This is a genomic window from Tissierella sp. P1 (genome assembly GCF_002266425.1).
Lineage (GTDB): Bacteria > Bacillota > Clostridia > Tissierellales > Tissierellaceae > Tissierella > Tissierella carlieri.
The window spans coordinates 1-57164 of the sequence record NZ_NPMN01000018.1 but is presented as its reverse complement, the minus strand read 5'-3'; the positions used below and the strand labels follow the sequence as shown (position 1 = coordinate 57164).

The following is a 57164-nucleotide window of genomic DNA, read 5'->3' as shown; positions in this document are numbered from 1 at the left end:
GACCTAACTTATAAGCTAATAAAAAACTTATCAGCTTATTGGGGATTATCTGATTTACTTAGTATGTCTCAAGTTGGATTTGTTATTATAGTTGGTAGCTACCTTGCATATGAAGGTGAATTGTCACTTGGGTCTTTTGTAGCTTTTGTCAGTTATATTAATATGATAATCTGGCCAGTTAGACAAATGGGTAGAACCCTAACAGATATGGGTAAGGCATTTGTATCATTAAAAAGAATTGATGAAATATTTGCGGAACCAATAGAGATATTAGATGAGAATAACCATAAGCCTAATATCAAAGGTAATATAGAATTTAAAAATGTTTATTTTGAGTATGAGGAAAATAAACCAGTTTTATCAGATCTTTCATTTGATGTTGAAACTGGTGAAACCATTGCTTTAATAGGACCTACAGGATCTGGTAAATCTTCTTTAGTACATTTATTACCAAGATTATATGAATATAGTCATGGTTCTATAAAGATTGACGGTATTGAGCTAAATACTATAGATAAATCTTGGATTAGAAAAAATGTTGGATTAGTACTACAGGAGCCTTTCCTTTATGCTAAAAATATAAGAGAGAATATTAGGCTAGCTAATCCATCTTTAAAAGATGAAAAGGTAATTATGGCTGCGAAAACTGCTTCCATCCATGAAGATATAAAATCCTTTGAATCTGGCTATGAAACTATCGTAGGAGAACGTGGTGTTTCACTATCTGGGGGTCAAAAGCAAAGAATGGCAATTGCAAGAACTATTATCAATGACTGTCCAATTGTTATATTTGATGACTCATTATCTGCAGTAGATACTGAGACGGATATTTCCATTAGAAAGGCTTTAGGCAGTAGAAAAAATAAAGCTACTACTATTATCATATCCCATAGAATTTCAACTGTATCTGAAGCAGATATGATACTGGTAATAGATAAGGGAAAAATCATTCAAAGAGGTACTCATAATGATTTAATTAATGAAGAAGGGCTATATAAACGAGTATATACCATACAAAATTCATTAGATGATGAAGTAATAAATGCATAGGGGGTGTTAATTTGACACAAGAAAATAATAACCAAGATAAGATACAGATTAATATATGGAAAGATTTCTTTAAATATTTAAAACCATATAAACTTGAGTTTGGAATATTGGCTTTAATGATGATATGCCTTGGGATATTGGATTCTATTTTTCCTCTAATGACGAAATATGCTATAGATAATTTTATAGAAAAAAATACTTTAGCTGGAATAGAAAAATTTGGTTTTGTTTATTTTTCTGCAGTAATTGCGCTAGCTCTTACGGTTTATCTATTCATATCTCTAGCTGGTAAACTAGAAACAAAAATGGCTTATGATATTAGAAAGATAGGATTTGAAAAGCTTCAGCTTTTACCTCTATCCTATTATGATGATAAGGCTGTTGGATGGTTAATGGCAAGAATGACCTCTGATATAGGTAGGCTATCAGAGACCATATCTTGGTCATTGGTAGATCTTGCATGGGGTTTCTCCATGATGACTGCTGTAACCATTGCAATGATTAGATTAAACTTTAAATTAGCTTTAATTACATTATCTGTAATACCGATATTAGCAATTATCAGCTTTTATTTTCAAAAGAAAATACTAAAGGCTCAAAGAGATGTGAGAAAAATAAACTCCAAGATTACAGCTGCCTATAATGAGGATATTCAGGGAGCTAAAACTACAAAAACATTAGTTAGAGAAGATATTAATCTTCAGGAATTTTCTGAGATAACCACATCCATGAGAGATAATTCCATAAGAGCTACTGTGATCTCCTCTGTTTATTTACCTATTATACTTACTCTAGGTAGTATAGGTACTGCTTTAGCTTTAAATTATGGTGGTAAAGGAGTCTTACTAGGTGCTATTTCCTATGGAACATTGGTAGCTTTTATATCTTATACAGCTCAATTTTACGAGCCAGTGCGTCAGATAGCTGTAATATTTGCGGAGTTGCAGGCAGCTCAAGCTTCAGCTGAAAGAGTTTTCTCTTTATTGAATGAAGTACCTGCTATAATAGATAGTGGTGAGGTAAAAGAGAAATATGGAGACTTGCTAAATCCTAAAAGAGAACTTTGGCCTGGGATTAAGGGAGCTATTGAATTTAAAAATGTATCCTTTTCTTATAAGACCGGAGAAACTATACTTGATAATTTTAACTTAAAGGTTAAACCAGGTGAGACTATAGCCTTAGTTGGTGAAACTGGCTCAGGAAAATCAACTATAGTAAATCTATTTTGTAGATTTTATGAACCTACATCTGGTGAGATTTTAATCGATGGTATAAATTATAAAGATATGCCACAAAACTGGATACATGAAAATCTTGGATATGTACTACAAGCTCCTCATCTATTCAGTGGTACTATAAAAGAAAATATTAAATATGGTAATCTAGATGCTACAGATGAAGAAATTATAGCTGCAAGTAAATTAGTTGATGCCCATAGCTTTATTATGGATACTGAAAAGGGATATGATACTCAAGTTGGTGAAGGGGGAGGCTTACTTTCAACTGGCCAAAAGCAGCTTATATCCTTTGCAAGAGCAGTTGTCCGTAACCCAAGGCTATTTGTACTAGATGAGGCTACTTCATCTATAGATACAGAAACTGAAAAGATTATTCAAGATGCTATTCACAAAGTACTAGATGGAAGAACTTCCTTTGTTATAGCTCATAGACTATCTACCATAAAAAATGCAGATAGGATTTTAGTTATAAGAAATGGAAAAATTGAAGAAGCAGGAAACCATAAGGAATTGATTAAGAAGAAGGGCTATTATTATAATCTATATACTAATCAGTTCATTGAAGAAAAAAGTATGAATGTATTAGGATAAGTAAAATAGATAGGGTAGGTTTTTAGTCTTTGCTAAAACCTACCCTTTAACTATTAAATCTAAGAACATTTTAAAATTAAATTTCTTTGCTTATCATATGAATACCTGCTATGGCATATATTACTTTGGATATAAAATAAACCTCATACATAGGGCTTATAAATTTATCCCCCTTTCTATCTCCATTTGCATAAATATAAGGTAGTATTATGATTTATTATATCTTAAATAAGGTAGGTATTCTAAGTTGATTATTACATTATTAACTCCTTTTCTATTATTTCCCTTAACTTAATCTTGTTTTCTTCACTTCCATTTAACTCCATTATCTTCCTTACCTTAGTAGGTTTTTCTGTTAATATTATAATTTTATCTCCTAAGGTTAAAGCCTCTTCTATATCATGGGTTACTATTATACAGGTTCTATTTTCCGTTATTCTCAGTTCCTTAAAAAAATCTATTAATACTTGCTTACTATTGATATCTAAGGATTTAAAAGGCTCGTCCATTATAAGTAAGTTGGATGGATAAGCAAAAGCCCTCAATATACTTATCTTTTGTCGCATTCCACCACTAAGGTCCTTGGGATAATAATATCTGTATTCCTCTAAATTGACTAATTTTAAATACCTTTCTATAGTAGTCTCTATTTTCTCTTTATTCATTTTATTTTTCAAAACAAATTCTATATTAGAACTTACATTTTTCCATGGAATAAGTCTATCTTCTTGAAATACAAAGGATATATCATCTTCAAATCCTATTATCTTTCCTGAATACTCTTTTATTATTCCCGATATTATATTTAAAAGAGTAGTTTTTCCACATCCTGATGGTCCTAAAATACATATTGTTTTGTTTTTAGGAAAATCAATGCTAATATCCTCTAATACCTTTAACTCATTGTAGCCTTTTATTATATTCTTGACCTGATACATAAATTTTTTATCCCTTCCAGTATATATTTAAATATTTTAGAAATAAGAAGAATTACTATTATCCAAGCAAAAACTCCTGAAGTATTCAAGTACATCTTCTGTAATTGCAAATTACTTCCTATGGCATATTTAGGCTGTGATAATACTTCTCCTGCAATTACCATCTTTAGATTAATCCCCAATGCAGAAGATATAATATTATTTAAACTTAGCAAGATACTTGGTATGTAGATATCCTTTATAATAGTAGACTTATCTACCTTGTATATTTCTGCCATAGCTATAATTTTTTTATCCACGTTTAATATTCCATTCAAAACCGTTTCATATAATATAGGAAATACCATAATAAATCCTACAAAAATCGGTACCATCTCATTATCCAACCATATGAGAGCCAATATAATAATAGCCATAGTCGGTACTGAGCTTAAAAAGTTTATTATAGGAACCATTAAATAATATATAGTTTTAAAGATACTAGAAAAAATTCCTATCACCATGGCTAAAAACAATGATATCATAAATCCAATTAAACTTCTTAGGAGAGAATAGCCAATAATAATTAAAAAATTTGAATTTGTGGCTATATCTACAAGACTACTAAAAGTACTCTTTATTGTAGGAAATATCACTTCATTGTCTATAAATACCGATAGCAATATCCATATGATTATTATTAAGATTTTTGAAATGATAGATAATTTCCTATCTTTCAAAATAAATTTTTTCATCAGGCATTTTTCCTCCTATAAAATCCGGTGCAAAATCTAATATTGCTCCATAATAGGCATTATATTCTTCTTTACCGTCTCTTATATCAAAGGATTCTATATTAGTCCATATTATCCCTTTCTCTATTGTCTCCTTCGCTACACTAATTCCCAATTCCTCCGAATATTCTCCTAGTTCTTCTCCATTTTCCTTTGCCCATTTCCTACTTTCCTCATATATATCAATAAATTGTTTCACAAATTCTATATTATTCTCTATTAAGTCTTCTTTAATTATTAAGCTAGCCTGAGGATAGCCTTTAGTCGTTCCTGTTACATTAGCCCATTCTTCGTTAAGGTCAAAAATCACTTTAGTATCCTGTTTCTTCATCCTCACAGTAGTTAACAAAGGTTCTGCTAAAACGGCTAAATTAGATTTTCCACTGATAAATATAGGACCAACCTCTGAAGCAGCATTTAAATATGTAATCTTCACATCCTTATCTGGAACAATTTCATTTTTAGATAAAACATATCTAAGAACTATATCTGGAGTAAGTCCCTTCCCAAAGGTATATATTTCCTTATCTTTTAATTCCTCAAAATTCTTTATATCTTCTGCACTAGCTAGATAGAGTGAGCCCCATACAGATGTACCTACTATTTTATATGGCAGTTCCTTATTAAATGCCTGAGCTGCTAGATTTGATGGAACTATGGCAATATCTGCTTCCCCTTTTAATATCTTTGTGACTAATAAATCCGGAGATTTTTCCATTTCATATTCAATAGTTATACTCTCATCAATAATTGGATTTTCTTTAGCCAACTTAGCAGCTGTTAAAGCAGGTGTCCCATCTTGATAAATAAATTTAATAATCTTAGGCTCTTTTTGCAAAGTATCTAATTTATTACAGCCTATCACTCCTAGTATTACAATAATTAAGAATAAATACAATAATAATGTTTTTTTCATCTTTTTCATGCTCCTTATATTTTTTAGTCTGACTTTGCTGTTGATAAAACCTCTAAGTATAGTTACCCATACTTAGAGGTTTTAACTTATATTTTACCAATCTTTTTGATTGGTATGAAGTAGTTTGTGTGATTTATGTGACAACGGCTTCCCCAAATACTCTTAATAGCATTTTATAACTGACGGATTTTTATGTGAGAAACGTAAATTATTCACCTTATCTAATCCATATAGTATCTCATCTCTTTCATTAGCTAATTCCTTACCATCCTCTAGCTGTCCTCCTCCACTAGCGCAGCCTATAGGACAGGCCTAATCTCAACAAAGTCATATTCAGCAGTTCCCACTCTAATAGCCTCTATTAGCTTTCCTGCATTTCCCAATCCACTGGCAACAGCAACCCTAAGTTTTGGTCAAAGCTTGCTTCTTTCCATCCTTTTCTTCCTCTTACTTCCTTAAATGCATCAGGATTAGGATTTTCATTTTTAATCAAATAAATGGTTTGCTGGACTTAATTTCACGTAATTATACTAATCCTACTCATTTTACATCTCCCTTTCTTAATAATTTATTATTATTTTTATGCCTTTATTTTGCCAAACTATTCTCTATATTGATATTATTATATCATACAATTTTATATTGCATGTATTTTTATTAAAATAGGAAAAAGGCTTCCTTAAATTATTAGTACTTTAATGGAAGCCTTTTTATATTAAATCTTATAATGAATGACATTAAAATTCTTATATTATCCAATGGTTAATCTACATAATGAGCATTGCTACTATTGTAGTTATAGTCAATCCAATAACTACTGGTTTAAAGTTTCTTCTCGTTAATTCAAAAGGATCTACTCCACAAATAGCTGCTGCTGGAATGACTGCCCAAGGTATTAATGTTCCTCCTCCTACCCATATTGCTGCAATTTGACCTAGGGCCGTAAGAGTAGCTACACCTTTTCCTATTGCGGCTCCAAATAATCTAGCCACAGAGCCTGCTAAAGATATACCAGAAAAACCTGAACCATCTAAGCCTGTTATTGCCCCTACTGATGTAATGGTCACTGCTCCTACTCCAGCATTTAATGGTACAATATTAGCTAAGGCAATACCTAAATCATTCACTAATCCTTGAGAACCTTCAGGTAAGAATTCACCAATAACTTTTAAAAACCCATCATCTCCTAAGTAAAAAAAAGCTGCTATGGGTATTACTGGACCAAATATTTCAAATCCAAATTTAAATCCTGATACTAAATATTTTGTTATCTCTTCTAAAGCTTTTCCTTTATGAACCAATAGTGAAACTAATACAAGTATAAATATAGCAGTTCCGCCTATTAAAGCTGTAGCATCCCCGCCCTGTAAATTGGCTATAAACATAATTATAACGTCTATACCGAACAATATGGGAGTTACAACTGCCAAAGTTTTCTTGGTCTTCATTGTTAGTACATTTTTTAAGATATCTCCCTCTTCTTTATTCTTAAATCTATTGATTTTTTGTTCTGCTTTTATTTTTCCGCTTTTCAAATCTCTCTTTAAAAATATAAATGCCGTAATTGTAGTAACTACTCCCATAACAATTACTAATGGAATACTTGCAGAAATCACTTGTGATACTGGAATACCTGCTGCATCTGCTGTAAGCTTTGGTGCTCCTTGAATAATAAAATCTCCTGATAATGCTATTCCATGCCCAAATAAATTCATTGTCATAGCTACAGCTAAAGCTGGTAATCCAGCACTAACTGCCACTGGTAACATAACTGCTCCTATTAGAGCTACAGCTGGAGATGGCCAAAAAAACCAAGATATTATCATCATAAGTATTCCTATTACCCAATAAGCTAATGTAGGGTTCTTTATTAATTTTGTAAAAGGTGAGACCATTATTTCGTTTATTCCTGTTTTGGTTAGAATCGTACTCATCCCTACTATTACTGAAATAATAAGGATTGTTCCCATTAGTTCCACTATGGCATAGATGAAAGAGTTGAAAACCCCCATTATTGCTTGAGATAATGAAGAAGTAGCAATGATTCCTAGTATAAATACTCCTAAAATACATACTAAAGAAGTATCTCTCTTTTTAATCATTACCCCTAATATTAAAAGAGTAAATAGAAGATATACATAATGTAGAGCATTTAATTGAATGTCCATAAAATCCCTCCCATATTCTTTTGTACTTTAGAATATGCAAAAAATAACATGGAGGTGAAGATAAACATTAAAGATATAAAAATATGCTAGTTTCTACAGAAACCAGCATACTTTTATATTTATATTTTTTTATAATACATTATATGTTAAACTTTATTAATAAGGATATATAAATTCATTCTCTGGTTTATTTACTTCTTCTATACTCTCAATTTCAATTAGAGGTATTTTCTCTTCATTATCCTCTATGCTTTTTAAAATTCCATTAATCTTATTCCAAGAACCTTCTTCTAATTCAGATGCCTTATCATAATTACATAAAAAGCCTATAACTTGAGTATCAGCTGCACAGCATACCATCATAAGTCTTCCCATTACAAATTGATTTTGCTTGAATTCATTATTTCTAAAAACAAATCCAGTTAATTCGATATTTTTCCCTTCATATTTATCTACATTTATATATATTTCATCAATCCATTTTATAAAATTACCTTCATCAAGAATAATTCTACCATCTTCTAAAGAAAGAATATTTCCCTCATCATCGAGTATATCACTATATATATCAAATATTTCTGATGAAATATTCCCTTCAATTTCTTTTTCACCATCTATTTTTGACTCTACTATATTCTTTGAAGTAATTTTATTTAATTTCGCACTTTCAGAAATCATTGTCTTAGGCGGAAATATAAATGCTGTCAGTACAGGAAATAAAAAAATAATATATCTACCTATTTTAGTATTCTTTCTCCTAACTTTAAAAAGTTCCTTTATCATAAATAGTATTATAAATATAAAGCTAATTATAGCAAAAGCAATATATGGTATTATGCGAGGATGAACATAGTTAGTCACTGTATTCTTTTTAATTGTCATAAGATAAAAGGCAGTAAAACCTAATAAAAAGACTAATCTCAAAAAAATATCTATATTTATTCCATGAAGTCTTCTTAGCTTCATATCTAATCACCCTAAATACAATATAGTAAAAAAACAAATAGCTGAAAATGTTATATTAAATACAATAAAAGTCAGTTTGATAATAAACCTTTTACTAAAAATATCTGATAACATAATTAAATTCTTAATATCTATCATAGGTCCTAGAATCATAAATCCCATTATGCTGCTTAGTGAAAACTGATTTAGGAAACTTCTGGCAATAAAAGCATCTGATGATGAACATAAGGAAAAAAGAAATCCTATGAACATCATAAGTAGAATAGCCGTTACACTATTTCCTCCCAGTTTTAAAATAATATCTTTAGGAATTATGACTTGAAAAAAGCTTGTCAATAATGCACCTATTATCAAAAATTTTCCAACATCGAAAAATTCTTCACCTGCATGTTTGAATATTGTACTTATCTTCCCTTTAATATCTCTATTATTTACATTATTACAATAAACACAATTGCAAAGATTGTCTAATTCATGGTTTTTAATAGTCATTTCTCCCTCAGGAAAAATCAGAAATAAAATACCAGAAATTATTGCAACTATGATACCTATTATTAATCTAAATATCATAATTTGTGGCTGCCCAGGGAATGCATAATATGTAGAGACTATAACTATTGGATTTACAATGGGAGCTGCTAACATAAAAGTTATTGCTGCATATAATGGAACTCCTTTTTTTACTAATCTAGATACAACAGGCACTATAGCACAGTCACAAACTGGGAAAAATAACCCTCCCACAATGGCTACTAGAAATGATATTATTTTATTTTTAGGAAAATACTTAACTATCATATCTCTTGTTACAAATATCTGAATAATAGATGATATAAATACTCCAAGAATTAAAAATGGGAATGATTCCATCAATATGCTTATAAAAATTGTATTTAAAATATATATATTAGAAAAGTCTATGTTAAATTTGCTAAAATCAATTGATATTAAAAGGTTTATAGATAAATAAATTGATGCAGCTATTAAAAAGAGTATTGATAACTTATCATAAATCGTCCCTTTCCATATTTTATTTGTTTCTTTATTTTTAGTATAATTTAAAAATTTTTCATGTTCATTAATTTCTATAACTAAACCTGATTTATTTATACTTCCAATTTTTTTATTGATGTCCTCTAGTTCATCATCAGATACGCCATCAACATGATTTAAAATAATTAAATCACTATAGCTATCTTATTTATAAGATTATTGCCTAGTATTCCCATTAGCATATTAAACTGCCTACAATCAATAATATTTATAATCCTTTCAATTCTTGTACATTTTCTCATACTTTTAGTGTCTAATTGATTTAATAATTCTTCAATTGTTTCCATCCCATTTTGCTCGATAATAATCTTATCTGGAGAATATTTATCAACTATCTGCTTCATATACATTTCTTCTAAGGAATTACCCTTTGGAATTTTTTCAATGATTATATTTTCATTTATATATTTTTCATTTATTTCTTTTTGTCCCATTTCACATTGTATTATAACTATCTTTTTGTTCTTATCTATATCCTCTCTTAAAATAATATTAATCATTGATGTTTTCCCAGAACTCAAAAACCCTGTAACTATTTCTATTCCTGTTTTCATAAACATGTCCTCTTGTTATATATCATGAAATATTTTATTTAATTTATCTTTATTAAGCTCCGTTCCTATGATGGAAACCTTTCCATTATAATTCGGTAGTGCTTCTGCTATTTGGATATCTCCTGGAACGTAGTTAAACTGAATCCACCTATTGTCTTGGATTTCTACAATTCCTTTCGCCCTTAAAATATTTCCATACTCTTCGGATATATTGAATTCTCTTACAATATTCTCTATCTTATTTTTTGTAAAAATTCTAGGAGTTTCTAGCCCCCAAGATTCAAATACTTTATGCGAGTTAGATTTTTTTACTTTTTCCTTTATTACCCTAATGTTTTTTACTTTTTTATTGATAGGATTAATAGTGTTTTTCTCTGCCAATGAAACAATTGTATTTAGTTTAAGCTCTTGCCAAGGTGTTGAAACTATATTGCCTTTACTATTAATCTCCTGTATTTCTCTAGTTACAAGTTCTATTTCTTCTTTAGCAGTATTATTGGTTCTACTAAGCAAAATAGTCTTAGCATTTTTTATTTGATCTTCAAAAAATTCTCCAAAATTTGAAATATATAAACAAAACCTTTCTACATCAACAACTGTTATCAACATATTAATTTGGATTAAATCTTCTAATCTTTCTGACTTGCAAGCTTTAATTATTTCAGATAGCTTCCCTACTCCAGATGGCTCTATAATAATTCTCCCCGGATTGATTTTTTCAATTATTTCCTCAATAGATTTCTCGAAATCTTGTGTTAAAGAGCAACATATACATCCTGAATTTATTTCTTTAATTTCTAATCCAGACTCTCTTATTAACTCTCCATCTATACCTACTTCTCCAAATTCATTTTCTATAATCACTACTTTTTCATTATAAAGGTTTTGACTAATCATCTCTTTTATTAAAGTAGTTTTGCCTGCACCTAAAAATCCTGATATAATATCAATTTTTATTTTCATACATATCCTCCTCTATACATTCAGGGCAATAACCATGTATCTCTAACTTATGGCCTATTATATGAAACTTAGTATTTCGTTGTATTTGACTTTCATATTCCTCTAAGGGACAGTGACCTATCTTTATCATTTTTTTACAAGATAAGCAAATTAGATAGTGACTGTGTTCTTCCATATTTAGCTCATACAGGTTTTTATCGTCTTCTCCAATACTAGTCTTTATAGCTATATCCTTTAAAACAAAGGTGTTTAATATCCTATATACCGTTGAGAAATTCATATTTACATTTGAATCTTGACTTCTTATAAATATTTCTTCTGCAGTAATAGGTGAATCTGTCTTCTTCAATATATCTAAAATTACATTTCTCTGTTTGGTATTCTTTATTCCATGTTTACTAAATATTTCCTTATTATCTATTCTTCTCAATTTGCTATCTCCTTTTAATTATCTCAATTTTATTTTATCTTCCCTATAATTAAAGATATCACAAAGCAAATGGCATTTACAATAACTATTGTAGCTCCTGTTGGAAGGTCATAGATAAATGAAATAAATATCCCTAATAGTACTGATAAAACTGATACTATTATAGATATAATTATAGTATTTTTAAAACTAGTAGATAATTGTAATGCCGTTACTGTTGGAAAAATAATCATGCTTGAGATTAACATCGTACCAACTACCCGGATGCCAAGAACTACCGTTATGGATATTAGGATTGATATTAGATAATTTAATTGTTTAACATTTATTCCCATTGTCATAGCAAAATTTTCATCATAGGTAATTGCAAATAAACTATTATAAAATGAAATAATTAATAATAAAATAATTATGGATAAGATTACAGAAAGTATTAGTTCAAAATTGCTGATTACTAAAATACTTCCAAAAAGATAACTAAACAAATCAACATTAAATCCATTTGACAAGGAAGAAATTAGCACTCCTAAAGCCACTGAAAAAGATGATATAAGACCTATAGATGCATCCCCTCCTATTTTGTTTCTCTCAGTTAGTTTCAATATTATTATTGAGGCTACAGCAACTATTGGTATGGACATTAATATAGGTGACTGGTTTAATAATAAGGCCATAGCCACTGTTGCAAAACTTACGTGGGCTAATCCATCACCAATCATAGAATATTTCTTTAATACAAGAAATATCCCTAGAAAGGATGAAGAAATCGCTATTAAACTTCCCGCAACAATTGCCTTCATCATAAAATCATATTGTAATATCTCTCCTATTATAAAAATTATATTTCCCAATTATATCCCTCCATCTATTTGATTTATATTGATGGGATTTGAGTATCTTCCTATTTCCTTTGAATGGAGGAAGGATGTATATGTGCCATAAAAAACAAGCTCTGTTTCAAGATATAAAACCTTATTTATATAATTTCCTAGAGTTTTCAAATCATGAGATACTACTATTATGGTTACATTATCCTCTTTATTTAATTCTTTGAGAATTCTATAAAGTTCATCTCTCATTTTAGTATCTAAATAGTTAGTGGGCTCGTCTAATATTAATATATTAGGTGAAGATACCATAGCCCGTGCCAAAAATACCCTTTGCTGCTGTCCTCCGGATAAATCACCTATTTTTTTATATCTTAAGTCGTATATATCCAGTTTCTTGAGAATAGTATTTACTTTAATGTAATCTTCCTCTGTATAGAATTTAAATATTCCTTTTTGCGATAGTAATCCTGTTGCAACTATCTCCTTTACTTTTGCTGGAAAAAACTTATCACTTGAAATAGATTTTTGCGGAAGATAGCCTAATCTAGCTTCCCCATGAAAATTTATTCTGCCATCTGTACACTCTATTAACCCTAAAATTGCATTTAATAATGTGGTTTTGCCCGAACCATTAGGTCCAACAATTCCTAGATAATCTCCTTTATATATACTGAAGCTAATATCTTTTACTGCTTCATGCCTTCCATATTTTAGGGTTAAATTTTCTACTGATAATATCTCATTCTTCATAGCCAAGTCCTTCTTTTAGTCTTTCTAAATTTCCTTTCATAATATCGATATATCTTACATCTGACTCTATCTCTTCCTTAGATAAATTATGTGCACCATGCAATAAAATCATTTTAGCTCCCGTTTCTGACGATATTATTTTAGCTACCTTAGGATCAATTAATTCTTCATAGAATATTGATTTTACCCCTGCATCTTCAATATTTTTAATTAATTCAATAATCATTTTAGGTGTTGGTTCTGCATTAGGAGAAAATCCTTTGTATGGTGTAATGAACTCTAGATTATACCTCATAGAAAAATAACCAAATGCAGAATGCCCACCATAGATAACCTTTTTTGAATTTACCTTCTCTAAAGCTTCTGCAATTTCTTTGTCTAGTAAGTCTAATTGTTTTTTATATTCTTCTGCATTTTTTATATAAAATTCCTTATTTTCTTTATCTGCTTCTGTAAGAGCTACTGTTATGTTATCTATCATTTTTTGTGCATATATAAGATCTAGCCATATATGAGGATCTTTGCCGCTATGATCATGAGCATGGTCTTCATTCTCATGACCCTCATGCTCATCTTCTTCATGCCCATGTCCTTCAAGTAGTTCTACACCTTCACTGGCATCAGTTATTATTAAATCATAGCCTTCAATATTGTCTGCTATTTTTTTCGCCCAAGGTTCCATATATTCACCAGTATAAATAAATATATCCGCATTCTTAATATCTACCATATCTTTAGGAGTAGGCTCATATGAATGTGATTCTACTCCTGGTGGAAGTAACAAACTTACATCAACCTTATCTTTGCCAATTTCTTTTACAAAATCATATTGAGGAAACAAAGTTGTTATAATTTTTAGTTTCCCACTATTCGCATCTTTATTATTTATCTTTTTACTGCAGCCTGATATCAATAATATTACAAGTGAAAATATAAATACTTTCAGAATCCTTTTCCCTTTCACCATATACTCCTCCTCTTTTCTAGTCTATTTTGTTCATTATTAAATGCTAACGCAAATCATTTGCATTTAATTTTTCGTATAAAAAACCTCTTAACTTTTATGTTAAGAGTAATTTTATTTATATTTATTATATATAGCTATATATCATTTGTCAATAATCTATATATATAATTCTTTTAAGTGCCATGTTTATTTTTATTCTTTAATTAACTTAATACTTATACAATAAAATATATATCCTATCAAATATCCGCCTATTACATCTGTTGGCCAATGGACTCCTAAATAAATCCTACTAATTCCCATTAGACATATCATGACAAAAGATATAATATGGATTAGCTTTTTCTTCCTATCATTATCTACTTTTTTCGCTAATAAAAATGCTATTGTAGAATAAAGGGTCATTGTTACCATAGAATGTCCGCTAGGAAAACTTAATCCCCCTTGATTCACCAAAAAAAACTCTAGTGGTCTTGTTCTTTGGAAGAATTGCTTTAATAAATAATTTAATAAATATGATCCCAGAGTTGATAACAACAATAATTTAGATATGTAATATTTCTTTTTGATTAATGTATATGATATCCCCATAGCAGTAACTGGCAATAAAAAATTTACAGATCCTATAAAAGATATAAATTTCATAAAGGATAATGTTCTTGGATTGGCATTATTGTGTATGTACTTCATTATATCCACATCAAATAAAACACCCTCACTGCTACCCTTAACCATAAATCCTAAAATTAAAAATATTATTAACATTAAACCTAAAATTAAACTTTTACCTTGCTTATTCATTTATACACCCCTATTATTTTTCTATCAAATTAATTATACCAAAATTCTCATAAAATACAAAAAACTTCTTAATAAAAAAGGCTTCTAAAGGAGAATTTTAAGAAAGCCTTTTTTGGTCACTGCATAAGCAACTTGCACAAAATCAAAAATTTCAGTTATCTCAGTTCTAAAATGAAAAAGAGAAAAAAGTAGAACTTTCCTATTCGTTATGGAAAAGGTTCATTTCTTTAATGAAATCAACCTTTCTATTAACCTTATTCTTCTATGTTTTTAAATCCGTCACCTAATACTTCATAAACATTACTTACTGTAATAAATGCATTTTTATCTATGCCTTTAATATAGCTTTTCAATTTAATAAAATCTCTTCTATCTATAACTGTTACTACTACATTCTTTTTCTCTCCTGTATAGCTCCTTTAGCATTATATATAGTCGCTCCTCTTTCCAAATCATTTACTATATATTCTCTAATATTATTACTATATTCACTCACTATATTGACTTCTTTACACAAGCTTATCCCTTCTATAGTCCAATCTATTACTACACCATTTAATATAATTCCCAATAGAGAATACATTCCCAACTCAGGTCCGAATGCGAATCCAGCCATTATTATTATAATGAAGTCTGATATAAGTACTCCTTTGCCAAGTTCTATCCCAAAGAACTTATTTATTATCTTTGCTATTATATCAGTTCCGCCTGTTGATGCATTTTGATTAAATACAATCCCCATACCTATTGCCGATATAAAAACTCCAAAAATCAGCTGTATTATAATATCTTCTGCTAAAGGCTGTTGTATAGGTATAGTTCTCTCAAATAAAGAAATGGTTATAGAAGTCCCCATACTTGCATAAATAGTCTTAAATCCAAAGCTGGTTCCCACAATAAGAAAACCAATTATAAATAAAATTATATTAATGATTATCATAATAGCTCCTATTGATAAAATTGGAATCCAATGATTAATAACAATGGCAAGTCCATTAGCTCCACCTACAGCTAATTTCTGGGGCATAAGAAAGAAATATAAACCTGCTGCTACCATTATCATACCGAGAGTTATAAATACATATTCTTTTATTTTTCCTTTCAAATACGTTCCTCCTTTATAATTTTTATTTACAAAAAACCTCCCAAAACTTGAGTGTTTTGGGAGGCACAAATAAATAGACAGATTATATATAATTTGCCTATATATTTAAATCTGCTTTTGACACCCCCTATCCACCGTAGAGTTTTTTAGTGCATAAGTAAAGGCAGGTCTTCTGACTTTGGTTCATAAGACTTAAAGTCTTCCCGATTTATTCAGTGACATTAGTTTTAAATCCTTCCCCATTACAGCGGCGGGACCGTATAGGCATTTCACCTATTTCCCTTTTAAGCAAAGAATATTTTTCTCTGCACCTTCACCTAATTATTAAGTTATCAATTCAAGTATATAGTATATTATTATTACAGTCAACTATATGTAGCACGAACTAATCTCACCAAGAAGAAGATAGAATATTCTATCTTCTTTTTCTTGGTGGTGCTATATGAATCGCTTTATCTTCTAATCCCAATGTAGCCTCAAAGAATGCTTCTGAAAGAGTCGGATGGGCATGAATTGTTCTCATTATACTATATATATCCAATCCATTAGCTATAGCCAGTGTTCCTTCTGCAATTAAATCATTTGCATGAGGTCCAAGTATATGAACTCCCAAAACTTTCTTATCTTCTTCACCAGCAAGTATTTTTATTATTCCCTCTCCTTCTCCTAAAGATAAGGCCTTTCCATTAGCTGCAAACATAAACTTACTAGCCTTATAAGCTATTCCTTTTTCTTTAAGCTCTTCCTCAGTGTAGCCTACATGAGCTACTTCATTCATTGTAAATACGCAATTCGGATAGATATCTAAGTTGACATCCGGTGTATGACCCATTATTTTTTCCATTACATATTCACCTTGTGCAGATGCCACATGAGCTAATTGAACTCCTCTATTTACATCTCCTATGCATATATGCCAGAAATATTTGTCTCAAACTCATTATCTACAAAAACACCTTTGTCATCATATTTAATCCCTAATTCATCAAGGTTTAATCCTTCTATTACGGGACCCCTTCCTGATGCAATAAGTACTTTATCTCCTATTACTTCTATTTCTTCGTCTTTTTCTTTATATTTGGCTAAAACTCTAAGTTTATCTCCCTCTTTGGTGATTTCTTTAGCCCTAATATCAACATATGTTTCAATTCCTTGTTTTTTCAACATCGGTACTAATCTTCTTGAAATCTCCTTATCCGCATCCTTTAGAATCCTAGATGCTAAAAGAATTACTTGGGAGCCTAGTTCTTGATAAATGCTTGCAAACTCTAAACCTATTACTCCACCACCTACTACAATTAACGTTTCTGGAATCTCTTCCATCTCTAGAAGCTCATCAGACGTGATTACCCCTTCTAAATCAACTCCTTTTGTTTCGGTCATTTGTGGTTTAGAACCTGTAGCTATAACTATATTATCCACAGTTATTTCCTTTTTACTTCCATCTTTTAATTCTACAGAAATATTATTTTTATTTTTTATATTAGCTGTTCCACGTAAAAACTCTATGTTTTTATAAGAGGATATAAGTTGTTCAATACCTCCTACTAAAGTATTTACAACTTTATTTTTTCTCTCTTGTAGTGCTTTTCCATCCATTTTAAATTCTCCTGCTGTAATTCCAAACTCAGCAGCTCTTTTAAAACTGGACATAATCTCTGCATTTCTAAAATATGTTTTAGTAGGGATACAGCCCCTATTAAGGCATGTACCCCCTACTTCTCTATTTTCTATTAAGATTACATTTGCACCAAGTTGAGCTCCTCTTATTGCCGCTACATAGCCTCCTGGACCAGCTCCTATAACTGCAATAGTTTTAGTCAAATGGTACACCTACCCTTCGTATTTAAGCACTGGGAATCTAGCTGCTTTTGTTTCATCTGGCCTGCTTACAATAGTGTTTAAAGGAGCATCCTTTAATAACTGTGGACTTTCGTTTGCCTCTTTAGAGATTGTAATCATAGCATCGATGAATTCATCAAGCGTTTCTTTAGATTCAGTTTCTGTTGGCTCAATCATAATTGCTTGATTAATAATTAATGGGAAGTAAACTGTTGGTGGATGATAGCCCTTGTCAAGCAATCTCTTAGCTATATCCAATGTAGTTACTTCAGATAATGTATCCTTTAATCCACCTAATACAAATTCATGCTTAAATAATGTATCTATTGGTAAATAGAAATGTTCTTTTAATTTATTAGCCATATAGTTAGCATTTAATACAGCTATTTCACTAGCTTTCTTTAATCCATCACTACCCATTGTTAGAATATAGGTATAAGCTCTAACTAATATGCCAAAATGTCCGAAGAAATCTTTAACTTTACCTATAGTATGTGGTACATTGTAATCCAGATAGTATCTATCTCCGTCTTTTTGTACCACTGGAACTGGTAAGAATTCTTCAAGATGTTTCTTAACTCCTATTGGTCCTGACCCTGGTCCTCCACCACCATGAGGTGTTGAAAAAGTCTTATGAAGATTGAAGTGAACTACGTCAAATCCCATATCTCCAGGTCTTGCATGACCAAGGATAGCGTTAGCATTAGCTCCATCATAGTATAATTGGCCACCAGCATCGTGTACAATTTTAGCTATTTCTTTAATATTCTTATCAAATATTCCAAGAGTATTTGGATTTGTAAGCATTAGTCCTGCTGTATCATCTCCAACTACTGCTTTAAGTGCTTCTAAGTCTACTAAACCATCTTTTGTTGATTTAACTTCTACTATTTTATATCCAGCCATTGCTGCTGTAGCTGGGTTAGTACCATGAGCTGAGTCTGGAACTATGATTTTATTTCTATTAAAATCTCCATTCTTTTCATGGTATGCCTTTATAACCATGATACCTGCTAATTCACCATGAGCACCAGCTGCTGGCTGTAAACTCATCTTATCCATACCTGCTATTTCTGATAATGATCTATCTAATTCATACATTAATTGTAGTGCGCCTTGAGTACAACATTCTGATTGATATGGATGAAGATTTGCAAATCCATCATATCTAGTAGTGTCTTCATTAATCTTTGGATTGTACTTCATAGTACAAGATCCAAGTGGATAGAATCCAGTATCTAGACCATAATTTTTATTTGATAGATTTGTATAGTGTCTCACTACATCAACTTCAGATAGTTCTGGAAATTCAAGTTCTGAATCAGATAAAAATTCTTCTGGAATAAAATTCTTTATATCTTTATCCTCTACATCTAGTGCTGGAAGATTATAAGCTTTTCTTCCTGGCTTAGATAATTCGAATATTAACTTATCATATTTTCTCATTTTATCCCCTCCAATACACTACTCAATTTATCTATTTCATCCTTAGTCCTCTTTTCTGTTACTGCATATAGGACAGCATTATTAAATTGGGGATAATCTTTACCTAGGTGATAGCCACCTATTATATTTTCTTCTATTAAATCCTTATTTATCTTATCAGCATCTATATCAGATGTAACGGCAAATTCTTTAAAGAATGGTTTATCAAAAACTGGTTTATATTTACCTGATTTAGTAATTTGTTCAAAGGCATAATGAGCTTTTTTGGTACTTTGAAGAGCAACTTCTTTAAGTCCCTCCTTACCTAAAGTCACCATGTAGATAGTAGCAGCTAATACGTTTAATCCTTGATTTGAACAAATATTGGAAGTAGCTTTTTCTCTTCTTATATGTTGCTCTCTGGCTGTAAGTGTTAAAACAAAAGATCTTTTACCATTTTTATCTTCTGTCTGTCCTACTATTCTACCAGGCAATTTTCTCATATAGTCTGATTTAGCAGCTATAAATCCTAAGTATGGTCCACCAAAAGATACAGGTATACCCATACCTTGAGCTTCTCCTACTACTACATCAACACCTAATTCACTAGGTTTCTTTAGAATAGCAAGAGATATTGGATCAACAGATGCTATAAAGCTAGCTTTCTTAGCTTTATGAGTAATTTCTCCAGTAGCTTTTAAGTCCTCGATTATACCAAAGAAGTTTGGACTTTGAACTATTACTGCTGCAGTATTATCAGTTACTAATTTATCTAATTCCTCTAAATCAGTAACTCCATCCTTCATATCTACTTCAATAACCTTTAATCCCTGCACGTGTGCATAAGTTTTTAGGACTTGAATTGACTCTGGTCTTACTGTCTTTGAAATTATAATTTCATCTTTTCTTGCAGATGCTGCAGCCATTAAAGCAGCTTCAGTAATGGCAGTACCACCATCATATAGTGACGCATTTGCAACATCCATTCCAGTTAAATTACATATAAGTGTCTGGAATTCAAATATATATTGTAATGTTCCTTGACTTATTTCTGGTTGATATGGTGTATATGATGTATAAAATTCTGACCTTGAAATAATATGATTTATTATTGAAGGAATATAATGATCATATGCTCCTGCACCAAGAAAACAAGCCATCTTACTAGTAGAGCAGTTTTTATTTGCTAATTCAGTTAAATATGAACGAACTTCAAGTTCAGATTTTGCATTAGGCAAATTTAATTCTCTATTTAATTGAAGATCCTTAGGAATATCATTGAAAAGATCATCTAGAGAGTTAAGTCCTATAGATTTCAGCATCTCCTGCTCATCTTCATGAGTAGTTGGGATATATGGAAACATATTTTATTCCTCCTCAGCTAAAAACTTTTCGTATTCCTCACTTGTCATTAATTCTTCTAATTCATCTTTATTAGTCATTTCTATTTTAATCATCCAGTTCTCGTATGGATCTGCATTTAAAAGAGCTGGGTCATCTATTAATTCTTCATTTACTTCTACTACTTTACCACTTACTGGCATATAAATGTCTGCTGCTGCTTTAACTGATTCTACAGCTGAGAAAGCTTCTTCTTTTTCAATTTCATCATCGATTTCTGGAAGTTCTACATATACGATATCTCCTAGATGATGTTGTGCATAGTCAGCAACACCTACAAATGCTAAATTTCCTTCTACTTTAACCCATTCATGATCCTTAGTGTAATGTAATCCTTTTGCAACTTTCATTATTAACCCTCCTAATTTGTTATTTGTTTAAGAATTTTTTACTAATTATTTTAGCCTTAGCTGGCTTATTTCTTATCATAATGTCAACTTCTGTACCTAGTTCTGTATATTCAGGTGCAATAAGTGCATTACCAATATTTTTCTTAAGAGTTGGTGACATATAACCTGTAGTAACATGTCCTATTATCTTGCCATCTTTTTGGATTTCATAGCCTTCTCTTGGAATTCCTCTATCAATCATTTCAAATCCCGCTAATTTTCTCTTAAGTCCTTCTTTCCATTGCTTGTTAAGAGCTTCTTTTCCTATGAAATCTGATGCCTTATCAAGTTTTACAAAGTACTTAAATCCACCCTCAAGAGGATTTATTTCTGCTGAAATTTCATGACCATATAATGGTAATGAAGCTTCAAATCTAAGTGTATCTCTGCATCCTAAACCACATGGTTTAATTCCTTCCTCTTTTCCTGCCTCAAGTATATCTTTCCACACTTTTACTATACCTTCATTAGTGGTATAAACTTCAAAACCATCTTCCCCAGTGTATCCTGTTCTGGAAATCATACATTCTACTCCATTGATATCAACTTTCCTATTTAATGTGAAGAAAGTAATTGTATTTAAATCAGTCTCTGTTAATTTTTGTAACACTTTTTGTGCTAGAGGTCCTTGTATTGCTACTTCTCCAACAGTATCGGAAATGTTAGTGATTTCTACGTCAAAATTACCTTTTTGCTCTAATATCCATTCATAATCCTTAGCCGTATTTGAAGCATTTACTACTAAGTAAAAATCATCATGAGCTAATTTGTATACTAATAAGTCATCTACTACTCCTCCATCAGGTGTACACATGAAGGTATAGACTATTTGGTTATCTACTACTTTAGATATATCATTTGTCATAAGATAGTCTACAAATGCCAAAGCATCCTTCCCTTTAATAGTGATTTCACCCATGTGGGATACGTCAAACAAACCTACAGCATTTCTGACTGCTTCATGTTCTGCAACTAAACCCTCGTATTGCACCGGAAGATACCATCCTGCATAATCAACAACTTTTCCTCCTAGGCCTACGTGCTCATCATATAATGGGGTTTTTTTTGCTTCCATTTAACCACTCCTTCCCTTATTTTTTCATACTACGAATATGTTACCCTATTATCTAAAAAATAAACTGATTTTATTTATAGATTATTAAATGTTATAATATTGTAGTATCGCTTTAATTATACAAGAGGAGGTAAAAATATGCAATACCGTTATTTTACTAAAGATAGGTTAAAAGTATCGCAATTAGGATTTGGATGCATGAGATTTCCAACGTTAGAGGGTGATTCAGGTAGGATTGATAAAAATTTAGCAACCCATATGTTACACTATGCCATTGATAATGGAGTAAATTATATTGATACTGCTTATCCTTATCATAAAGGCAATAGTGAGGCCTTTGTAGGTAATGCTCTAAAAAATGGATATAGAGAAAAAGTATATCTAGCAACAAAACTACCTGTTTGGTTAGTTGAATCCTATAATGATTTTCAAAAATATTTAGACGAGCAATTAGAAAAATTACAAACCGATTATATTGACTTTTACCTTCTTCATGCCTTATCAGAAAAGACTTGGGAAAAAATTTATGATTTGAAAGTACTAGATTTTCTTGATGAAGCTAAGAAAAATGGAAAAATTAAATATGCAGGATTTTCCTTCCATGATAGCTTAGATGTATTTAAAAGTATTGTAGACTCATATTCTTGGGATTTTTGTCAGATACAATTAAATTACATGGATAGACATTATCAGGCAGGAATCGAGGGCATGAAATATGTTGCCGACAAAAATATTTCCCTGGTAATAATGGAACCTATAAAAGGCGGAAAATTGTCGAATGCTTCAGAAGAGATATCTGGAGTTTGGAATAGAAGTCAAATTAAAAGAACTCCTGCTGAATGGGCATTGAAATGGATTTTAAATTTTGAAGAAGTATCAGTAGTACTATCTGGTATGTCAACAATAGATCATGTTAAGGAAAACATTAAAACTTGCTCAAATTCATCTCCAAATTCTTTAACCAAAGAAGAATTAGGGTTAATTGACGAAGTTACTGAAATATATTCACAAAATGTTAAGGTAGGTTGTACGGGATGTGAATATTGTCTTCCTTGCCCACAGAGCGTAGAAATACCTGATATCTTTGAACTATATAATAACGTCTATGTTTATAATACCGAACAAGAATCTAAGAATACTTACAATAGACTTATTGAATTAGAAAAATCTGCTCAAAACTGTATTGAATGTGGCGCATGTGAATCAATATGCCCGCAGCATATTGAAATTATCAAATCTCTTAAAGATGCTGACAAAGTTTTAAGATAAGTTATAAGAAAAATCGTTTATTGATGGGTTATTTAAGGTAGCTTTTCTTGGCCACTGCATAATCGACTTACACGAAATCAAAAATTCCGGCAATCTGCTTAAAACTTATTGAGGTCAAGTTCTTGATATAAGACATTAAAATAGAAATTTCCTATTCGTTATAAAAAAGCTTCCGTTGAAGTATTATAGATAGATTTCTTTGAACCCTTGATGGAAAGTTCTTTATAATAAATCAAAGTTAAATAAGAACTTTCCTCTAGGTTATGATGAGAGAGTAAAGTAATATAAAGGATTATCTTGGCCTTTAATCCACTTTATCCACATTATCCACAGTTGACCGTGGATAATTTATGTAAACCTACTATTTCCTCTTAACTATTTATTTGTCTAACATTGATAAATACACATTATTTATTATTCACAATTTATTACATTATCCACAACTCTTATCAACATCTTAAAATTCATGTTTTGAATCTATTTCATTAAAATAATTCATTATACCTACATATATTGCCCAAGCTATTTTTTCTTGATATGATTCATCTACCAATAACTTTTCCTCAGCACTATTTGAGAGAAAACCACATTCAACTAGTACGGCTGGTATGCTAACTTCTTTTAATAGATATATATCATCTCTTTGTTGAGGTTCTCTTCTGTTATCTTTATCTAATATATTTTTCAATTCCTCTTGTATTATATATGCTAGCTGCTTGCCTTCTTCAGATCCTTTTTTATAAAAGGTCTGGGCTCCATAATAGTACGATTTAGTAAAGCTGTTTAAATGTATTGATATAAGTATTTCACTAGTGCTAGTGTCTATAAGTTCTCTTCTCTTTTTTAAGTCTTCTGTTTTCATTTGACGAAGTGTCTTAGATTCTGATGTATACAGTCCCTGGTCCGTAGATCTAGTCATAAAAACTATGCCTCCACTTTGTTCAATTAGTCGTTTTAGTTTTAATGCTATTTCCAAATTTATTTCATCTTCTTTAATACCATTTTTACTTACTGCACCTGGATCTACTCCTCCATGACCAGGATCTATGGCAATAACCTTATTTGATATTGGTAGATAAGTTACTGGCATAATTTTATATTTTTTTATCGCTCCATATCCTAAAGCTATTAATGCTACCAGGAATATAATACCTATTCTGATATATTTTTTCTAATAATAATCAATTTCATCTTTTCCTCTCCCCTCCTATAGAAATATATTGTAGATATACAAAGTATATTCCAAGGAAAAACTAAATTAATTATCAAAGGATAGAAAAGAAAATCTCTTTCGCTGTGTTAGGTCATTTTCCGCAGTCTCACTGCACAAATTCATTTGCTAGCTTAATTCGCCCCGCAGGGTATAATTCAATAGTCCTTTAGGGCTCATTATCATTCGCATGAATTTGGTCCTAGCAGACACTCCTAATGATAAATTCTATATTAAGGTTGGTGCTCATTGCGTTTGACCTACTAAAGCTCACTCCGTTCGCTAAGTTAGGTCATATCACGCAGTTTCGCAACTCAAATTTATTTGCTCCCTACAGTCGCATAAATTTGGTGCTCATTGCGTTTGACCTACTAAAGCTCACTCCGTTCGCTAAGTTAGGTCATAAAAAAAGCACTGGTTATCCAGTGCTTGCAATTATCTCTTGCAGAATTGATGTACGAAATCAATTTGTATCAAATACACTATTTATAGTAGGGAACATACGCTTTAAATGCCATATATTGATAATTTCAATTTTCTAACTTCTGTTCTTGTGTAAATCGTGCGTAAATTGATTATATCTTTATTATCTGTACACCTTTTCATTTATCAAATGATTTATCTGGTTTTTCTGATTATGTTGCTCAGGCGTTCCTACTAGTTCATGGTGAAGCCCAGCTTGCGGGCGGGCAATGAGCCAGAAGCCTATATGGTGTCGCTGGATCTCACCAGTTCTGTAAAACGGCGCAATACTGCCGCAACCTCTGCCCGAGTGGCTGTACCCTGTGGATCAAAAAGATTACAACTTTTACCACTGATTACACCTGCCATCTGCATCTGCTTCACAGCATCCTTTGCGTAGACGCTGATTCTGGAGCTGTCTGCAAAGGTGTTTTCTCCGTGAACTTTCGGCATTGTAAATCCATCGACCTTGGCGTAGTTCTGCATAATAACCACCATCTGTTCACGTGTAATGGACTGATCAGGTGCAAATTTCCCATTACCAGTTCCCTTTACGATGCTGTTTTTGCTCGCCCATTCAATGTACCCCATATAGTAAGCATCGGTATTCACATCAGAGAAGCTGCTCTTATTGTAATTGCTCACATCGGCATCTGCCAGCCTTCCCAACACCGTGACGAACATTCCTCTTGTCATGGCAGTATTAGGGCTAAAGGTGGTGGCGGAAGTTCCGCTAAATAATCCGTTACTTATCACAAACTCAATATCTTCTTTTGCCCAGTGACTTGCAATGTCCGTAAATGCAGGTGCATCTTCTTTGTATCCTACACCATAAATGGAGAAGTGGTTGGTGCTGAAACGCAACACCTTTTCCATACTGTCATAGACCGAGTTTACGAGCCAGTGTACTTTTCCATTGCCATCTACATAGACAGCCTGTACATTCCCTGCCTTCTCATTTGCGCGGAGGGTGTACGGGATGGTTACTGATACGCTGCCTGCTCTGAAGCTGCTAACCTCCTTGCCGTTACCGTAGTTTACCTTGAGGTCAAATACCGGACGACTGCCAATCGCTTTTTTCCCATCACCAGTCAATTTGTCTCTGTCCTTGCGGGTGGCGGTAATATTCACATCAGATTTTGCTTGCTTGTTGATTTCCTGCACGGTAGGCAAATCCATGCCGATTCTGATGTCGGGGTTGTCCATCACCACAATTGTGTTGACTATTTTCTTCGCAATGATGGTGTCCTGCACAGTCTTTGGAAGATTAACCGTGACATTAGAGCCGGTCTTCCTACCGGTGTCTACACGGAGAACCACTGTGATTCCATTTTTCTCATTTCCGTTTTTCTTGGCGTCTTCGAGAGCTTGTCAAAGGCATCGGTCACAGTTTTGTTAGTGATATTTACTGTGATATTGCCCTTGCCGTCTGCTGTGCCGGGAACCTTAATTTCTCCCTGTGTTGGATCATTAGGTTTGTCGGCTGCAGGTGGGGTAACGATTACAAAGCTACTGTTGTTTGAGGAGCTTGTACTACTGCTGCCAGAGCCGCCACTATAACCCCCAAAATTGCCGGAATCATCAGAGCTGTTTTGACGATAGTTTGCGGTCACGGTTACTGCTTTTGCTGGCATGGTAAATGCCGTTGTCTTTGTGGCTACATTATCAAAGGTTACGTCCGTACTGCTCCAACCTGTGAATGTACAGCCACTTCTGTCATTTGCTGTAATCGTAACAATCACGCCCTCTGCATAGTTTCCACTGCCTGTGCCGTTTGTTACTGTGGCAATGAATAGCCGCTCTGTTACAGTTAAGGTGCCCTTTGTATAGGTAATATCATAACTTGAGGCATTTTCCACCACTCCACTGGAAGGGGTAATGTCAAAATCTCCTACAGTAGCTCCATTAGTTGTGGTAGAAATAGTAGGGGGTGCTATCACATTATCACCGTTCACTAAGCCTATAGTTGTAAAAGTAAAGTCTGGTAATTCATCTCCTTGTATCATATTCTTATCATCCACTTTTAGAGTAAGTGCTTTTTTAGAAACAGTCACAATATAGCTTGCCCTAGCCTGTGCATGGGTATCTGTTTCCATAGCAGTAGCAGTGATGGTTGCACTTCCGTCACCTACAGAAACAATTGTCACCTCACCAGTGGAAGGATTGACAGTAGCTACAGAGCTATCATCACTTGTATAGGTTATTGTACCATTTACATCAGTTTGAGTTAAAAAGTTTACGAACTTTGCGTCACCATAAGTCTTTGTAATAGTCGTAGTTGCATAAGAAATCACCTGTGGAGTCTTAGCTGTATAGGTAATTGTCACAACAATATCATAATCCTTGTAATTAGTCGCATCTGTTACAGGAATGGTCATAGTGCCACTTTGTCCTGTTGTGCTTGCAGGTACAGTATAAGTTAATGTGGTTCCTGAAATGCTCATATCGGTCATCATAATTGTGCCACCAGCAACTGGGGTACCGTAGTTTGAACCTTCTGGAATTTCGGGAAGGGTTATACTTGATCCGATTTTTCCATCTACTAAAATACTTTCTGACAAAGCTGAATTACCCCTATAGTCGATTTTATTGATGGTATAATTACCCAAGGATAAATCTGTAGCTGCATTGTATTCTGTACTTTCAGCAATATCTACCGTAATTAAATAATTGCCTGCATTTGCGGGAGCAGTGGTGCTGCCATTATATTTGACAGTAATTACACCCAAAGCCGTATTAGGTGTTGCCATAATGGACACAGGTTTTTCTGTGCTGTCGTAGTCTACAGCAGTTAAGTCATAGACCAAATCAGCCCTAGTCGGTGTTTTCTTGGTAACAGTAATAACTTGAGTGGTTTCGATAGTTGTGCCATTTGCCGTTAGGGTAATTAAATTGTCACTTAGGGTGAATGGTTCTGTTTTATCCACTGTATAGTTGGTAAAATCTTCATCTTTTGTGCCATCGTCATAAGATGCTTTCACTATCATACCAGTCTTATCAAAGATTTCTCCATAATAATATGTTGTTTTAGTAGGTGGTGTAGTAATAGTGATTTCTTGCAATGTTCTTGCCATGGTTTGAAGAAACACAATGGTTACAGTCATAATTTGATCTGAGCCTATGCTACTGGTAACGCTGGTTGCTCCATCGTAAGAGAAAGTATTTTCAGCTACTCCTGAAAAGGTGTAACCATCTTTTGCTGTCAGAGTTATAGTGGCGGTGTAAACCGTATTGCCAAGGAACATTGTTGGATTGTCACTCCATACAAGGGTTCCGGTATACTGCTCATCCATGATGGATGTGGTTGGTGTGCCGCCGATTGCTGGAGGAGTCAATTTGCCTGTCAAATCCAAGTTGCTGACTGTAGTATCTGGAACTGGCTCAATTTTGAGGTATTTGTAGTTTGGAAGATTATCTGCATCATAGGGACCCACATTGCTTCCATCCTTGTTGGTGCCAGCTGTGGCAATACCCTTTATAAGGTTCAATGTACCGCTTAGAGCTTTTTGTTCACTTGTGGCTATTACCATGCCTCCTTTGAAGTTCAGTACGCCGGATATTGCATAGTAGGTGGTACCGGTCGCGTTTACCTCACCGCCGGAGATGTTGATTGGATATGTTTGCATATTAGCAGATAGACCCGTTTTTCCAGTTACACTAATTTTACCTCCGGTAATATTATAACTATTTGCTACCATTGCCGTAGCGGAACCTCCAGTACTATTAGCAGTCACATTGCCTCCAGTAATATTTATTTTATTGCCGAATATACCAATTGATGTCCAAGTAGCATAACTGATACCGGTGATTGTTCCGCTTTTGATTGTGAGTTCACCATTACTGTAAATGCCATAGCTGACACTTCCTTTTCCGCTATTGGCATATAGACTACCAGTGCCATAAATTTCCAATGCACCTTTGGTATAGATACCATAACTAAATTTATCACTTGCATCTGGACAACTTATTGTGTTGTTCCCCGTCACCACCATTTTTAGGTCAGTGATGTCTGCATATACACCATATTGATGTTCTTCCTCACCACCCCAATAGTCATTCTCTGTTTTTTCGTATACTGCGGCGATTGTTGCCCCATCCAGTGTAAGAGTTGATGTAACAGGGTTATAGGAGATATTTCCGCTAATGCCCGTACCGCTGATGTTATCTTTGTTAACGTCGGTCACCTGCACACCGCCCACCCATATGTTGTAAGTAACACCGGCCAAAGGACTGACCATCCCTAACGCTACTGAGGTGGGCAGCAGCTCATCCACCGTCACCCTAATCTCCGGCAGTTCAGCACTGATACATAGTCCTCAATCACTGGCCTAAAGACATACTCGCCCTTGATGTCCATGTCATATTCTGGCTGTGAAGCCCATACCACCGGAATGTCAATTTGGACATCTTCATATGCAGAGCTATATACTTCTTCCCTTACTGTTTGTTGATTCGTATCTGATTGCACAACTGTGACTATCAATGTTTCAGGCAAATCTAAATCCTCTATAAGTGTGCCGATAGTGGCAGTTATTTCTGTTTCTTCAAGTGGTTCAAATGCAATAATTTCTCCCATTTCTCCATTGTTTGTAGATGTTTCTTGTGCCATTACCGAAAGCGGTAGCATAGTCAATATCATGCATAGTGAAAGAAATATACTTAATAATCTTTTTATCATATTTGTTTTCCTCCTTTGAAAGGCTTTTGCTTGCCTTTTTATACTTTCTAGTTATCCGCCTTGCCAGCCTGATCCTCCAGATAGTCTTTTTTCCGAAAACCCAGCATCCCAGCAACAGCAGATACTGGGAACATTCGAATTTCACGGTTCATCTTTGACACACTGTCGTTATAAATCAGCCGGCTGGTGCGCACCATGTTTTCAAAGGTCTGCACCGCGTCCATGGTTTTGATATAGGTCTGATTTACTTTTAACTCCGGGTATTGCTCCGTTACAATGGCAATCCTGCCCAGCGCATTGAAAATAATCTCTTCCTGACGCATTACTTCATCCGGTGTGGATTTCGCTGTAATTATGCTTCGTCTGGATTTAATGGTTTCAATCAGTGTTTCGCTTTCAAGCTTAGCATATCCTTTTGTTAAATCCAAAAGAGCCATGATGACGTCAAAACGTACTGATAGCTGCACTCCGATCTGACTCATGGCATTGCCGATATGCTCATCCAGCACGACCAGTTTGCGATGTGTAGAGATTGTCCATAGAACAATGACCGCAAAAACTACGATGATTGTGATGAAAGTTGGCAACATAATAGGGTCCTCCTTGTTTATTTTTTACCGCATAGACAGACTACGTCCAATTTAAGTTAAGGAACTTTGTAGCTTTCGCCCCCAAAATAGACGTGCCCGTTCGCATAGCCATAAGCATTGTTAAGAAGGTAAAAATTGTTCTTTTGAACATTGTCAACCACAATCTTGCCATTGCGGTCAAAAACAGTCCAATGGCTCATATACGCTTCGGTATCAAGATATTTTATTGTCTCACCATAGGGAACTTGGTGAAGAGCCAGAGTATATCCTCCCCCTATAGAAATCTTGTTTCAAGTAAAGATTTTGTTTTACATCTTCAATCTATCAAAATCTATCTAAAAAACCCACTTCCTGCATGAAACATGATTTTTTTGGCATGAATCATGTTTCAAATATTCGATTTTTATGATAAAATTATTATGCAGAGATAGAATAATAGAGAAATGGAGGAATTATTATGCTCCAGATTGCGGTCTGTGATGATAATATTGACGAACTATCCAATATGGTACAGCTTATAGACCTGTACCGAACATCAAAACATCTAAGCTGCGAATATGCTGTTTTTTCAAACGGATTTGAGCTGGTTTCAGTCTTGGAAAAAGGAAAACAGTTTGATATATACTTTCTGGATATTATTATGCCGGGCTTAACGGGCATTGATGTGGGAAAGGAAATCCGCACCTTTGACAAAACCGCACCGATTTTATTCTTTACCTCATCGCCCGAATTTGCTTTGGAGAGCTATTCCGTTAAAGCTATCAACTATGTACTCAAACCAATTTCAAAGGAGAAGCTATTCTTTACCTTGGATGATCTACTGGAGCAAATCAAAGTGAAAGAAGAAGAGGATGCACTCATAGTAAAGAGCAATGAGGGGGTTCAAAAAATACTGATCTCCAATTTGAGCTTTGTCGAGGTCATCCGCAGAAACGTCCTATATCATCTGCACTCTGGCAAGGTGGTCGAATGTACGGAGCTTTTTTCCTCTGTCTGCGATACACTGCTGAAATATGGGTGTTTTATCAAACCTCACCGCTCCTATCTTGTGAATATGCAGTATGTGGATACCATCGAAAACCATCAGATCACCTTACAGACCCTCTCCACTATACCTATTGCACAAGGCAAGGCGCGAGAGATAAAGCAGCAATATCTGCGTTATCAAATGGAGGAGGAATGATTATGATAGTAACAGTGATAGGCCTCTTACGATTTGGAGTTTCTTTGGTCTTTGGTATAACGGTATCGGTTCTCTTTGCGGGAATAGAACTCACGAAAAAAACAGGCTCGTCACAGGCTTGCTCTGTGTCATTTTCCTTTTCGTTCAAACCGCCAGTTGGTGGCTTTTGGGCTTGGATTTGACATCAAAGCTGTATCCACTGATTATCCATCTGCCGCTGATATTTATATTCTCTCTATACTATAAGCGTCCTTGGCTCATATCCGCTATCAGCGTGCTATCGAGTTATCTCTGCTGTCAGGCTCCGCGCTGGTTTGGTTTTCTTGCGGGTGCCGCTTTGGGCAGCAGACTTGCAGACCACATTTTTTATATTGGATCAGTGTTTCTGGCCTATTATTTCTTGAAAAGATATGTGGCCGGATCTGTCCGGCAGTTGATGGAAAAGTCCCATAAGTCTTGCTTACTTTTAGGCGGAGTTCCGCTTTTTTACTACCTGTTCGACTATATAACCGCCATCTACACCGATGTGCTTTACAGCGGTGCTGAATGGGCGGTACAATTCATGCCCTCAACAATATCAGTTTTCTATTTTGTGTTTGTTATCCTTTACTACGCTGAAACACAAAAACAAGCAAACCTCCAAAGAGAACGGGATATGCTAGATGCACAGTTTCGGTTGGCGCAGACAGAGTTTGCTTCTCTGAGGCAGTTACAGCAGAACGCCGCATCCTATCGGCATGATATGCGCCACCATTTTGCACTTTTACAGGGACTGGCCTCCAAAGAACACATAGAGGGGATTAAAGAGTACCTACGAACTGCCCAGTCCGACATGGATGCCATCACGCCCTTACTCTTTTGCGAAAGCGAAACCGTCAACCTAATTTTGTCCGCTTTCGCTACTAAAGCGAAACAAGCGGAAATCATGCTGACTGTGGATGCGAAACTGCCTGATTCACTTCCCTTTAGCGATACTGAGCTTTGCTCGCTATTGTCAAATGCCTTGGAAAACGCCATTCATGCCTGTGAACAGATAGCTGACTACAACAAGCGTATCATCCGGTTGCGTATGTATTCCAAAAATAATAAGCTGTGCATTGATCTACGCAATAGCTATCAGGCAGAGCCAATATTCCATCAGGGACTTCCAGTATCACAAAAGCAAGGGCATGGCTTTGGCACAAAAAGCATGATTCATATTGTGGAAAAGCATGGGGGTGTATTCCAGTTTTCAACTAAAGATGGCTGGTTTATATTTCAAGCTACTGTATAATCTCTTAATTAACTTATTTTCCGCTATTTATATACTTTGAAATGTGCACTTACACACTAGTTTGCTCGTGGAAAATAGTCACAATTTTATGAGTCGTAAGTGTGATATGCATAGGGAGGATATTTATTTATATTTTTATATATATTGATTTCACTGGTCTGCGGGGAATTGGGGGCTTAAGATATGGGATATCTTTCTGGCGTGCGAAGGTTATTTTGCACAAATAAAAGGCGCCAGATTGGTTTCCCAGTCTGACGCTCTGTATATTTCGTAAATATACTTTGTAATTGTAAACCTACTCTTTTGTAAGTCGACAATGAAATTATCTCTTACATAATTGATGTACTGAATTAAATTGTCCAAAACACACTATATACAATGGTGTTTTCAATATCCTTAGCACTATAATATTCATATTTCAATGGCGCATATCACTAACCATGTGTAAATCCTGTGTAAACGGCTTGTGACTCCATGATTCTTGGTATATTTTTTTCTTCAACATTTTTGTAATGTGTAAGTGATATACTTCAATTTCTCCTAGTATATCAATTTGTCAAATTCATTTATCTTTTGACCTTAAAGGGTGTCGCTGGAGATTGTCAGTTCCACGAAGCGGCGCAGAACCGCTGAAACCTCAGCACGCGTAGCTTCACCCTGTGGGGCACCTCATTTCATGCTGGGCATATCTGTCTTAGCAGCCTGCTCAACAAGATACTCTCTTTTCGGAAAGCCCAGCATGCCGGAAATCATTGAGACAGGGAACATTCGGATTTCACGGTTCAGCTTGGTGACGCTGTCGTTGTAAATCAGCCTGCTAGTGCGCACCATGTTTTCAAAGGTCTGCACTGCGTCCATGGTTTTAATATAGGTTTGGTTTGCCTTTAATTCCGGGTACTGCTCCGTTACCATGGCAATCCTCCCCAACGCTTCGGAAATAATTCCCTCTTGGCGCATGACATCATCCGGTGTGGATTTCGCTGTAATTATGCTTCGTCTGGATTTAATGGTTTCAATCAAGGTTTCGCTTTCGTGCTTGGCATAGCCCTTTGTCAAATCCAAAAGAGCCGTCAGAGCATCGAAGCGGCTAGAAAGCTGCACTCCGATCTGGCCCATGGCATTGCTGGTATTCTCCTCCAGCATCACCAGTTTGCACTGGGTGGAGATAATCCATAGAACAATGACCGCGACAATTACGATGATTGTAATGAAAGTTGACAGCATAGTGTTTTCTCTCCTCTTTCTGTTTTTATAAAGGCAGGGAGCCTTTCAGACCCCCTGCCGATTTTGAGAAATCAAAGACACTTCTTGTATTTCTTTGCAGCTAAATTACTCTACACCCATGGCGTCAAGGAATGCGCCTAATTTTGCATCAAAATCATTTAGCAGTTCGGCCACTGTTTCCAGCTTTGAGGCATCATTTTCTGCACTTGCTTCATACAATGTTTGCTGATATAACGCAAGTACTTCTACACACTCATTGAGCGCCGCCACCTGGTCATTATAGTAGTTGGTTTCCCATGTTGTGTTTTCCATATCTTGAAGCATCCCATTGGAGTCTTCTGCCAACTTCCTGTATGCGTCCAAGAGCGCACTTTCTTCTTTTTGACCGCTTTTCACTTCTTCCAATAATGTGACAATTTCCTGCTGTTCGGTATAATTTTCAACAATTCGATTTAAAAAGTCCTCCAGGTTTACGTAATCCGCATCCGCTTTCGCCTGCTCATCCGCAACCGAAGCCTCTGGCTGGTTCGCTGGCGGTGTTACTACATCAGCCTCTCCTCCGCAGGCTGCAAGGCTAAATGTCATAACAAGTGCCATCATAAGTACTAATAATTTTTTCATTTCAAATCCTCCATCTTGTTTTACTTTGGTATACAGGGAACATTCCCTTACATTCAATCTATCAAAAATCTTCTAAAAAATCCGGCGGTTGCATGAAACATGCTTTTTTCGACATGAAATATGATTTTAACAATATTTTCAATTTCTGTCTTCTTGTTTGTTAATCCACTTCATAAGAGATTCCTTAGTAAACATGATCCGATTTCCTATTCTATAACGAGGTATTTTTTTCCCTAGCTCTAACCATCTTTAAAATAATATTATCTCTTTGATAACCAAGGTGCAGACTCTCGATCTACGCTTTGCCGTCGCGGTGGGTCGTTAATCAGCTTTGATGAAAACGATTCTGCCTAATTCGGGAGCGGAACCACTGATGGAAGCAACGAATACTGCGCCCCCGAAGGTGTTTACAAGCAGCGCTTGATTTTTGTAATCCCTGATTGTGCTGAATTTAGAATACGTGTTGATTCTCCACGAATGGGGTACATTATTCGAGTGCAATTGCATGGATGTCGGGCAGCTTGTGTCCATATACACATAACGATCGTCATAAATAATTGTGTATTCCAGCCCGCGGTCAGTGCTGTTGTTTACAAGTTTAACGCTAAATGGCTTATCGGGCTTGTCGTATGAAAGTTCAAGCCAATAATTATCCCCTCCCGCAGTAAATATATCTGTCGCCGATTTTCATATAGTAATCGCCGGATTCTAAAACAGCAGCATTAGCGTTTGGTGATGTTGGTGATGTTAACGATGCGGCAGTTGATGCAGGGGCCGGAATTTCGATTCTTTCAGCCCAAACATAATACTCCATGCCGTTCCAGCGAACCCACGCGTATCCGTCTCTCCTTTTCTCCAATAATAAAACCTTTGTGCCTTGGGGGATTGTGCCTAAAACTTTGCCATCCGGCTTATCGCGGTAAGGCGCGCCCCCATATTCCTCGTTATTTAGAACTTTTACTTCAGGCACCGTTACAGCCGCGGCAGGGGATTTTATCGGTGCTGGGACAGACGCTTCTTGCACCGATTCAGTCTTGTCATATACATGGATAGTATATTCTGCCACCTTTCTACCGGCGTACCGTACTTCCACTACTCTATTTTTTCTGGCAGTTGTGAACCCCCGTCCCTGGGTCAGTTGCACGTTATCCATATAAAAGGTGATTCTGTCATTTACGTTGATGTCTTTGCCACCGTCATTTATAACGGCGTTAAACCCTGCGCTGTCAAAGCCCTCGCCTACGCTATACGTGGTTTTTCGGGGGAATGACAGGATGTTAAGCCCCGCCACCGTATGCAGTACGCGCCGTATAGAAAAATCTCCCATAGTGATATTTACTGTAACCGGACTTGTGCCGAAATCGTACTCTCCGCCGAAAAAAAGTCGGTTGCCGTTTCCTAATATACGGAGGCAGTCGCCGTTAATATGCTGTGAACTACCGTCTGTGAAGGTGGCACGGACTTCAAAGTCGCTTGAACGAACCGTTGTATCTGTGCGGTTGCCGCTTTTCTGAGGTTCCTGGGTCAATTCCACAGAGGTAACAAAAGGGGTAACGGTAAAGGGGATGGTTAATTGCTTGCTTGCCACTTTTACAATAAAATCTTTTTCGCCCGCTTCAAAAAAACGGAAGCCCTGAAGAACCCGTACCCCGTCTTTGTAACTGCGCATACCCCGGGAGCCTGCAAAAATCATTAAATCCTCGTGGCCCAAATCCTGTGTCTGACCGTTCCTAAAAGTAACCCGTACGACAATGTCCCTTGGGTCAAACGGATCCGCCCCTTGGCGATAGGTGGTTTTCGGAGGTGTGATAAGTGTAAGCTCACTGACGTTTTGCCATCCGTGGTCTAAGCGAGGGACAACTTCAAAATTATATGGCGTTGCGACAATATTACCCGATCGCATGATCATTTCATATATCCCTACCTGCTTGAAAACATCGCCCTGCCTTATTTGAACGCCATTTGCCCACCACTCCCTATTTTTGGTATGGGAGATGATTCCACCTTTTTTATGTTCATAAATCTCCCCTATTCCGTCAAAGGCATCGCTACGACAAAGGTTCTCGTCACCGCCCACGGCTCATTTGTTCCGATCAACACATCCATCGGACATCCAGCGAAAGCCGTCATCGGCAGTATGGAGAGTACCATGCACAGGGTGAGCAGTATGCCCATAATTCGTTTTTTCATTATTTTTCCTCCTTGATTTTTTGTTTTGCTTTCGTGTTTTCATTGTAGCGGATGTTTCTCGAAAAAAACCGTCCGCTGCATGAAACATGATTTTTTCGACATGAAACATGATATAAGATGATAACCGCAAAAACAGACAAGCATCCAAAGTGAGGAAGATTAGTACCATTTCACCCTTTTGTAGGCTTTACACTAAAAGTATGGCTCATATCGTGGAAAAGCATAAAAAAATCCCCCAAACATAAATGTTTGAGAGATTTTGTATTTCGTAAATTGTCCAGTTACACACAAGTTTGCTCGTGGGTTGCATTTACTTAAAAAATAGAAAAAAAGAGATAAAAAATGAGAAAATGACAAGCGAGTTTGCTCGTGGAAAAAAGATACAATTTTATGAGTCGTAAGTGCGATATGCATAGGGAGGATATTTATTTATATTTTTATATATATTGATTTTACTGGCCTGCGGGGAATAAAAGTTTCTTAATTGGGGATATCTTTGTGGCGGGGGATCTGTTTTTACACAAATAAAAGGCGCCAGATTGGTTTCCCAGTCTGACGCTCTGTATCTTTCGTAAACATACTTTGTAATTTTGAACCGACTCTTTTGTAAGTCGACAAAAATATTATCTCTTACTAAATTGTGGTGATCTTCTTGCTTTCTTAAGACCGTATTTCTTTCTCTCTTTCATTCTTGAGTCTCTTGTTAAATGTCCTGCTTTTTTAAGTATAGGTCTTAACTCTTGGTCTGATTCTATTAGTGCTCTTGCTATACCATGTCTAATTGCACCAGCTTGACCTGTGAACCCACCACCTTCAACATTTACTAAAACATCATATTTATCCATAGTTTCAGTAATAACAAGTGGTTCTCTTGCAATTACTCTTAAAGTTTCATAATCGAAATATTCTCCGATATCTCTTTTATTTATAGTAATATTACCGTTTCCTGGTACTAATCTAACTCTTGCTACAGAAGTCTTTCTTCTTCCTGTTCCAAAAAATTGTATATTAGCCACTTACAGTCCTCCTTTCTCGTGAGCATTAAAATTCGTATATTTCAGGTTGTTGAGCTTCGTGATTATGCTCAGCTCCACTATAAACTTTTAACTTCTTAATCATCTTTCTTCCTAAGCTATTTTTAGGAAGCATTCCTTTTACTGCTAATTCGATAGCCATTTCTGGTTTTTCTGCCATCATTCTCTTATATGATATTTCTCTTCCTCCTCCTGGATATCCAGTGTGGTAGAAATGACTTTTTTGTTCTAACTTTTTACCAGTTAATTTGATTTTCTCTGCATTTATGATAATAACAAAATCACCAGTGTCTACATGAGGAGTATATATTGGCTTGTTTTTCCCGCTCAATATTGTAGCTACTTCTGTAGCTAATCTTCCTAACACTTTGCCTTCTGCATCTATTACATACCATTTTCTATCAACTTCGTTTGTTTTAGCCATAAAGCTTTTCATCATTTTCCCTCCTTATACCAACGTTGAGTAGTCAAGGTTAAAAAAGTTCCGGGGCTTTTTTAAAACACTCTAATATATTCTAATACAAGTAATTATCTATGTCAAGACGTTTTTTAATAGTATAAAAAGTTTTTATCAAAATATTATAGATAATTTTTTCAAACCCATATAGGTCAAGTTCTTTTTTAAAAAGAACAAGCGAGAATTTTCTTATGGATTATAAAAAACTTTTTCTAAAAATAATCCTTGTGGCGGGGCTGTTGGTCCTGCCCCTTCTCTCCTTCTATCTAAAATTATCTTTGGTAAATCCTGTTTCTTTATCTTTCCAAATCCAACGTAAAGCAATGTACCCACTATTATCCTTACCATATTTCTTAAAAAACTATTTCCCTCTATATTAAATTCTATTAGATCCTTGTTTTTTTCTATTGATATATTATAGATTGTTCTAATTGTACTATTTACATCTGAATTTGCAGCCATAAATGTAGCGAAGTCATGAGTCCCTATTAAATGTTTCGAAGCTTCTATCATCTTATCTATATCAATATCGTAGTGTACATGGTAAGAAAAATTTCTATATATAGCCCTTGGCAGCTCTCCATTATAGACTATATATTTATACCTTTTTTTATAGCATCAAATCTTGAATGAAATTTTAAATCTACCTCTTCTGATTCTATAATAGTAATATCTTCAGGTAACAAAAACTTTAAAGCATATTTATATTTTTCACCTGGGATATTTGATTTAGTTAGAAAATTTGCAACTTGTCCTAATGCATGGACCTTTCCGTCTGTCCTTCCAGAACCAATAAGTTTTACTTTTTCTTTAGTCGCTTTTTCTATTGCTTCCTCTATTTTCCCTTGTATTGTTATTGCATTTTCTTGTTTCTGCCACCCCGAATAGTTTGTACCTTCATATTCAATAGTAAGTTTAATATTTTTCATATTTACCTCTATATATATCTAGTGCTTATAATAAACCCAAAAAATATAGTCATAGATATTAGTGCTAGTATATCTATTCTCTTTAGCTTTAATTCATTCAATCTAGTTCTGTTATCTCCGCCTCTATAACATCTCGCTTCCATTGCAGTAGCCAATTCATCAGCTCTTCTAAATGCATTTATAAACAATGGTACTAATAAGGGTACTAGATTTTTTGCTCTGCTTAGTATATTTCCTGATTCAAAATCAGCTCCCCTAGCCATCTGAGCCTTCATTATCTTATCTGTTTCTTCTAGCAGAGTAGGAATAAACCTCAGAGCTATAGTCATCATCATAGCTAATTCATGGGCTGGTAGTCCAATTTTTTTAAATGGAGATAGTAATTTTTCTATCCCATCAGTCAGAGCTATAGGCGATGTAGTAAGTGTAAGAAGTGAAGTTCCTGTAATCAAGAAGATTAGTCTTAGTGCCATAAAAACAGCTAAATATAATCCTTCTTTAGTTACAGCCAAAGGCCCTATTTCAAATAATACTTCTCCTTTAGTCATGAAAATATTTATTGTAAAAGTTATTAGTATAATGAATAAAAGTGGTTTAATTCCTTTTAAAATAAATTTTAGAGGTACTTTTGATATCCTAACTACCATAAGGATAAAACCTAGTATAAATGCGTATGGAATAAAACTATTAATGAAAAATAATGATGCTATAAACAATGAAATTATAATTATCTTTATTCTTGGATCTAGTCTATGAATTATAGTATCCCCAGGAAAATATTGACCTATGGTTATATCCTTAAGCATCTTTCTTTCTCCTTAAAAACTTTAGTATTTCTTCTTTAGCTTCATTTACTGTTAATACATCATCTTTAACATCATTTCCCTTTTCTCTGAATACCTTCATAAACTTTGTTATTTGTGGAACTCCTAAGCCTATACTTTCTAATTCATCAGCTCTTCTAAAAATTTCTCTAGTTTTACCATCCATTTCTAATTTACCTCTATGCATTACAAGAATTCTATCCACCAACTTTGCCACATCTTCCATACTATGGGACACTAGTATTATAGTAATACCCTCTTGCTCATAAAGTTTCTGGATTTCCCCCAATATTTCATCTCTACCACTTGGGTCAAGTCCCGCTGTTGGTTCGTCTAATACTAGTATTTTAGGCTTCATAGCTATTACTCCAGCTATAGCTACTCTTCTCTTCTGTCCACCGCTTAATTCAAATGGAGATCTGTCTTTCAATTCCTCAAAATTCAGTCCTACTAATTCCATAGATTCTTTTACCCTATTATGGATTTCTTCTTCATTAAGTCCTAAATTTCTAGGACCAAAGGCAATATCTTTATAGATAGTTTCTTCGAATAACTGATGTTCTGGATATTGAAATACAAGACCCACTTTTTGTCTAATTTCTTTTAAATTTGCGTCTTTTGTTGTTATATTTACTCCATCTATTATTATATCTCCTGAAGTTGGCTTCATTAATCCATTTAGATGCTGCACTAATGTAGATTTTCCAGAACCTGTATGACCTATTAGTCCTATAAATTCTCCTTCATTTATCTCTAAATTTATGTTATCAAGGGCTTTTTTTTCAAATGGAGTATTGGCATTATATATATAATTTAAATTATTTATTTTCATTATCATAGCAATTCCACCAATTCTTCTATAGATAGTATATCTTCTTTCAAATCTAATCCTTCTTTTCTTAATTCATATACCAATTCAGTTACTTGTGGTACATCTAATCCTAGTTCTTTAACCTTGTCTACTTGCTTAAATACCTCCTTAGGTGTCCCTTCCATAACGATTTCACCTTGTTCCATTACAAGTATCCTATCAGCTTCTACAGCCTCATCCATGTAGTGAGTAATTAATATTATTGTTTTATTCTCAACCTTATTTAATTTCTTTATTGTATTCATTACTTCTATTCTGCCTATGGGATCTAACATTGCAGTTGGTTCATCTAATATGATGCAGTCCGGTTTCATAGCTAATATTCCTGCAATGGCTACTCTTTGTTTTTGTCCTCCTGATAAAAGATGCGGGGCATGTTTTTTATATTCTGTCATTTCTACTACTTCTAAAGCTTCATCTACCCTAGTTCTTATTTCTAATGGAGGTATTCCTAAATTCTCTGGTCCAAAAGCAACATCTTCTTCTACTATTGTAGCTACTATTTGATTATCTGGATTTTGAAATACCATACCCGCCTTTGCTCTTATATCCCATATCTTTTCTGCATCCTTGGTATTCATATCCATTACAAAAATATCTCCTCGTGTAGGCATTATAAGACCGTTCATAAGTTTAGCTAAGGTAGATTTACCAGATCCATTGTGACCTAGAATTACTAAAAATTCTCCATTTTTGACTTCTATGCTCAAGTTTTTTACAGCCTGTTGAATACTATCGTCTATTAATGATTTATATTCATAGGTAACATCTTCTATCTTTATCATCGTATCATCCCTCTATTCAATTCACAATGCACAATGCACAGTTCACAATTTTAAATAACTCATAACTACTTTGATTAATTTAATCCTAGTATAATATAACATAATGATACCCTTTATTCAATCTACAATTCACAATTTAATGATTAATGGCAAACTCTATTCCTAGCAATAAAAGCCTTATCCTAAAAAATTCAGTTTTCCAACTTTATCTTTCAATTGTGAATTGTGAATTGTGAACTGTGAACTGTGAATTGTGCATCGTTATATTTTCTAAAGCAAATATAACGAAAGGGACTAAGCTTAAACTTAATCCCCTACCCTTTATACTAATTCTAATATAGCCATTTCTGCCCCATCTCCACGACGAGGTCCAACTTTTAATACTCTTGTGTAGCCACCGTTTCTCTCTTGATACTTTGGTCCTATTTCATCAAATAGCCTTTTTACTACATCTTCATCATATACATAAGCTAAAACTTGACGTCTAGCGTGTAAGTCTCCTCTTTTTGCTAAGGTTATCATTTTATCTGCCATTCTTTTAGTTTCCTTAGCTCTAGTAACTGTTGTTTCTATTTTTCCGGTTCTCAACAAGGATGTTACTAGGTTCCTAAGCATTGCTTTTCTTTGATCTGTAGGGCGACCAAGTTTTCTTAACGTTGTCACATTTATCCCTCCTTCATGCCTTGTTACTCATCAGATTTCTTTAGACCTAATCCTAATTCAGCAAGTTTTCTTTGTACTTCCTCAAGGGATTTCTTACCAAGATTTCTTACTTTCATCATATCTTCCTCAGTTTTTTGAGTCAACTCTTCTACTGTATTTATAGCTGCCCTCTTTAAGCAGTTATAGCTACGTACTGAAAGATCTAACTCTTCAACAGTCATTTCAAGAACTTTTTCTTTCTTGTCCTCTTCTTTTTCTACCATTATTTCTACTTCACTAACATGTTCAGTTAGCCCGATAAAAAGATTTAAGTGTTCTGTAAGTATTTTTGCTCCTAAAGACGTAGCCTCATCAGGATTCATTGTTCCATTTGTCCATACTTCTAGAATCAATCTATCATAGTCAGTAATCTGACCTACTCTTGTATTTTCTACTGCAAAGTTGACCTTTTTCACCGGAGTAAATGCAGAATCAACAGGTATAACACCCACTGGCTGACCTTCCTTCTTATTTCTCTCGGCTACTACATAACCTCTACCCTTTACTAGTTCAAGTTCCATGTATAGATTACCATCTTCATTTACGGTAGCAATGTGATGATCCTTATTGATGATTTCCACATCTGGACCTGTAATAATATCTCCTGCTGTTACAATCTGAGAACCTTGTGCCTCAATTCTTAAGGTTACAGGTTCATCAGTATATATTCTTGCAGCAAGACCTTTTATATTTAATATTATTTCTGGTACATCTTCTAGTACACCTGGTATAGTTGAAAATTCATGTAACACTCCCTGAATTTTTATTGAAGAGACTGCTGCACCTGGTAATGAAGATAACAGTACTCTTCTTAATGAATTCCCCAAGGTTGTACCGTATCCCCTCTCAAGAGGCTCTACCATAAATTTTCCATAACTCTCATCATCGCTCAACTCTAGAATTTCAATTCTTGGCTTTTCAATTTCTATCATTAACATTAACCCTCCTTAAAATTTGGTTTGTTAAAGTACGAGGGCAACTGATTTTGTTATGAATGCTATTATTTAGAATATAACTCAACGATTAAGTGTTCTTCTACTGGTATATCTATATCTTCTCTAGTTGGCTCAGCTACTATGCTACCCTTTAACTGATCAATATCCACACTTATCCATTTAACAGTGTTGCCATTATGATTTGCTGCTAAATCTTTAATCTTTTCACTACCTCTAGTTCTTTCTTTAATTTCAACAATATCTCCAACAGAAAGAATTACAGATGGTATATCTACTTTTGAACCATTAACTAAGAAATGACCATGTGTAACTAATTGTCTAGCTTCTGCCCTTGATGATGCAAAGCCCATTCTGTATACTACATTGTCTAATCTTAATTCAAGTATTTTAAGTAGGTTTTCACCTGTTATTCCTCTCATTTTATCTGCCATAATGAAATATTTAACCATTTGAGATTCAGAAATTCCATAGAATCTACGAACTTTTTGTTTCTCTCTAAGCTGCATTCCATACTCTGTTTACCTTTTTTCTTGATTGTCCGTGTTGTCCTGGTGCATAATTTCTTTTAACTATCGCGCATTGATCTGTATAGCATCTATCTCCCTTAAGAAATAGTTTCATACCTTCTCTACGACATAGTCTGCAAACTGGACCTGTATATCTTGCCATCTATTACACCTCCTATTAAACTCTTCTACGTTTTGGTGGTCTACATCCATTATGAGGAATAGGAGTAACATCCTTAATCATATTTACTTCTAATCCTGTTGCTTGTAATGACCTAATTGCGGCTTCTCTTCCTGAACCAGGTCCCTTAACGTATACTTCTACACTCTTTAATCCATGTTCCATAGCTTTTTTAGCTGCTTCTTCAGCTGCTTGTTGTGCTGCGAAAGGAGTAGATTTTCTTGAACCTCTAAAACCTAATTGTCCTGCACTAGCCCATGACAATACATTACCTTGTAAATCTGTTAGGGTAACCATAGTATTGTTGAATGTTGATGAGATATGTGCTTGACCTCTCTCTATATTCTTACGTTCTCTTCTTCTAACACGAGTTACTTTGCCTTTTTTAGCTGCCACTTAATTTCCCTCCTTTACCTACTTCTTCTTAGATACCAATCTCTTTGGACCTTTTCTTGTTCTAGCATTGGTCTTAGTTCTTTGACCTCTCACTGGAAGACCTCTTCTATGTCTAATTCCTCTATAACAGTTGATTTCTCTAAGTCTCTTTATGTTTAAAGCTATCTCTCTTCGAAGATCACCTTCTACATGATAACCATCTATAACAGCTCTAAGGCTTGCTACTTCAGATTCTGTTAGGTCCTTTACTCTAGTGTTTGGATTAACACCAGCTTTTGTTAATATTTCATTTGCTCTTGGTCTACCAATACCAAATATATATGTTAAACCAACTTCAACTCTCTTATCTCTTGGTAAGTCAACACCTGCTATTCTTGCCATTAATGTTTACACCTCCTAAAATAAATACATTCACAAAAGCAGCCGCGTTATATAATTAACCTTGTTTTTGTTTATGTCTTGGATTTTCACAAATAACCATGACTTTGCCGTGTCTTTTGATTATTTTGCATTTTTCACATATCTTCTTAACTGATGGTCTTACTTTCATTTAAATCCCTCCTATGCTACTTGTTTCGCCAGGTTATTCTGCCTCTAGTCAAATCATAGGGTGACAGTTCAACTGTTACCTTATCTCCAGGAAGTATCCTTATATAATTCATTCTCAATTTTCCAGAAATATGGGCTAATATTTCATGACCATTTTCTAGTTTTACTTTAAAAATAGCATTAGGTAAAGCATCTACTACCATACCTTCAACTTCAATAACATCAGATTTAGACATTAGGTTTTCGAACCTCCTGTTCAAACAAATTTAGAAACTCTTATTGAAAGGTTCTAATAATTTTCTAATATACGCATTGTTTATTTTGATCTTATTATCCAGTTTGTACCTTAGTTCAGGTAAAACTGTATTATAAACAATCAAATGTTTCAACTTTTTCTGTTTTGGATTATCAAGTTTTCTTAAAGATCCATCTACAATCAGTACACTCTGATTATCTATGATATCTAATACTAAAAAAACTTTTCCTTTATCCCTTCCAGCTCTCGACTTAACCACCTGACCGACGGCTATGTCGTCAATTAAATCCATTATAAATTCACCTCTTTATAATAGCTTATTAAACCGCTGGTTCCTTTGGAGAAAGGCAATGCCTTTCTCATTATTTGTCTCCTAAAGCTTTTACTATAGTTTCAAAGACTTCGTCTATTGGTCTAGTTCCATCTACATTGAGTATTATCCCTTTTTCTTTATAATAATCAATTAATGGTTGTGTCTGATTAAGATACACTTCTATTCTAGTAGCTACTGTTTCCTCAATATCATCATCTCTTTGAAATAATTCTCCGTTATCTATATCACATAGATTTTCAACCTTAGGTGGGTTAAATTTTATATGATAAGAGGAACCACATGTTTTGCAAATTCTTCTACCAATAGCCCTTTCAATTAAAATTTCCTTGTCTGCATCAATATTAACAACTTTATCAAGTTTTATACCCATTTTTGTAAGTTCCTTGTCTAAAGCTTCTGCTTGATTTATAGTTCTTGGAAATCCATCTAAAAGAAAGCCTTGGACGCAATCTTCTTTAGTCAATCTATCTTGTACAATTGAAACCACAAGTTCATCAGGTACTAAAAGGCCTTTATCCATATATTCTTTGGCCTTTTTGCCTAATTCAGTTCCTTCTTTAATGTTCGACCTGAATATATCTCCTGTTGAAATATGTGGTATATTATATTCTTTAACTATAGCTGATGCTTGAGTACCTTTACCTACACCAGGTGGTCCTAATAAGATTAGTCTCACAATAATCATCTCCTATAGTTTAGTTTAAAAATCCTTTATAGTGTCTCATTAGCATTTGTGCTTCTATTTGTTTAACAGTCTCTAATGCAACACCTACTACTATTATTATACTCGTTCCACCAAAATTAACATTCATACCAAATATCTTAGATAAAATAATTGGTAAAGATGCTAAAACTGCTAAAGCTAATCCACCAACAAAAGTAATTCTAGTTACAACTTTGTTTAAATGCTCTGATGTTGGTCTTCCCGGTCTTATTCCTGGAATAAAACCTCCGTTTTGTTGTAAATTCTTTGCATATTCCACAGTATTAAATTGAATAGCTGTATAAAAATACGTAAAGAACATAATCAACGCAATATTTAATATTGAATATATCCAAATACCAATATTTCCTTGTGGTGTTAACCATTTAGTTATCCATGTTGAAGGAGCACCCTTAGTAAATAATGCTATTGTCTGTGGAAACGCAAGTAAAGATGATGCAAATATTACTGGCATTACTCCAGCCATTGACACCTTTACAGGTATATGCGTGGATTGACCACCATACATCTTTCTTCCAACTACTCTCTTAGCATATTGAACTGGAATTCTTCTTTCTCCTTCTTGTAAAGCAACTACAAAAGCAATGATAACTAAAAATACTACACCAAAAATAAGTGTTTTAATTATACTTAATTCACCTATTCTTACTAGGTTAAATGTATTCATTAAATCTTTAGGTAATCTAGATATAATACCTATAAATATTATAAGGGATATTCCATTTCCAATACCCTTTTCAGTTATCATATCTCCTATCCACATTAAAAATGCAGTACCAGCTACCATAGTAATTATAACTATTATATTTTGTAAAGAATTAGTAGTTTGTAATGCCGTGCTAAATAATCCGAAAGTATATCCTATTGCTTGAATTAATGCTAATCCTATAGCTGTATATCTAGTATACTTTGTTATTTTCTTTTTACCTTCTTCTCCTTCTTTAGCTAATTCCTCTAATCTAGGGATTGCTATAGTAAGAAGTTGAATTACAATTGACGCTGTAATATATGGATAAATATTCGTAGCAAATATGCTAAAATTACTTAAGGTTCCACCACCCATTAAATCAAGAAATTGTAATATTCCACCTTGAGATTGTTGGAATATACTTCCGATTATGTCCTTATTCATATACGGCACTGGTATACTAGAACCTAATCTAAAAACTAGTAGCATTAATAATGTGAATATAATTTTCTTTCTAATCTCAGGTATTCTCCAGGCATTCCTTAAGGTTGAAAGCATTTATATCACCTCTACCTTTCCTCCTGCAGCCTCAATCTTCTCAGCGGCAGTTTTACTAAATTTTTGTGCCTGAACAGTAAGCTTGATGCTAATCTCTCCGTCTCCAAGTATCTTAACTCCATCCTTAGCCTTTCCTCTTTTAACTATTCCTTCGTTAAATAAAAGCTCTGGGGTAACAACTGTGTTTTCTGGAAATCTATTTAGTTCTTCAATATTTACTGTGGCATATTCTTTAGCAAATATATTAGTAAAGCCACGCTTTGGAATTCTTCTAAATAATGGCATTTGGCCACCTTCAAATCCTGGTCTAACTCCACCACCTGATCTTGCATTTTGACCTTTATGACCCTTACCAGATGTTTTACCAAGACCAGAACCGATACCTCTACCTAGTCTTTTCTTAGGTTTGCTTCCTCCGCCAGCATTTGGTCTTAAATCATTTAGTTTCATAGTTACACCTCCTTAAATCTAATCTAGTACTTCAACCATGTAGTTTACTTGATGTATCATACCTCTAATTTGAGGGGTATCATTCTTTTCCACTACTTGACCAATCTTTTTAAATCCAAGAGCCTCTATTGTTTTCTTATGAGTCTCTGGTTTGCCAATAGGGCTTTTAACTAACTTAATTTTGATCATAGCCATTCTAAAATCCCCCCTAGCCTAATATTTCTTCTACAGTTTTTCCTCTTAATTTTGCAACATCTTCTGCTCTCTTAAGTCCTCTTAGAGCTTCTATTGTAGCATTAACAACATTTCTCGGATTGTTTGTTCCTAAACATTTTGTTCTTATATCTCTTATACCAGCTAATTCACATACAGCACGAACTGCTCCACCAGCAATAACTCCTGTACCTTCTTTAGATGGCTTTAATAATACTCTTCCTGCACCAAATTCTCCAATAACTTCATGTGGTATTGTAGTTCCAACAAGAGGAACTGATACTATATGTTTTTTAGCATCTTGGATAGCTTTTCTAATAGCCTCTGGTACTTCTAATGCCTTAGCCATTCCTACTCCAACATTACCGTTCTCATCACCTACTACAACTAAAGCACTGAATCTAAAGTTTCTACCACCTTTTACAACTTTAGTAACACGGTTGATGCTAACAACTCTTTCTTTTAATTCTAATTCACTTCCATCTTTATATGAGCGTTCCATTAATTCCCCTCCTTCTATTAGAACTTAAGTCCAGCTTCTCTTGCTGATTCAGCAAGTTCCTTTATTCTTCCGTGATAAATATATCCACCTCTATCAAACACTACTTCCTCGATTCCTTTTTCTATTGCTTTTTTAGCAATAGTTTCTCCAACATATTTAGCAGCTTCTTTGTTACTTGTAGAAGTAGGTTTGCAGATTTATCTAATGTGGAAGCTGAAACTAATGTATGGCCTGCTAAGTCATCAATTATTTGAGCATATATATGGTTTCCACTCCTATAGATATTAAGTCTTGGTCTAGCAGGAGTCCCATTGATTTTTTTTCTTACTCTTAAATGTCTTGCTTTTCTATTTTCATTTTTATTTATCTTTTTTAGCAATGTTTTTCACTCCCTTCTACTTACCAGTCTTACCAACCTTACGTCTTATTATCTCACCTGCATATTTAATTCCTTTACCTTTATAAGGCTCTGGCTTTCTGAATGCTCTTATATTTGCTGCATAGTTACCTACTTGTTGTTTATCGATACCTTTAACAACGATTTTATTTGCTGCAGGTACTTCTACTTCAATTCCTTTAGGGTCTTCTAGTTCTACTGGATGTGAGTATCCTAATGTTAGCACTAGTTTATTTCCTTGTTTTGCAGCTCTATATCCAGTACCTTCAATTTCTAAAGTTTTTGAGTATCCTTCAGTAACTCCTACTATCATGTTTGAAATTAAAGTTCTTGATAAACCATGTAAAGATCTATGTTTTTTATTTTCAGTTGGTCTAGCTACTGTTAGCACACCATCTTCTATCTTTATTTCCATATCTGGACTAATCTTCTCTGATAATTGTCCTTTAGGACCCTTTACTTCAATTAAGTTGTCATCATTTATTTTAATCTCCACGCCACTTGGGATGTTAATTGGTTTTAACCCTATTCTTGACATGAGTGCACCTCCTTCATGTAATTTAGCTATTTATTACCATACATAACAAATAACTTCTCCGCCTACGCCTTCTTTTCTAGCAACCTTATCTGTCATAATACCACTAGAAGTGGATAGTATTGCTATCCCAAGACCACCTAATACTCTTGGAACTTCATCAGATTTTACATATACTCTAAGACCTGGCTTTGAAATTCTCTTAATTCCAGATATAACTTTTTCATTATGTTTACCATATTTTAAATCTACTCTTATAATCCCTTGTTTCCCATCATCTATTACATCATAGCCTTTTATAAATCCTTCATCTAATAGGATTTGAGCTAATTGTTTTTTTATGTTTGAAGCAGGAATATCAACAGAATCATGCTTCGCATTGTTCCCATTTCTTATTCTCGTTAACATATCTGCGATTGGGTCTGTCATCATAATTTAGCTACCTCCTTTCATAAGCTTGTTGTTACCAGCTTGCTTTTCTAACTCCAGGTATTTGACCTTTATACGCTAATTCTCTAAAACAAATACGGCATACTCCATATTTTCTTAAATAAGCATGAGGTCTTCCACATATTTTACATCTGTTATATTCTCTAGTGCTGAACTTTTGCTTTCTTTGTTGTTTAACAACCATAGATTTCTTTGCCAAAAAAAATTCCCTCCTTCTTTACTTTTTAAAGGGCATACCCATTAGTGCTAAGAACTCTTTTGCCTCTTCATCAGTTTTTGCTGTAGTTACGATTATAATATCTAATCCTCTAATAGCTTCAACTTTATCATATTCAATTTCAGGGAATATCAACTGTTCTTTAATTCCTAATGCATAGTTTCCTCTACCATCAAAAGAAGTATCACTTACTCCTCTAAAGTCTCTAACTCTTGGTAATGCAATATTCATTAATTTATCTAAAAAGTGGTACATTCTGTCTCCTCTTAGAGTAACCTTAGTACCTACATTCATTCCTTCACGTAGCTTAAAATTCGCTATTGATTTTTTAGCTTTTGTTATAACAGGTTTTTGCCCAGCAATAATTTCTAACTCTTTTACTGCTGATTCAAGTAGTTTTGGGTTATCTCTTGCTTCTCCAATACCCATGTTGATTACTACCTTTTCAAGTTTTGGTACTTCCATTATATTTGCATATTGAAATCTTTCCATTAAAGCATTTATTACTTCATTTGCATACTTTTCTTTTAATCTGGAAGCCATTCCTATTACCTCCTCTCTACATTAGACTATTTATCTAGAACTTCTCCACATTTTTTACATACTCTTGCTTTACTACCGTCCGCTTGTAAATTATGACCAACTCTTACTCCAGTTTTATCTTTTTCACAATAATACATAACATTTGATGCATTTATTGTGCCTTCCATTTTAACTATTCCGCCTGGGGATGTAGGTCCTTGTGCTTTTTTATGTTTTGTAAGCATGTTTATGCCTTCAACTATTACTTTGTTTTCTTTAGGGAGTACTCTTAATACTTTTCCTTTTTTCCCTTTATCTTTTCCAGCAATAACAACTACTGTATCTCCACTCTTTACATGCATGCTTTACACCTCCTCCTATAGTACTTCCGGTGCCAAGGATATTATTTTCATAAAATTTCCTCTTCTAAGCTCCCTAGTAACAGGTCCGAATATACGAGTACCTATTGGGTTCTTGTCATCTTTTATAATAACAGCAGCATTGTCGTCAAATTTAATGTAAGATCCATCGTTTCTTCTAACACCATGTTTTGTTCTTACAACAACTGCTTTTACTACTTCACCTTTTTTAACAACTCCACCAGGTGTTGCTGTTTTAACAGTACAAATTACTATGTCTCCAACTCTAGCATATTTCTTATTTGTTCCACCTAATACTCTAATAACTAATACTTCTTTAGCACCTGAATTATCAGCTATTCTCATACGGCTTTCCGTTTGAATCATTCGAATACCTCCCTTCTAAGTTAAAAGGACTATTTAGCCTTTTCTACTATATTTACTACTCTCCATCTTTTATCCTTACTAAGTGGTCTGGTTTCCATTATTTTAACGATATCGCCAACTCCACACTCATTATTCTCATCATGAGCTTTAAACTTAGTGGTTTGTTTTACTTGTTTCTTGTATAAAGGATGTGTTACGAAAGTTTCAACAGCAACAACTACGGTTTTATCCATCTTGTCACTTACAACATTGCCTATTCTAACCTTACGATTTCCTCTTTCCATCTAAGATTAAACCTCCTTTCCTATACCTAATTCTCGTTCTCTAACTATTGTTTTAACACGAGCTATATCTTTTCTAACTGCTTTTATTCGTAATGGATTATCTAATTGACCAGTAGCCAATTGAAATCTTAAGTTGAATAGTTCAGCTTTTAGTTCTGATAGCTTAGTATTTAATTCTACTTCTGATAATTGGCGTACTTCCTTAATCTTCATTAGCTTCACCACCCTTTTCTTGCGTTTCCTCACGAGTAACGAATTTTGTCTTTATTGACAATTTATGTGCAGCTAGTCTCATCGCTTCTCTAGCATCTTCTTCGGATACTCCACCCATTTCAAATAAGATTCTACCTGGTTTAACTACTGCTACCCAATACTCTGGTGAACCTTTTCCAGAACCCATACGTGTTTCAGCAGGTTTTTCTGTTACTGGTTTGTCTGGGAATACTTTAATCCAAACATTACCGCCTCTTTTAACATATCTTGTCATAGCTCTTCTTGCAGCCTCTATTTGATTGGAAGTAATCCAAGTTGGCTCTAACGCTTGTAAACCAAATTCTCCATAAGTAACTGTGTTTCCACGAGTAGCCTTACCTTTCATTCTTCCTCTATGAACTCTACGATACTTTACTCTTTTAGGCATTAACATCTTATTTTCCTCCTTCCTACGGATTTATTCTATTCTTCTACAGTTTTCTCTAATTTTTCTACCTTTTTAGTAGGAAGAACTTCACCTTTATATAACCATACTTTTACTCCAAGCTTACCATAAGTAGTATCTGCTTCAGCAAATCCATAATCTATGTCAGCTCTTAGTGTTTGTAGAGGTATTGTTCCTTCACTATACCCTTCAGTTCTGGCCATATCTGCTCCACCAAGTCTTCCTGATACTGAAGTTTTAATTCCTTTTCCACCAGATCTCATAGTTCTTTGGATTGCTTGCTTCATTGCTCTTCTGAATGAAACTCTTCTTTCAAGCTGAGAAGCAATATTCTCGGCAACTAATTGAGCATCTAACTCTGGAATTTTAATTTCTTCAACATTTACAACTACAGACTTTTTAGTCATCTTCTCAATATCTAATCTTAGTTCCTCTACTCCAGAACCACCTTTACCTATAACCATCCCTGGTTTAGCTGTGAATACTGTAAGTTTGATTCTATTAGCAGCTCTTTCAATTTCAATTTTAGAAACGCCAGAGATGAATAGTTTTTTCTTAACAAATTCACGTATCTTATTGTCTTCCACTAAATATTCATTAAAAGTCTTTTTATCAGCGTACCATTTTGAATCCCAATCTTTAATTATTCCGACCCTTAAACCATGTGGGTTAACTTTTTGACCCATTAACTATCCCTCCTTTTCTAGTCTCTTTCTTTTACAGTTACTCCTATATGACTACTTCTTTTTAATATTGGATAAGCGCTACCTCTTGCTTTAGGTCTAAATCTTTTCATATGTGGGCCATCATTTGCATAGGCATCAGCTACAAAAAGATTATCTCTATCCATATTGAAGTTATTTTCAGCATTAGCAATTGCAGATGTTAAAACCTTTTCAAGAACTTTTGCACCTTTTTTAGGTGTAAATCTTAAGATTGATAAAGCTTCATCTACTTGTTTGCCTCTAATTTCTTTACATATGAAATTTACCTTTAGTGGCGAAATTCGTACATATTTGGCTATAGCTCTAGCTTCCACTATATTTCCCTCCTTCTTCTTTATCTTACACCAGATGACCTTTCGTTTTTATCAACATGAGATCTAAATGTTCTTGTTGGAACAAACTCACCTAGTTTGTGACCTACCATGTCTTCTGTAATATATATAGGAACGTGTTTTCTTCCATCATGCACAGCTATTGTATGACCAACCATTTCTGGAAATATAGTTGAACGGCGTGACCATGTTTTAATAACTTTCTTTTCATTGCTTTTATTTAAATCTTCTATTTTTTTAAGAAGATGGTCATCACAAAAGGGTCCTTTTTTAAGAGATCTACCCATGATTACTCCTCCTTTCAGATATTTACCTACTTAGTTCTTCTTCTCACAATATATTTGTCTGATTTCTTATTTTTCTTTCTAGTCTTTAATCCCATTGCAGGTTTACCCCATGGAGTCAATGGTGCAGGCATACCTATAGGTGCTCTACCTTCTCCACCGCCATGTGGATGGTCTACAGGGTTCATTGCACTACCCCTAACAGTTGGTCTGATACCCATATGTCTAGATCTACCAGCCTTACCTATTGTAATAAGTTCATGAGATATGTTTCCTACTTGACCAATTGTTGCACGGCAATTAATTCTAACTAATCTAAATTCTCCTGAAGGAAGTCTAAGTTGTGCAAAATCTCCTTCTTTTGCCATTAGTTGCGCTGATGCACCAGCTGATCTAACAAGCTGGCCACCTTTTCCAGGCTTTAATTCAACATTATGAACATTTGTACCTACTGGAATATCTTTTAATTCCAATGCGTTGCCAATTTTAATATCTGCATTTTCACCAGATTCTATTATATCTCCAACTTTTAAGTTATGAGGCGCAAGAATATATCTTTTCTCACCATCAACATAGTTTATAAGTGCTATATTAGCTGTTCTATTTGGATCATATTCAATAGCAGCGACACGACCTGGTATACCGTCTTTATCTCTTTTAAAATCTATTATTCTATATTTTCTCTTAGCTCCACCACCCCTATGGCGAATAGTGATTCTACCTTGAGAGTTTCTTCCACCACTTCTATTTAAATTAACTAATAGTGACTTTTCAGGCTCTTTTTTAGTTATTTCTTCAAATGTAGAAACTGTCATTTGTCTAAGTGCAGGGGAAGTTGCTTTAAATTTTCTAACGCTCATCGTTTTCCCTCCTTCTATGAAATTTCTATTCCATTCCTTCGAAGAATTCTATTCTCTTAGAATCTTCCGTTAATTTTACTATGGCTTTTTTCCAATCCGGTCTTTTACCTGAATGAATCCCTTGTCTCTTAATTTTACCAAGCATATTCATTGTGCTAACCTTTTCAACTTTCACGCCAAATATAGTCTCTACAGCCTTTTTAACTTCTGACTTGTTTGTTTTTTTATCAACAACAAAAGTATATTTGCCGTCTGCCATATCCTCCATACTTCTCTCAGTTATTATTGGTCTGATGATAATATCGTGTGGATTACGCATTATGCATACACCTCCTCCACTTTTCTTACTGCATCTTTAGTTATAATAAATGAATTATATTTTAATATATCATAAACATTTAATGTATTAACAAGAGCAGTTTGCACATTTGGAATGTTATTTGCTGATTTTATAACATTTTCATTTTTTTCTCCCATAACTATTAAAGCTTTCTTATCTGCATTTATTTTCGTTAAGAAATTAGCCATGTCTTTAGTTTTTGGAGCATCAAAGTTTATTTCATCTATTACAATTATTTCATTGCTTAAAACCTTTGAAGTCAATGCGGATTTCATTGCAAGTCTTCTAACTTTCTTAGGTACACTATAGCTGTAGTCTCTTGGTTTTGGTGCAAATGTAACTCCACCACCTGAGAAATGTGGCGCCCTAATGCTTCCTTGACGAGCTCTACCTGTACCCTTTTGTCTCCAAGGTTTTCTTCCACCGCCTCTTACTTCTGCTCTAGTTTTAGCAGATTGTGTTCCTTGTCTTTTATTAGCAAGTTGATTTTTTACAACCTCATAAACTACATGTTGGTTTACTTCAATACCAAATATATTCTCATCTAATTCAATTTCTCCTACTTGTTCTCCTAACATGTTGTAAACATTTACCTTAGGCATTTTGCATCCTCCTTTCCGCCTTAATTATTACTTTTTAACCGTTTCTTTTATAGTTACTATCCCTTTCTTAGGTCCAGGAACTGAGCCTTTTATAAGGATTAGATTCTTATCAGCATCTATTCTAACTACTTCAAGGTTTTGTACAGTTACTCTTTCATTTCCCATTCTACCCATCATTCTGTGACCCTTAAACACTCTTCCTGGGTAAGTACCTGCAGACATACCACCTGGTGCCCTATGGAACTTAGAACCATGTGATTCTCTACCTCTACCAAATCCATGTCTCTTTATAACGCCTTGCGTTCCTTTACCTTTTGAAATACCAATAACATCAATTAAGTCACCTTCTGCAAATACATCTGCCTTTATTTCTTGGCCTATTTCATATGCATCTGGATTCTCTACTTTAAATTCTTTTAAATATTTCTTATATGTTACATTACCTTTATTAAAGTGACCTTTTTTAGGTTTATTAATTTTTTGTTCCTTTATATCTTGGAATCCAACTTGGATTGCATTATATCCATCTGTTTCAACAGTTTTCTTTTGAACTACAACTAATGGACCAGCTTCAATAACTGTTACAGGAACTACAGATCCATCTTCTTTGAAAATTTGAGTCATCCCAATTTTTCTTCCTATCATGTTTTTCATCACTACACCTCCTATTATATTACAGCGGATTACCATAGGTAATCATATAAATATCTTATGATCTAATCTCAATATCTACTCCAGCAGGTAAATTCAACTTCATAAGTGAATCCACAGTCTTTTGATTTGGATTTAAGATATCGATTAGTCTCTTATGAGTTCTTTGTTCGAACTGCTCTCTAGAATCTTTATACTTATGAACTGCTCTTAATATTGTGATTATTTCTTTTTCTGTTGGTAGTGGTACTGGACCTGACACAGTAGCACCTGTTCTCTTAGCAGTTTCAACTATTCTTTGAGCTGATGCATCTAGAAGTTCATGATCATAAGCCTTTAACCTAATTCTTATTTTTTGTTTACCATTGTTTGACATTTAATTCCCTCCTTTTATCGCATGCTGTTTTTTACATGCGACTTGGCGTTGCCGATACACACCTCCGGGTGTGTTGTTATTTTTTTTAAACAAATAACTGCAACTCCAGTCGCCCGATTTCAAATCGGACATTCTCAGCAAAAATTCCCTGTTTTCAACAGCCACCTTTTGCATCATCGCAATGTCTAAAATTGAACACTACTACATTTTATAATAAACTCAATAAAAACTCAAGCTTTTTTTTAAATTAAACTTAAGTTTTTTTAAGTTTTTTTATACATCTTTAGATATTTAGCAGGGGCCCATAAAATCTTGGGTCCCTGCTTATATTTTAAACTTAAAAAA

Annotated in this window: 74 protein-coding genes, 2 pseudogenes and 1 riboswitch (1 of these 77 running past the window's edge); of the genes and pseudogenes, 5 read left to right on the top strand and 71 right to left on the bottom strand. The window is 34.2% G+C overall.

Features of this window, described 5'->3' with window-relative positions:
• Both CIW83_RS13535 and CIW83_RS13530 read left to right on the top strand, forming a co-directional pair.
• Positions 1–1050, top strand: the 3' portion of a protein-coding gene (locus CIW83_RS13535; RefSeq protein WP_094902026.1) for an ABC transporter ATP-binding protein. The gene continues 744 nt to the left of window position 1, outside the view; the window shows 1050 of its 1794 coding nt (coding positions 745–1794); its start codon lies off the left edge, out of view; its stop codon occupies positions 1048–1050.
• A gap of 11 nt (positions 1051–1061) precedes the next feature.
• Positions 1062–2879: an ABC transporter ATP-binding protein gene (locus tag CIW83_RS13530; protein WP_235601340.1), complete on the top strand. Its 1818-nt coding sequence runs from the start codon at positions 1062–1064 to the stop codon at positions 2877–2879.
• A gap of 254 nt (positions 2880–3133) precedes the next feature.
• On the opposite strand, the gene CIW83_RS13525 is transcribed toward CIW83_RS13530, so the two are convergent.
• From CIW83_RS13525 to gcvT, 24 genes are all read right to left on the bottom strand, one after another.
• Complete coding sequence (locus CIW83_RS13525) at positions 3134–3817, bottom strand: ABC transporter ATP-binding protein (protein ID WP_094902024.1); 684 nt, start codon at positions 3815–3817, stop codon at positions 3134–3136.
• Positions 3796–4551: an ABC transporter permease gene (locus CIW83_RS13520; protein ID WP_094902022.1), complete on the bottom strand. Its 756-nt coding sequence runs from the start codon at positions 4549–4551 to the stop codon at positions 3796–3798. Before CIW83_RS13520 ends, CIW83_RS13525 begins: the two co-directional genes overlap by 22 nt.
• Positions 4526–5506 carry an ABC transporter substrate-binding protein gene (locus CIW83_RS13515; protein WP_094902020.1) on the bottom strand — a complete coding sequence of 327 codons (981 nt, stop codon included), beginning with the start codon at positions 5504–5506 and terminating at the stop codon, positions 4526–4528. Before CIW83_RS13515 ends, CIW83_RS13520 begins: the two co-directional genes overlap by 26 nt.
• A 162-nt stretch (positions 5507–5668) precedes the next feature.
• Positions 5669–5722 (bottom strand): hypothetical protein, encoded by a 54-nt coding sequence (locus CIW83_RS23800; protein WP_235601342.1) that lies wholly within the window; start codon positions 5720–5722, stop codon positions 5669–5671.
• An 83-nt stretch (positions 5723–5805) separates the two neighbouring features.
• The gene (locus CIW83_RS23040; protein ID WP_201259887.1) at positions 5806–5889 is read right to left on the bottom strand and encodes a hypothetical protein; all 84 of its coding nucleotides are present in this window, start codon (positions 5887–5889) and stop codon (positions 5806–5808) included.
• Entirely contained in the window at positions 5868–5999 is a 132-nt protein-coding gene (locus CIW83_RS24430; protein ID WP_255374423.1) for a hypothetical protein, read from the bottom strand. The genes CIW83_RS23040 and CIW83_RS24430 overlap by 22 nt, the downstream gene beginning before the upstream one ends.
• A gap of 274 nt (positions 6000–6273) precedes the next feature.
• Positions 6274–7674: a hypothetical protein gene (locus CIW83_RS13500; RefSeq protein WP_094902018.1), complete on the bottom strand. Its 1401-nt coding sequence runs from the start codon at positions 7672–7674 to the stop codon at positions 6274–6276.
• A 156-nt stretch (positions 7675–7830) separates the two neighbouring features.
• Positions 7831–8640 (bottom strand): TIGR03943 family protein, encoded by an 810-nt coding sequence (locus CIW83_RS13495; RefSeq protein ID WP_094902016.1) that lies wholly within the window; start codon positions 8638–8640, stop codon positions 7831–7833.
• A gap of 6 nt (positions 8641–8646) precedes the next feature.
• The gene (locus tag CIW83_RS13490; RefSeq protein ID WP_255374425.1) at positions 8647–9528 is read right to left on the bottom strand and encodes a permease; all 882 of its coding nucleotides are present in this window, start codon (positions 9526–9528) and stop codon (positions 8647–8649) included.
• A gap of 290 nt (positions 9529–9818) precedes the next feature.
• Positions 9819–10247 (bottom strand): GTP-binding protein, encoded by a 429-nt coding sequence (locus CIW83_RS13485; RefSeq protein ID WP_158220121.1) that lies wholly within the window; start codon positions 10245–10247, stop codon positions 9819–9821.
• Positions 10248–10262: 15 nt separating this feature from the next.
• On the bottom strand, positions 10263–11210 hold the full coding sequence (locus tag CIW83_RS13480) for a GTP-binding protein (protein ID WP_094902010.1): 948 nt from the start codon (positions 11208–11210) through the stop codon (positions 10263–10265).
• Complete coding sequence (locus CIW83_RS13475) at positions 11194–11640, bottom strand: Fur family transcriptional regulator (RefSeq protein WP_094902008.1); 447 nt, start codon at positions 11638–11640, stop codon at positions 11194–11196. The genes CIW83_RS13480 and CIW83_RS13475 overlap by 17 nt, the downstream gene beginning before the upstream one ends.
• A 29-nt stretch (positions 11641–11669) precedes the next feature.
• Positions 11670–12491 (bottom strand): metal ABC transporter permease, encoded by an 822-nt coding sequence (locus CIW83_RS13470; protein ID WP_201259882.1) that lies wholly within the window; start codon positions 12489–12491, stop codon positions 11670–11672.
• A complete protein-coding gene (locus CIW83_RS13465; RefSeq protein WP_094902007.1) occupies positions 12492–13220 on the bottom strand; it encodes a metal ABC transporter ATP-binding protein in 729 nt (242 codons plus the stop codon).
• A complete protein-coding gene (locus CIW83_RS13460; RefSeq protein WP_094902005.1) occupies positions 13210–14187 on the bottom strand; it encodes a metal ABC transporter solute-binding protein, Zn/Mn family in 978 nt (325 codons plus the stop codon). The genes CIW83_RS13465 and CIW83_RS13460 overlap by 11 nt, the downstream gene beginning before the upstream one ends.
• A gap of 192 nt (positions 14188–14379) precedes the next feature.
• Positions 14380–14988: a phosphatase PAP2 family protein gene (locus CIW83_RS13455; RefSeq protein ID WP_094902003.1), complete on the bottom strand. Its 609-nt coding sequence runs from the start codon at positions 14986–14988 to the stop codon at positions 14380–14382.
• Positions 14989–15242: 254 nt separating this feature from the next.
• Positions 15243–15341 carry a DUF2179 domain-containing protein gene (locus CIW83_RS23035; protein ID WP_235601339.1) on the bottom strand — a complete coding sequence of 33 codons (99 nt, stop codon included), beginning with the start codon at positions 15339–15341 and terminating at the stop codon, positions 15243–15245.
• A gap of 35 nt (positions 15342–15376) precedes the next feature.
• Complete coding sequence (locus CIW83_RS13450) at positions 15377–16093, bottom strand: YitT family protein (protein WP_201259881.1); 717 nt, start codon at positions 16091–16093, stop codon at positions 15377–15379.
• A gap of 144 nt (positions 16094–16237) precedes the next feature.
• A riboswitch (cobalamin riboswitch) is annotated at positions 16238–16423 on the bottom strand.
• A gap of 85 nt (positions 16424–16508) precedes the next feature.
• Positions 16509–16937, bottom strand: a complete 429-nt coding sequence (locus CIW83_RS23795) for a hypothetical protein (protein WP_235601338.1) — start codon at positions 16935–16937, stop codon at positions 16509–16511.
• Positions 16938–16996: 59 nt separating this feature from the next.
• Positions 16997–17917 carry an NAD(P)/FAD-dependent oxidoreductase gene (locus CIW83_RS13445; protein WP_235601337.1) on the bottom strand — a complete coding sequence of 307 codons (921 nt, stop codon included), beginning with the start codon at positions 17915–17917 and terminating at the stop codon, positions 16997–16999.
• Positions 17918–17926: 9 nt separating this feature from the next.
• Entirely contained in the window at positions 17927–19381 is a 1455-nt protein-coding gene (gene gcvPB, locus CIW83_RS13440; protein WP_094902001.1) for an aminomethyl-transferring glycine dehydrogenase subunit GcvPB, read from the bottom strand.
• Positions 19378–20724 (bottom strand): aminomethyl-transferring glycine dehydrogenase subunit GcvPA, encoded by a 1347-nt coding sequence (gene gcvPA, locus CIW83_RS13435; RefSeq protein ID WP_094901999.1) that lies wholly within the window; start codon positions 20722–20724, stop codon positions 19378–19380. The genes gcvPB and gcvPA overlap by 4 nt, the downstream gene beginning before the upstream one ends.
• Before the next feature lie 3 nt (positions 20725–20727).
• On the bottom strand, positions 20728–21111 hold the full coding sequence (gene gcvH, locus CIW83_RS13430; RefSeq protein WP_094901997.1) for a glycine cleavage system protein GcvH: 384 nt from the start codon (positions 21109–21111) through the stop codon (positions 20728–20730).
• 19 nt (positions 21112–21130) lie between these two features.
• Entirely contained in the window at positions 21131–22225 is a 1095-nt protein-coding gene (gcvT, locus tag CIW83_RS13425) for a glycine cleavage system aminomethyltransferase GcvT (protein WP_094901995.1), read from the bottom strand.
• Between the two features lie 138 nt (positions 22226–22363).
• Here gcvT and CIW83_RS13420 point away from each other — a divergent pair, with 138 nt between their 5' ends.
• Complete coding sequence (locus CIW83_RS13420) at positions 22364–23494, top strand: aldo/keto reductase (RefSeq protein WP_094901993.1); 1131 nt, start codon at positions 22364–22366, stop codon at positions 23492–23494.
• 457 nt (positions 23495–23951) lie between these two features.
• On the opposite strand, the gene cwlD is transcribed toward CIW83_RS13420, so the two are convergent.
• From cwlD to CIW83_RS13395, 5 genes are all read right to left on the bottom strand, one after another.
• Positions 23952–24584 (bottom strand): N-acetylmuramoyl-L-alanine amidase CwlD, encoded by a 633-nt coding sequence (gene cwlD, locus CIW83_RS13415; RefSeq protein WP_094901991.1) that lies wholly within the window; start codon positions 24582–24584, stop codon positions 23952–23954.
• Positions 24585–25409: 825 nt separating this feature from the next.
• Positions 25410–26486 (bottom strand): S-layer homology domain-containing protein, encoded by a 1077-nt coding sequence (locus CIW83_RS13410; RefSeq protein WP_094901989.1) that lies wholly within the window; start codon positions 26484–26486, stop codon positions 25410–25412.
• Positions 26471–29446, bottom strand: a complete 2976-nt coding sequence (locus CIW83_RS13405; protein WP_094901987.1) for an MBG domain-containing protein — start codon at positions 29444–29446, stop codon at positions 26471–26473. Before CIW83_RS13405 ends, CIW83_RS13410 begins: the two co-directional genes overlap by 16 nt.
• A complete protein-coding gene (locus CIW83_RS13400; protein ID WP_143598564.1) occupies positions 29443–29793 on the bottom strand; it encodes a hypothetical protein in 351 nt (116 codons plus the stop codon). The genes CIW83_RS13405 and CIW83_RS13400 overlap by 4 nt, the downstream gene beginning before the upstream one ends.
• Before the next feature lie 98 nt (positions 29794–29891).
• Positions 29892–30434, bottom strand: a complete 543-nt coding sequence (locus tag CIW83_RS13395; protein WP_094901983.1) for a LemA family protein — start codon at positions 30432–30434, stop codon at positions 29892–29894.
• Between the two features lie 457 nt (positions 30435–30891).
• Here CIW83_RS13395 and CIW83_RS13390 point away from each other — a divergent pair, with 457 nt between their 5' ends.
• On the top strand, positions 30892–31617 hold the full coding sequence (locus tag CIW83_RS13390; RefSeq protein ID WP_094901981.1) for a LytTR family DNA-binding domain-containing protein: 726 nt from the start codon (positions 30892–30894) through the stop codon (positions 31615–31617).
• 172 nt (positions 31618–31789) lie between these two features.
• Entirely contained in the window at positions 31790–32890 is a 1101-nt protein-coding gene (locus CIW83_RS13385; protein ID WP_201259880.1) for a sensor histidine kinase, read from the top strand.
• A 669-nt stretch (positions 32891–33559) separates the two neighbouring features.
• Here the strand turns inward: CIW83_RS13385 and CIW83_RS13380 are convergent.
• From CIW83_RS13380 to rpsJ, 42 genes and pseudogenes are all read right to left on the bottom strand, one after another.
• Positions 33560–34114, bottom strand: a complete 555-nt coding sequence (locus tag CIW83_RS13380) for a LemA family protein (protein WP_094901979.1) — start codon at positions 34112–34114, stop codon at positions 33560–33562.
• Positions 34115–34219: 105 nt separating this feature from the next.
• Positions 34220–34735, bottom strand: a complete 516-nt coding sequence (locus CIW83_RS13375) for a lipoprotein (RefSeq protein WP_094901977.1) — start codon at positions 34733–34735, stop codon at positions 34220–34222.
• A 649-nt stretch (positions 34736–35384) separates the two neighbouring features.
• Positions 35385–36812, bottom strand: coding sequence for a hypothetical protein (locus tag CIW83_RS13370; protein WP_094901975.1), 1428 nt, complete (start codon positions 36810–36812; stop codon positions 35385–35387).
• Positions 36764–36925, bottom strand: a complete 162-nt coding sequence (locus tag CIW83_RS22285; RefSeq protein WP_158220120.1) for a hypothetical protein — start codon at positions 36923–36925, stop codon at positions 36764–36766. Before CIW83_RS22285 ends, CIW83_RS13370 begins: the two co-directional genes overlap by 49 nt.
• A 623-nt stretch (positions 36926–37548) precedes the next feature.
• Positions 37549–37941: a 30S ribosomal protein S9 gene (gene rpsI / locus CIW83_RS13360; protein ID WP_094901971.1), complete on the bottom strand. Its 393-nt coding sequence runs from the start codon at positions 37939–37941 to the stop codon at positions 37549–37551.
• A 25-nt stretch (positions 37942–37966) separates the two neighbouring features.
• Complete coding sequence (gene rplM, locus CIW83_RS13355) at positions 37967–38395, bottom strand: 50S ribosomal protein L13 (protein WP_094901969.1); 429 nt, start codon at positions 38393–38395, stop codon at positions 37967–37969.
• A 210-nt stretch (positions 38396–38605) separates the two neighbouring features.
• On the bottom strand, positions 38606–38929 hold the full coding sequence (locus CIW83_RS23790) for a hypothetical protein (protein ID WP_235601336.1): 324 nt from the start codon (positions 38927–38929) through the stop codon (positions 38606–38608).
• 77 nt (positions 38930–39006) lie between these two features.
• The gene (locus tag CIW83_RS23785; RefSeq protein WP_235601335.1) at positions 39007–39345 is read right to left on the bottom strand and encodes a hypothetical protein; all 339 of its coding nucleotides are present in this window, start codon (positions 39343–39345) and stop codon (positions 39007–39009) included.
• 8 nt (positions 39346–39353) lie between these two features.
• On the bottom strand, positions 39354–40151 hold the full coding sequence (locus CIW83_RS13345) for an energy-coupling factor transporter transmembrane protein EcfT (protein ID WP_094901967.1): 798 nt from the start codon (positions 40149–40151) through the stop codon (positions 39354–39356).
• A complete protein-coding gene (locus CIW83_RS13340) occupies positions 40144–41007 on the bottom strand; it encodes an energy-coupling factor transporter ATPase (RefSeq protein ID WP_094901965.1) in 864 nt (287 codons plus the stop codon). Before CIW83_RS13340 ends, CIW83_RS13345 begins: the two co-directional genes overlap by 8 nt.
• Entirely contained in the window at positions 41004–41825 is an 822-nt protein-coding gene (locus tag CIW83_RS13335) for an energy-coupling factor transporter ATPase (protein WP_094901963.1), read from the bottom strand. Before CIW83_RS13335 ends, CIW83_RS13340 begins: the two co-directional genes overlap by 4 nt.
• Positions 41826–42146: 321 nt before the next feature.
• A complete protein-coding gene (rplQ, locus tag CIW83_RS13330; protein ID WP_094901961.1) occupies positions 42147–42488 on the bottom strand; it encodes a 50S ribosomal protein L17 in 342 nt (113 codons plus the stop codon).
• 23 nt (positions 42489–42511) lie between these two features.
• Positions 42512–43459: a DNA-directed RNA polymerase subunit alpha gene (locus CIW83_RS13325; protein WP_094901959.1), complete on the bottom strand. Its 948-nt coding sequence runs from the start codon at positions 43457–43459 to the stop codon at positions 42512–42514.
• A gap of 68 nt (positions 43460–43527) precedes the next feature.
• Positions 43528–44152, bottom strand: a pseudogene (gene rpsD / locus CIW83_RS13320) (30S ribosomal protein S4).
• Between the two features lie 15 nt (positions 44153–44167).
• Entirely contained in the window at positions 44168–44566 is a 399-nt protein-coding gene (rpsK, locus tag CIW83_RS13315; protein ID WP_094901957.1) for a 30S ribosomal protein S11, read from the bottom strand.
• A gap of 18 nt (positions 44567–44584) precedes the next feature.
• Positions 44585–44947 carry a 30S ribosomal protein S13 gene (rpsM, locus tag CIW83_RS13310; RefSeq protein WP_094901955.1) on the bottom strand — a complete coding sequence of 121 codons (363 nt, stop codon included), beginning with the start codon at positions 44945–44947 and terminating at the stop codon, positions 44585–44587.
• Positions 44948–45002: 55 nt separating this feature from the next.
• Positions 45003–45116, bottom strand: a complete 114-nt coding sequence (rpmJ, locus tag CIW83_RS13305; RefSeq protein WP_072976919.1) for a 50S ribosomal protein L36 — start codon at positions 45114–45116, stop codon at positions 45003–45005.
• Between the two features lie 16 nt (positions 45117–45132).
• Positions 45133–45351 carry a translation initiation factor IF-1 gene (gene infA / locus CIW83_RS13300; RefSeq protein WP_094901953.1) on the bottom strand — a complete coding sequence of 73 codons (219 nt, stop codon included), beginning with the start codon at positions 45349–45351 and terminating at the stop codon, positions 45133–45135.
• A gap of 30 nt (positions 45352–45381) precedes the next feature.
• The gene (locus CIW83_RS13295; protein ID WP_201259878.1) at positions 45382–45663 is read right to left on the bottom strand and encodes a KOW domain-containing RNA-binding protein; all 282 of its coding nucleotides are present in this window, start codon (positions 45661–45663) and stop codon (positions 45382–45384) included.
• Positions 45664–45733: 70 nt separating this feature from the next.
• The gene (locus tag CIW83_RS13290; RefSeq protein WP_094901951.1) at positions 45734–46381 is read right to left on the bottom strand and encodes an adenylate kinase; all 648 of its coding nucleotides are present in this window, start codon (positions 46379–46381) and stop codon (positions 45734–45736) included.
• 19 nt (positions 46382–46400) lie between these two features.
• Positions 46401–47675, bottom strand: coding sequence for a preprotein translocase subunit SecY (gene secY, locus CIW83_RS13285; protein ID WP_094901949.1), 1275 nt, complete (start codon positions 47673–47675; stop codon positions 46401–46403).
• Positions 47676–48125 (bottom strand): 50S ribosomal protein L15, encoded by a 450-nt coding sequence (gene rplO / locus CIW83_RS13280; protein ID WP_094901947.1) that lies wholly within the window; start codon positions 48123–48125, stop codon positions 47676–47678.
• Positions 48126–48143: 18 nt separating this feature from the next.
• Positions 48144–48320: a 50S ribosomal protein L30 gene (gene rpmD / locus CIW83_RS13275; protein ID WP_094901945.1), complete on the bottom strand. Its 177-nt coding sequence runs from the start codon at positions 48318–48320 to the stop codon at positions 48144–48146.
• 13 nt (positions 48321–48333) lie between these two features.
• Positions 48334–48840, bottom strand: coding sequence for a 30S ribosomal protein S5 (gene rpsE, locus CIW83_RS13270; RefSeq protein ID WP_094901943.1), 507 nt, complete (start codon positions 48838–48840; stop codon positions 48334–48336).
• 17 nt (positions 48841–48857) lie between these two features.
• Positions 48858–49219 (bottom strand): annotated as a pseudogene (gene rplR / locus CIW83_RS13265) (50S ribosomal protein L18).
• A 16-nt stretch (positions 49220–49235) separates the two neighbouring features.
• A complete protein-coding gene (gene rplF, locus CIW83_RS13260) occupies positions 49236–49775 on the bottom strand; it encodes a 50S ribosomal protein L6 (RefSeq protein WP_094901941.1) in 540 nt (179 codons plus the stop codon).
• A gap of 33 nt (positions 49776–49808) precedes the next feature.
• Positions 49809–50204: a 30S ribosomal protein S8 gene (rpsH, locus tag CIW83_RS13255; RefSeq protein ID WP_094901939.1), complete on the bottom strand. Its 396-nt coding sequence runs from the start codon at positions 50202–50204 to the stop codon at positions 49809–49811.
• Between the two features lie 31 nt (positions 50205–50235).
• Positions 50236–50421, bottom strand: coding sequence for a type Z 30S ribosomal protein S14 (locus CIW83_RS13250; protein ID WP_094901937.1), 186 nt, complete (start codon positions 50419–50421; stop codon positions 50236–50238).
• 18 nt (positions 50422–50439) lie between these two features.
• Positions 50440–50982, bottom strand: coding sequence for a 50S ribosomal protein L5 (gene rplE / locus CIW83_RS13245; RefSeq protein WP_094901935.1), 543 nt, complete (start codon positions 50980–50982; stop codon positions 50440–50442).
• Positions 50983–51008: 26 nt separating this feature from the next.
• On the bottom strand, positions 51009–51323 hold the full coding sequence (gene rplX, locus CIW83_RS13240; protein ID WP_094901933.1) for a 50S ribosomal protein L24: 315 nt from the start codon (positions 51321–51323) through the stop codon (positions 51009–51011).
• 15 nt (positions 51324–51338) lie between these two features.
• Positions 51339–51707, bottom strand: a complete 369-nt coding sequence (gene rplN, locus CIW83_RS13235; RefSeq protein ID WP_094901931.1) for a 50S ribosomal protein L14 — start codon at positions 51705–51707, stop codon at positions 51339–51341.
• A 29-nt stretch (positions 51708–51736) separates the two neighbouring features.
• Positions 51737–51991: a 30S ribosomal protein S17 gene (gene rpsQ, locus CIW83_RS13230; RefSeq protein ID WP_094901929.1), complete on the bottom strand. Its 255-nt coding sequence runs from the start codon at positions 51989–51991 to the stop codon at positions 51737–51739.
• Between the two features lie 6 nt (positions 51992–51997).
• Entirely contained in the window at positions 51998–52204 is a 207-nt protein-coding gene (rpmC, locus tag CIW83_RS13225) for a 50S ribosomal protein L29 (RefSeq protein WP_094901927.1), read from the bottom strand.
• Positions 52194–52637, bottom strand: coding sequence for a 50S ribosomal protein L16 (gene rplP, locus CIW83_RS13220; protein WP_094901925.1), 444 nt, complete (start codon positions 52635–52637; stop codon positions 52194–52196). Before rplP ends, rpmC begins: the two co-directional genes overlap by 11 nt.
• Before the next feature lie 29 nt (positions 52638–52666).
• Entirely contained in the window at positions 52667–53335 is a 669-nt protein-coding gene (gene rpsC, locus CIW83_RS13215; protein ID WP_094901923.1) for a 30S ribosomal protein S3, read from the bottom strand.
• 17 nt (positions 53336–53352) lie between these two features.
• The gene (gene rplV / locus CIW83_RS13210; protein ID WP_094901921.1) at positions 53353–53688 is read right to left on the bottom strand and encodes a 50S ribosomal protein L22; all 336 of its coding nucleotides are present in this window, start codon (positions 53686–53688) and stop codon (positions 53353–53355) included.
• Positions 53689–53708: 20 nt separating this feature from the next.
• The gene (rpsS, locus tag CIW83_RS13205) at positions 53709–53993 is read right to left on the bottom strand and encodes a 30S ribosomal protein S19 (RefSeq protein ID WP_094901919.1); all 285 of its coding nucleotides are present in this window, start codon (positions 53991–53993) and stop codon (positions 53709–53711) included.
• Between the two features lie 26 nt (positions 53994–54019).
• On the bottom strand, positions 54020–54850 hold the full coding sequence (gene rplB / locus CIW83_RS13200) for a 50S ribosomal protein L2 (protein ID WP_094901917.1): 831 nt from the start codon (positions 54848–54850) through the stop codon (positions 54020–54022).
• A gap of 25 nt (positions 54851–54875) precedes the next feature.
• On the bottom strand, positions 54876–55169 hold the full coding sequence (gene rplW, locus CIW83_RS13195; protein ID WP_094901915.1) for a 50S ribosomal protein L23: 294 nt from the start codon (positions 55167–55169) through the stop codon (positions 54876–54878).
• Positions 55169–55792, bottom strand: a complete 624-nt coding sequence (rplD, locus tag CIW83_RS13190) for a 50S ribosomal protein L4 (protein WP_094901913.1) — start codon at positions 55790–55792, stop codon at positions 55169–55171. Before rplD ends, rplW begins: the two co-directional genes overlap by 1 nt.
• A gap of 27 nt (positions 55793–55819) precedes the next feature.
• Positions 55820–56446, bottom strand: a complete 627-nt coding sequence (gene rplC, locus CIW83_RS13185; RefSeq protein WP_094901911.1) for a 50S ribosomal protein L3 — start codon at positions 56444–56446, stop codon at positions 55820–55822.
• Positions 56447–56501: 55 nt separating this feature from the next.
• Positions 56502–56819 carry a 30S ribosomal protein S10 gene (gene rpsJ / locus CIW83_RS13180; RefSeq protein WP_072976851.1) on the bottom strand — a complete coding sequence of 106 codons (318 nt, stop codon included), beginning with the start codon at positions 56817–56819 and terminating at the stop codon, positions 56502–56504.
• Between the last annotated feature and the right edge of the window lie 345 nt (positions 56820–57164).

Bases quoted from the DNA above. Each gene is read 5' to 3' on its own strand.
- rplW (WP_094901915.1), bottom strand. From the start codon at position 55,169: ATGCGTAATCCACACGATATTATCATCAGACCAATAATAACTGAGAGA.
- CIW83_RS13375 (WP_094901977.1), bottom strand. From the start codon at position 34,735: ATGAAAAAATTATTAGTACTTATGATGGCACTTGTTATGACATTTAGC.
- rplF (WP_094901941.1), bottom strand. From the start codon at position 49,775: ATGTCAAGAATAGGGTTAAAACCAATTAACATCCCAAGTGGCGTGGAG.
- CIW83_RS13395 (WP_094901983.1), bottom strand. From the start codon at position 30,434: ATGTTGCCAACTTTCATCACAATCATCGTAGTTTTTGCGGTCATTGTT.
- rpsS (WP_094901919.1), bottom strand. From the start codon at position 53,993: ATGGGTAGATCTCTTAAAAAAGGACCCTTTTGTGATGACCATCTTCTT.
- rpsM (WP_094901955.1), bottom strand. From the start codon at position 44,947: ATGGCAAGAATAGCAGGTGTTGACTTACCAAGAGATAAGAGAGTTGAA.
- gcvPA (WP_094901999.1), bottom strand. From the start codon at position 20,724: ATGTTTCCATATATCCCAACTACTCATGAAGATGAGCAGGAGATGCTG.
- CIW83_RS13295 (WP_201259878.1), bottom strand. From the start codon at position 45,663: ATGGATTTAATTGACGACATAGCCGTCGGTCAGGTGGTTAAGTCGAGA.
- CIW83_RS13525 (WP_094902024.1), bottom strand. From the start codon at position 3,817: ATGTATCAGGTCAAGAATATAATAAAAGGCTACAATGAGTTAAAGGTA.
- CIW83_RS13455 (WP_094902003.1), bottom strand. From the start codon at position 14,988: ATGAATAAGCAAGGTAAAAGTTTAATTTTAGGTTTAATGTTAATAATA.
- CIW83_RS23785 (WP_235601335.1), bottom strand. From the start codon at position 39,345: ATGAAAAATATTAAACTTACTATTGAATATGAAGGTACAAACTATTCG.
- rpsQ (WP_094901929.1), bottom strand. From the start codon at position 51,991: ATGGAAAGAGGAAATCGTAAGGTTAGAATAGGCAATGTTGTAAGTGAC.
- CIW83_RS13345 (WP_094901967.1), bottom strand. From the start codon at position 40,151: ATGCTTAAGGATATAACCATAGGTCAATATTTTCCTGGGGATACTATA.
- rplN (WP_094901931.1), bottom strand. From the start codon at position 51,707: ATGATTCAAACGGAAAGCCGTATGAGAATAGCTGATAATTCAGGTGCT.
- rplO (WP_094901947.1), bottom strand. From the start codon at position 48,125: ATGAAACTAAATGATTTAAGACCAAATGCTGGCGGAGGAAGCAAACCT.
- CIW83_RS13465 (WP_094902007.1), bottom strand. From the start codon at position 13,220: ATGAAGAATGAGATATTATCAGTAGAAAATTTAACCCTAAAATATGGA.
- gcvT (WP_094901995.1), bottom strand. From the start codon at position 22,225: ATGGAAGCAAAAAAAACCCCATTATATGATGAGCACGTAGGCCTAGGA.
- rplX (WP_094901933.1), bottom strand. From the start codon at position 51,323: ATGCATGTAAAGAGTGGAGATACAGTAGTTGTTATTGCTGGAAAAGAT.
- infA (WP_094901953.1), bottom strand. From the start codon at position 45,351: ATGTCTAAATCTGATGTTATTGAAGTTGAAGGTATGGTAGTAGATGCT.
- CIW83_RS22285 (WP_158220120.1), bottom strand. From the start codon at position 36,925: ATGAAAAAACGAATTATGGGCATACTGCTCACCCTGTGCATGGTACTC.
- rplM (WP_094901969.1), bottom strand. From the start codon at position 38,395: ATGAAAAGCTTTATGGCTAAAACAAACGAAGTTGATAGAAAATGGTAT.
- rplC (WP_094901911.1), bottom strand. From the start codon at position 56,446: ATGAAAAACATGATAGGAAGAAAAATTGGGATGACTCAAATTTTCAAA.
- CIW83_RS13420 (WP_094901993.1), top strand. From the start codon at position 22,364: ATGCAATACCGTTATTTTACTAAAGATAGGTTAAAAGTATCGCAATTA.
- CIW83_RS13515 (WP_094902020.1), bottom strand. From the start codon at position 5,506: ATGAAAAAAACATTATTATTGTATTTATTCTTAATTATTGTAATACTA.
- CIW83_RS13400 (WP_143598564.1), bottom strand. From the start codon at position 29,793: ATGCTACCGCTTTCGGTAATGGCACAAGAAACATCTACAAACAATGGA.
- CIW83_RS13520 (WP_094902022.1), bottom strand. From the start codon at position 4,551: ATGAAAAAATTTATTTTGAAAGATAGGAAATTATCTATCATTTCAAAA.
- CIW83_RS23790 (WP_235601336.1), bottom strand. From the start codon at position 38,929: ATGATAGAAGCTTCGAAACATTTAATAGGGACTCATGACTTCGCTACA.
- gcvH (WP_094901997.1), bottom strand. From the start codon at position 21,111: ATGAAAGTTGCAAAAGGATTACATTACACTAAGGATCATGAATGGGTT.
- rplD (WP_094901913.1), bottom strand. From the start codon at position 55,792: ATGCCTAAGGTAAATGTTTACAACATGTTAGGAGAACAAGTAGGAGAA.
- CIW83_RS13325 (WP_094901959.1), bottom strand. From the start codon at position 43,459: ATGATAGAAATTGAAAAGCCAAGAATTGAAATTCTAGAGTTGAGCGAT.
- CIW83_RS13460 (WP_094902005.1), bottom strand. From the start codon at position 14,187: ATGGTGAAAGGGAAAAGGATTCTGAAAGTATTTATATTTTCACTTGTA.
- CIW83_RS23795 (WP_235601338.1), bottom strand. From the start codon at position 16,937: ATGGAAAAAATAATGGGTCATACACCGGATGTCAACTTAGATATCTAT.
- CIW83_RS13495 (WP_094902016.1), bottom strand. From the start codon at position 8,640: ATGAAGCTAAGAAGACTTCATGGAATAAATATAGATATTTTTTTGAGA.
- CIW83_RS13340 (WP_094901965.1), bottom strand. From the start codon at position 41,007: ATGATAATGAAAATAAATAATTTAAATTATATATATAATGCCAATACT.
- cwlD (WP_094901991.1), bottom strand. From the start codon at position 24,584: ATGCCAGTAACTTATCTACCAATATCAAATAAGGTTATTGCCATAGAT.
- CIW83_RS13390 (WP_094901981.1), top strand. From the start codon at position 30,892: ATGCTCCAGATTGCGGTCTGTGATGATAATATTGACGAACTATCCAAT.
- rpmC (WP_094901927.1), bottom strand. From the start codon at position 52,204: ATGAAGATTAAGGAAGTACGCCAATTATCAGAAGTAGAATTAAATACT.
- CIW83_RS13485 (WP_158220121.1), bottom strand. From the start codon at position 10,247: ATGAAAACAGGAATAGAAATAGTTACAGGGTTTTTGAGTTCTGGGAAA.
- rpsE (WP_094901943.1), bottom strand. From the start codon at position 48,840: ATGGAACGCTCATATAAAGATGGAAGTGAATTAGAATTAAAAGAAAGA.
- rpsJ (WP_072976851.1), bottom strand. From the start codon at position 56,819: ATGTCAAACAATGGTAAACAAAAAATAAGAATTAGGTTAAAGGCTTAT.
- rplP (WP_094901925.1), bottom strand. From the start codon at position 52,637: ATGTTAATGCCTAAAAGAGTAAAGTATCGTAGAGTTCATAGAGGAAGA.
- rpsC (WP_094901923.1), bottom strand. From the start codon at position 53,335: ATGGGTCAAAAAGTTAACCCACATGGTTTAAGGGTCGGAATAATTAAA.
- rpmJ (WP_072976919.1), bottom strand. From the start codon at position 45,116: ATGAAAGTAAGACCATCAGTTAAGAAGATATGTGAAAAATGCAAAATA.
- rpmD (WP_094901945.1), bottom strand. From the start codon at position 48,320: ATGGCTATGATCAAAATTAAGTTAGTTAAAAGCCCTATTGGCAAACCA.
- gcvPB (WP_094902001.1), bottom strand. From the start codon at position 19,381: ATGAGAAAATATGATAAGTTAATATTCGAATTATCTAAGCCAGGAAGA.
- rpsH (WP_094901939.1), bottom strand. From the start codon at position 50,204: ATGATGACAGACCCAATCGCAGATATGTTAACGAGAATAAGAAATGGG.
- rplE (WP_094901935.1), bottom strand. From the start codon at position 50,982: ATGGCTTCCAGATTAAAAGAAAAGTATGCAAATGAAGTAATAAATGCT.
- secY (WP_094901949.1), bottom strand. From the start codon at position 47,675: ATGCTTTCAACCTTAAGGAATGCCTGGAGAATACCTGAGATTAGAAAG.
- rplB (WP_094901917.1), bottom strand. From the start codon at position 54,850: ATGAGCGTTAGAAAATTTAAAGCAACTTCCCCTGCACTTAGACAAATG.
- CIW83_RS13500 (WP_094902018.1), bottom strand. From the start codon at position 7,674: ATGGACATTCAATTAAATGCTCTACATTATGTATATCTTCTATTTACT.
- CIW83_RS13335 (WP_094901963.1), bottom strand. From the start codon at position 41,825: ATGATAAAGATAGAAGATGTTACCTATGAATATAAATCATTAATAGAC.
- CIW83_RS13380 (WP_094901979.1), bottom strand. From the start codon at position 34,114: ATGCTGTCAACTTTCATTACAATCATCGTAATTGTCGCGGTCATTGTT.
- CIW83_RS13480 (WP_094902010.1), bottom strand. From the start codon at position 11,210: ATGAAAATAAAAATTGATATTATATCAGGATTTTTAGGTGCAGGCAAA.